Origin of the sequence: Photorhabdus aegyptia (assembly GCF_000612035.1) — a bacterium.
Lineage (GTDB): Bacteria > Pseudomonadota > Gammaproteobacteria > Enterobacterales > Enterobacteriaceae > Photorhabdus > Photorhabdus akhurstii.
In genome coordinates, this window is the sequence record NZ_JFGV01000015.1 from 1 (window position 1) to 57,671 (window position 57,671).

Consider the following 57,671-nt stretch of genomic DNA (forward strand, 5'->3'; position numbering starts at 1 on the left):
TTTGCTAATGTGAGTGATATTTAATCATTCATGCGGTTGCCCTGCCTATTGGAGTAATATACATTTTTCTTTTATTTTTTCCGTTATATAGTAAAAAAATGCAGAAAGCGCCAAGCATATACCTGAAACTATCGCATACTGATATCGGTTTTCTAATGTTGACATTAAGGTAAAATAAACTAATCCAATAACTGAAAATACACTCACCCCACCAATTATCCCTTGAGTTATGTGCATCACGATTTTCATCAATATACTTACTATCTTCATTGATCTAGCCCTACAGAGAATTCATCAAATACTTCATTAAATAAATCTCGATTTTCATCATACGCCTCCAATGTTGTAACATATGGCTCCATTTTACTTTCAACCAAGAAATATTACCTTCTCGGAGTAAATGTTACAGATCCACTCAGCTTAGTGAACTATTTTTCATAATCTAATGAAATAACCCACACTTTTCTTTTATTTTTTCTGTAATGTAGTAAAAAAAAATAGAAAACGCCAAGCATGTACCTGCAACTATCGCATACTGATATCGATTTTCCAATGTTGACATCAGTGTAAAGTAGACTAAACCCATGACTGAAAATACACACAGAGTACCAATTACTGCCTGTATTATATGCACTACGGTGTTCATCAATATGCTTACTATCTTCATTGATCTAGCCCTACAGAGAATTCATCAAATATTTCATTAAATAAATCTCGATTTTCATCATACGCTTCCAATGCTCTGACATATGGCTCCATTTTACTCTCAACTAAAAAATAGAGTAAATCCAAGTTACCCTCTCTCCTTAATAACATATATAAGTTCGGGTTTGTTTGAGCCAATTCCCTAGAAGTATAGATAGCCCTGGATACTGACGCCCCAATCCCCAAGGTCGCAGTAAATGCTACAGATCCTCCAAGTTTAGTGAACCATTTTGTGCCAAAAAAAGCACCAAGGCTCCCTCTGAATATGGCATATTTCGAAATCATACCCCCAAATATTTTCCCAGCTTTCGTTTCGATTAATCGTTGCTTTTGTTCTTCACTCAGCTTACCTAAGTAATCTTCAAAAATAATCTGAATCACCCTTTCAAGATTATTAAGCGTAATTGCTTCTGATTTTACCAATCCAACAAAACGATATTTGTCATTTTCATTATCCCATCTATGATCAGTATCAAGATAATCATAACCGAGATAATAAAAATCCACCGGAATATCTAATATTCCCTCAGCAAACCCAGTAAGCCAGCTACTGTCATCGTTAATAGCCGAAACCATTTTTTCAGCAATTTCTTTAGCTCCATCCATTAAAAAACCCTTTCATCCCAAATGCTATACGTACTTGTTGAACACGCCACATTATTCCAGGTAATATTGGCATATACTATTGAAAGAATTTCCTGTGGCATCATGTGATTACTGGTTAATGAATGCGGGTGGTCTGATTTTAAACTAACAATATACGCTTGCCCAAGACGAATTGTATAGTAAAGCTCAAGTCCACCATTTTCACTGGTACGGTAAGATTCAAGAAAACACTCTAACCTTTCGTTATCATCCAAGCTTTTTGCTAATAAAGGAGAAGCTTTATCAATAGGTTTAGTGATAATTACCGGATGATGTGAAACATTTTGTTTGCGAGTCATAAGATGTTGCAGACTATAGACGAAGATCTTATCTTCGTGCCCATTTTGCGCTTTGATACCTATTGAGTCTCTTCTGCCACAACCAGCAGAAATTAACCCTTGATTTTGACCTTTAACTGTTAAATAAATTAAATTTGACATATTCACCTCGTTTATTTTTTCAACACTTCGATGCATACTGCGGTAGGCAGATCAATATTGTCAAGGGTAAATGTTCTTAAAACACACAATTTTTTTCAAGTACTCAAAATGTCAATAATCGGCCTCCAATCGCAAAACAAAAAGTAGGAAAACATGTATACAATATTGATTGTAATTACCTAGATTCTCTAAGATAGTAAGCAACAATTGCCTGCATTTTATGGCAAAAATGTCGCTTATTCTTTGAAAAAACAAACAATTAACATCATTGGACAGTGAACAACAGTGAAAAATAGCAGCGAACAACCCACTTTCTACATCCACGACTACGAAACTTTTGGTCAACATCCGGCCTTAGACAGACCGGCTCAGTTTGCTGGTGTTCGTACTGATATGGATTTCAATATTATTGAAGAGCCATTAGTTATTTATTGTTCACCTGCTGATGATTATCTGCCACAACCAGAAGCTGTCATGATTACAGGCATTACGCCTCAAATTGCATTAGAAAAAGGGATCAATGAAGCGGAATTTGCCCGCCAGATTCATAATGTATTCAGCGTACCGAACAGTTGTATCCTCGGTTATAACAATATTCGGTTTGATGATGAAGTCAGCCGGAATATCTTTTACCGTAATTTTTATGATCCATACGCTTATAGTTGGCAAAAAGGCAATTCCCGTTGGGATTTGCTTGATGTATTGCGTGCCTGTTATGCCTTGCGCCCCGAAGGTATTGTCTGGCCAGAGAATGAAGATGGTCTACCTAGCTTTAAGTTAGAACATCTGACTAAGGCAAATGGCGTTGAACATTCACATGCTCACGATGCTATGTCCGATGTCTACGCTACGATAGCAATGGCAAAATTACTCAAAGAAGTACAGCCAAAGATGTTCAATTATTTCTTTCAGTTAAGAAATAAGCAGAAAATTAGCTCCCTCATCGATATCCCTCAAATGAAACCACTGGTTCATGTTTCCGGGATGTTTGGCGCCGCTCGCAGCAACCTCAGTTTGGTTGCGCCTCTTGCCTGGCATCCAGTAAACCAGAATGCGGTTATTATGTGCGATTTAGCTGGAGATATTTCACCATTACTGGAATTGGATGCAGATACGTTACGTGAACGTCTATATACCCGCCATGATGAATTGCAGCCAGATCAATTGCCAGTCCCTATAAAATTGGTTCATATTAATAAGTGCCCGATAATCGCCCCCGATAATACTTTGCGAGCAGAAGACGCTGAACGTATTGGATTAGATCGTAATCACTGCGAAAGAAATCTGGCTATTCTACGGAATAATCCACAAATCAGAGAAAAAGTTGTAGAACTGTTTGCAGAGGCCGAACCTTTCCCTGAATCCGATAATGTTGACGCTAAACTGTATGACGGCTTCTTTAGTAGTGCCGATAAAGCAGCAATGAATATTATTCGGGAGACGCTGCCTCAGAATTTACCGGCACTCGATCTGACTTTTCAGGACCCACGTATTAAAACGCTGTTATTCCGCTACCGTGCCAGAAACTATCCCGCTACTCTAACTTACGATGAACAACAGCGTTGGTTACGTCATCGTCAAGATGTCTTAACTCAGGATAAACTGAATGAATATTTCTTTATAATTGAACAACTCTTCATTGAACACCAAAGCAATGAAGAAAAATGCCGTCAGCTCAAAGCACTCATGGAATATGCAGTGCAACTGGCTGGATAATTAAACGGGTCGAGAACAAATATAAAACGGCGAGTCATATATACTCGCCTTTCTTTCTAACAGAATGATTGTCATCAACTTTTACAGATTTGAACTTTCTTAATACCAGCATAACGTTGTAACTACTGAGAATATTGACATTAAGATCTTTCGCCCCAATTTTTCAGCTTGGATGTTTTTCCAATTCCTGGGTTGAGAGTGTTAGTGGGATCAGTCATCCGATAAAAAGCCTTAAGTTGGGGTTTAGCTTGATATACATGCCCCACATTATGCTCTGCCGGGTATTCCGCACCTCGTTTATCAAGCAGTTCTATCATTCTTTCTTTCAATGCCTGTACATCTACCCCCTTTTTCACAATGTAATCCTGATGGAACACGTAGCACATAAAATGCCCACAATAAAGTCTGTGTACCAACACATCATCAAACTCTGGGGGTAATTGTTCAAACCACTCACGATCATTACGGCGCAGAGCAATATCCAGTGAAAGGATATTCTCTACTGTGTTGCTATGCACCGCTTGATAACGGATCGCAGAACCACCAGCGGAAAAACGATGCAGGAACGCTTTAGAACCTTCCTTCGGTGTACAAGCAAAGAAATCCCCTTCTACCTGGCCAAAATATTTTTCCAACCAGCTTCTGGCCTCTTCAACCCCATCACCGGACATCTTTAATATTAAATGGTGCTCAAAACGATTACGATATTCTTTTAAACGCTTAGGCAAATGGGAAGGAAGTAAGCGACTTAACCCCTGCATAATGCGATCGACAAGATTGGCAGGCAAAAATGGGATACGATTGAAGATAGCGTCCATTCTCCCCTTTAAAGTAAAATAAGCTGGCATTTTATCAGTACCAAGCTTATCAATCATGATAAAAGTATCTTTACCATAAGTTTCCGCAATATCGAAAATATCCCGGTGCATATATTCACCTGCCACCGGTAAATTATGAAAATTTGCTAATATATGGCGACGCAATTCCGTCAATACGCCAGTTTGGTTGGTACCGATATAAAATACCTGAGACAAAGGTTCTGCCGGAAAAGTATCGAGCCGGACCGCAAACACAACCAGCTTACCCGCACAACCTGAAGCTTCGAATAAACGGCGTTCGTCAGAATTGAAACGAGATGGAGTATCAGCATCTACGTCACGCACTCTTTGGGCATATTCATGATCAGATGCTTTACGCTGCCCCTGTTCTACATCCTGATTACTATAACGTTGCTCTTCCAGACAAGAGAGGATCTCTTCCGGCGTTTCTCCCAAATAGATCCCCAGATGATTAATCAATTCCGGCTTACCGCGCTCATTAACTCGTCCATACAATGCCATTTCGGTATAAGCCGGCCCACGATGAATTAAAGAACCCCCTGAGTTATTGCAGATGCCCCCAACCACAGAAGCGCCGATGCAGGAAGAACCAATAACTGAATGAGGTTCACGCCCCAGTGGCTTGAGCGCACGTTCAAGTTGCCATAATGTACTGCCCGGTAGCGCAACTACCTGATTACACGATTTTAAAATCTGAATCTTATTCATGCGCAGTGTGCTAATGATCACTATGTCACGATCGTAATCCTTGCCATTCGGAGTAGAACCTTCGGTTACCCCCGTGTTGGCCGCTTGCATTAAGATGATTTTATCTGCTTCAACACAGACTTTAAACACACGCCACTGTTCCACCAGTGAACCGGGAAATACGACAGCTAAAGCGTCTCCCTGGCCGGAGCGAAAGCCTTTACGATAACGTTCAGTTTTATGGGGGGCAGTCAGGATATGAGATTTACCGACAATATTGGTCAGGGTAGTAATGAATTGTTGATTTTGAGAGGTTTTTGTACCATTCATAGTCTCTTCCTTAATAATAATCACCTCTCAGAGCATAGATTGTTTTTCTCCATTTACCGTTGAAATTTTTCTTATCTGTAAGCTACCTCGCTGTTTTTTTTCCTAAGCTCCCTTTTCTTCACTATTACGGTAAATTGACAAAATAGAAAAAATAATGGCGCCAAATTCGGCGCCATTATTCTTTTCTAGATATTAAACCATTTCAGAACATTGTGGCATCGGCTGACGGAAGCGACGAGTCAGGAATACCATGTAAATCAGACCAATTGCTCCCCAAGTTAGCCCCAACTCCATAGAACTTTGTTCCAGATTCATCCACAGTACACTAACAGTACAAGCACCTATCACAGGTAATACCAAGAAATTAATTGTATCTTTTAATGTACGGTTACGACGTTCACGGATATAGAATTGAGAAATGACTGACAAGTTCACAAAGGTAAACGCTATCAACGCGCCAAAATTAATCAGAGCTGTTGCAGTCACCAGATCAAAAGTAATCGCAGATAACCCTATAATACCTACCAACGACACGTTGATTACCGGCGTCCGCCATTTTGGATGAACATAGCCAAATACTTTCTCAGGAAATACACCATCACGCCCCATAACATAGAGCAGACGGGAAACCCCTGCGTGAGCCGCCATACCAGAAGCCAAAACGGTGACACAAGAGAAAACCAAGATAATGGCTTGGAACAGAGTACCCGCTACATACAGCATAATTTCTGGCTGAGATTCATCCGGGTTCTTGAACCGAGAGATATCTGGAAAATAGAGCTGTAAGAAATAAGAAACCGCAATAAAGATGACACCACCGATTAATACTGTCAGGAAAATCGCTTTCGGGATCACCTTACCAGCATTCGGTGTCTCTTCGGACAACGAACTAATGCCATCAAACCCCAGGAATGAAAAGCACAAAATCGTGGCCCCAGTAATCATTGGGATTAAATTGGCATCCTCAGAAACGAATGGTTTCGCACTCCATAAAGTCCCAACTCCTTCCCCGTTGTACACACCGTGGATCAATAAACCCACAAATACAACCATAATGGCAACCTGAACAATAACAATACCCGTGTTGAGATTAGCAACAACGTTAATGCCACGCAGGTTAAAAGCTGTCATCAGTAATGCAAAGCCCACAACGAAGATCCACGGATCTACGCTAGGAAAAATGGCCTGAAGATAAATTTTCGCTAACAAGACATTAATCATCGGCATGAACATATAGTCCAATAGCGATGACCAACCCACCATGAAGCCAACATGCGGACTAATGGATTTTTGTGCATAAGTATATGCAGATCCGGCAGATGGGAAACGTTTTACCAATTTCCCGTAGCTCAAGGCGGTAAACAGAATTGCAATCAAAGCAATAGCGTAGGATGTCGGTACGTGACCGTCAGTCAAACCAGAAACAATGCCGAAAGTATCAAAGATGGTCATAGGTTGCAGATAAGCAAGACCCATCATCACCACCTGAACCAAGGTCAGTGTTTTTCTGAGTTGAACACGATTGTTCGCACCAGTCTGGTTGGTGCCTAGTGGAATTACAGTATTACGCGACATGAGCGAAACCTCCCATAACTTCGATTCGTGTTATGACACTACTTAATCGACAGTTACTGGGAAGACTTCGCTTCTGCCTATAGGCAGGAGAGTTAGAGGCTGGATTATACGCAGAGCGCAACGCTCCGTAGTCATCGATGCAGCAGCATGTACCGATTGGTACAAGTGCGAAAGAGAATAATTGCTCCATATTAGCGTTCCTCATTACGGCAACCGATCCTCGTTGCGGTTGCTCGTGGGCCAATTATCTATCCGGCTCAGAGTCCGGCCTCTGGTATAGTAAAAAATAAGTCAAAGCAAAAAAAATAACCGACACATATAAACGCATCAGTTATTCTCTAGTGGGCGAATTCTGCACTCGAAGACCTGAAATAGCAATACTCGCCGCACTAAAAGTTCATTATTTTTTACCACACTCATCAATGACGCTATGGAATTTAACGGTGTCATATACATTTCTTTGACGTGAGCTAAGTTTTAACACAACACAAAACGGATTGCTATTCAGTTTTTACCGGTATAAGTAAAAAACAAAAATCCCCTCTGTCAGCAACAAACAAAGAGGATTATGACACTGTTAGTTAGAACGCGTTATTAAAAGTCGTAATTGATACCAATGTTATAGCGACGGCCATCCAGTTGTGCCCCATAATTCTCACTGGTAACACGTTTATCAAATACGTTATATACACCGCCCAACACGCGTAAATCTTTGGTCAGATTATAAACAGCGCCTATATCCACAAAGGCATAAGACGGCGTTCCTTCACTCATTCTTTCACCACGATCTAAATAATCTGAAGTTTTGCCACGGAAGTTAACTCGGGTCCAAGTTTGCATTTCTGGCAAAGCTTGCCAGTTCAGAGTCGCATTCACCATATGTTTAGGCATTTTGTTCAAAGGTTTTCCTTTGTTTTTCCCACTCTTCTGTTCTGAATCAGTGTAAGTGTAGTTTGCAGCCAATGACCAGTTTTCAACGATATCCCAGTTCATTGTCGCTTCTATACCACGAATATTAGCTTTTTGTACGTTTATACGTTCACTGATAAATGTATATACATGTGGATCCGTTCCGATAGTGCAAGGTTTTGAACTCTTCCTACTACAAGCTGTGATTTCTGTGATTTTATCTTTAAAATCAGTATTAAATATGGTCAATCCAGCATTAAAATTATCCCGATTGTTCCACATAACACTAATTTCTTCATTGACACTTTTCTCTGGTTTCAAATTCGGGTTACCCAGAATAATACCATTTCCAACATAACCACCTGTTTGCTGCCCCCAATCCGCCGAAATATAACGCAAATCCGGAGAACGGTAACCTGTAGATACACCACCTTTAATTGTCCATTGTTCATCTACATGCCACACACCATATAAGCGTGGAGTCCAATGACTGCCAAAATTCTCGTCCTTATCCATACGGATACCACCAGTCAAGGAAAAGTCATTGGTCATCTGCCACTCCTCCTCAGCAAACAACGCCCAACTCCAGCGAGTCAATTTATCCAAGCCATTAGTAGAAGCTAGTCTATTATCACCACCATGTAAGTTCTCATAACGATATTGCCCCCCGATACTCACAGTATGATCATCTAACTGAAAGACGGTTTGGTTATTAAATACAGTATCTTTATACCTCATATCACGCCCAGGATTACGTGAATCATCATGTTGAATATATGAAGTCATGGTACCGAAATCATAAATGCCATTATGCGTAATAGAATAGTTATTACGATCATAATCATTTTTCGAGTCACTATAACGAGACGATTTTCCTTTAATAGCATTACGCTTCTGCTCATAACGACCCGCTTCAAAATCAAAAGTATTCTTATCATCAGGTGTTAGAGAAAGAGTTGCTGAACCGTTACGCATTTCTTGCTCATTAAAGCCATTAATAAATTTATCTTCGTTGCGGTGAGAATATAGGCCATTGACTTTCAAGCCTAACAAGCCATCAACCACTGGCCCTGCTGCATAAACACTGCTCTGATAACTGTTACCTGAATCTTTACTTTCAGTTAATGTCGTATCAGTACGGAAATTGGTTCTCCACTCCTTCTGAACTTTACGGGTGATCACGTTAATCACCCCTCCCATCGCATCAGAACCATAAAGGGAAGACATAGGACCGCGTACCACTTCGATGCGTTCTATCGCGGCCAATGGCGGCAACCAACCCTGCTCAATACCCGAATTATCACTGTTTGGACGAGTACCACGGGTGTCAACACGCTTCCCATCGATCAAAATCATAGTATATTGAGGCGACATACCACGAATACTGATATCACTGTTGCTAGCACCACCTGTAACAACGACCCCCGGCACATCTTTCAATGCATCAGTCACATCACGATAAGCCTTCGTTTCCAATTGTTCACGGCTCACCACAGAAATAGACGCTGGCGCATCTTCAATTTTCTGTTGAAAGCCTGCTGCTGTAGTCACAATAATAGTGTCATTATTGCTACTAGCCGCAAAAACTGAGCTAGATGAGATTGCCGCAATAACGCCTAACGCGATTTTTCTTTTATTAAAAACACCCATTCTCGATTCTCCAAGAGATATAATTTCACTTTATTCATCTATAAAAATGGATAATCAACATGTGCTCAAATAACGAGGATAAAATATTCACCTCTGTGTGGTTTTATTATTTTTTTAGTTTGCTTATATCTTATTAACTTATTCCATTTACTATCCTTTGCGGTTAAAGATTAAATCCCAGCATTAGCCAGACAAAAACTGTAGCTTTCAAATACAGTTAGCTTTTAAACACACAGTAATATAAGGTAAATAAACCACTCCCCATGTACGATGATGCACATTCTGATCTTTGTGCGTATTCCACGCCTATGCTTTATTAAAAACATAATTTAAACAACAAGTTAAATTTAATCCTCAATCTTTATCTTTGAAATCAATACCTGTAAAATACCCCTCTGATAATTGTGTTTAATTCCTTACCATGTCACAAAACCGTATTAACATCACAAAATACCCAAGGTAATAATATTACGATAATATGTTTCTCGTGATACCAGCACTATTACGTGATATTGATCACTGAAATTCAGCTCACTAAGTAGTTCATTTAATAAAAATGAATAATCAACGTATGCTAAGGTAACGAAAATAAAATATTTATCCCTGTGTAGTTCTATTAGTTTACTAACATCTTATTACCATAAAGTATAAAACTGTATTTTTATTGGCTATAATAATCTATCTTATTAAGTCATTCTATTTACTACCCTTGGCAGTAAAGAGTAGATCTCGACATTAGTCAGACAAAAAATATAGCTTTTAAAACACCGTAGTATAAGGAAAATAGATCATTCCCTCATGTACAGCTATGTACATTCCAGTTTTGTGTGCAATTTATGCCATACTTTGTAAAAAATATAATTTAAATAACAAGTTAAAATGAACTCTCACTCGCTAGCTTTGAAACCAATCCATCAACTAATACTTGGGGAATACCCTGAGAACAACGTTCAATTCTGCCTTTGACGCCATAAACCTGTGCCAGACTCTCTGACGTAATAACTTGCTCTGGAGTTCCTTCTGCAATTAAATGGCCTTTTTGCAACATTAATACATGCTCACCATGACGCAATGCGATATTAATGTCATGTACAACGACCACAGTAATAATATTCCGCCAATACGTTTCTTGCGCCACCAGCGCCATTACGTGATATTGATAATTTAAATCCAGCGCACTAAGCGGTTCATCTAACAATAATAACGTTGGCTTACGGATTAACGATTGCGCCAATCCGACCAACTGTTTTTGACCGCCAGATAACTGATCTAAATAACATAACGCCAGGTGTTCAATCCCCAACTGACGTAATAACGACATCACCTCTTCCTCACTGGTTTCAGAATAACGCCATCCGGACGCTCGTTGAGCAACGATAATCGATTCTAGTACGTGCAAATGAACACCAGCAGGTAAACTCTGTGGTAAATAAACCACATTTTCCGATCTCTGGGCAAAACTCATCTTCATCAAATCTTGACCATCAAGCCAAAGTTGACCTGTTGCACGATTTAAACCAGCCAAAGAACGCAGAAGTGTTGATTTACCGCTACCATTTGGCCCCAACAGTACCGTAATTTTCCCACGCGGCAACGGAGCAACATTCAGATTTTCAATAACCGAATGTTTCGGATAACCCGCAAAAAAATTGCTAATGGTTAATCCCGAGCTCATATATTCCCCCTATGACGTAAAATTATGCTAAGGAAGAATGGAACCCCCACTAACGCAGTAACGATCCCAACAGGAATAACAACACCAGGGATCAGGTTCTTCGAAGCAATGGACGCCATAGAGAGCACCAATGCACCAATTAGGGCACTAGCTGGCAAATAGAAACGATGATCTTCACCAAACGTCATACGGGCAATATGTGGCGCAATTAAACCGACAAAGGCAATTGGCCCAACGAATGCAACGGCTAAAGCGGCAAGAATACTGATACGCAATAATGTCCCCAAGCGCAGACGACGAACATCGATACCAAAACTGATTGCACGATCTTCACCCAGGCGCAGCGCTGTCAGTCTCCAGGAATTCATCATTGAAATAGGAAAAACGGCTGCAAACACCAACAACATAACACCCAATTTTATCCAAGTTGCTCTGGCAAGACTACCCATTGTCCAGAGTACTAACCCCTGAAGGGTATCTTCCGTTGCGATAAACTGCATCATGGAAACCAATGCTTCAAAGGTAAAGACCAATGCAATACCAAATAATACTACCCCAGACGTAGCAACTCGTGTCAAACGAGTGATCGTATCCAGCACCAATGCGGCCAACAAAGCGAAAATGAAAGCATTCGCAGAGATGAACCATTGATCAGGCACGCCAGGAATACCAATACCGGATACAATCGCCAACGCCGCACCAAATGCAGCCGCTTGAGCAACCCCCAGAGTAGAAGGACTGGCTAATGGGTTATTTAAGATCGTCTGCATTTCCGCGCCAGCCAGCCCAAGAGACAAGCCAATCACTACCGCCATCAAGGCATATGGTAAACGGATATCCCAAACAATTACCCGTGTACCCGCATCCACACTCTCTGGCGACACTAAAGTCTGCCAGAGAGATGACAAAGATAAACCTGATGGCCCTATCGTAAAATCTAATACCAATGACACACCAATAATCAGCACGATGAATACCATCATCACAATACGGCGGCGTAAAATATATTGGTAATGGACTTTTACACTGCTGTCATCTAATTGTTGTTTCACCATTGGCTCAGTAGTGGCGCTCATTATTCCCGTTACCTGACTTACCGATTACTTCTCACTGATCCAGTAGACCCCTGATGGATCAACCGCCAGGAATTTACTGTGTAATTCATTCAGCGTCTTTTGCGGATCTAAATCTGCAAATTGCTTAGGATAAAACCATTTAGCAAATACTTGAGTTGCTACCACATTATATGGAGAGTTGTAGTAGTTATGCCAAATCGCATAATCTCTGCCCTCTTTGACCGCAGTCAACGAGCTAATACCTTTACGTTCAGTCATTTGTTTCAGACTGGCTTTTGCTAATTCAGGCGTAGATTGCGCTCCCAGTTTTACACCAGGTTCATTACTGTCTGGTGCTTTTGCACCACTAGCAATGTAAATATAAGGGTCAACTGCAATAATTTTTTCAAGGTTCATGTTACCAAGTACGCTTGGCAGAACACCTTTAGCAATGTTTTTACCACCAGCCAAATCGATAAAGTTACCCATATTACCGTCACCGGCAGTTGCACAGCAGTCTTCAAAAGCACCCGCTCTCAAATCGATAAATACTGTTGGTTTTTTCTCTTCCGGGATTTTATTAGTGATGTCAGTCACCAGCTTTACATTTTTTTCGTAAAAATCGGCATATTCCGCCGCTTGTTTCTCACGATTTAGTACTTTACCTAGCATACGAATGCTCGGCAGCGTATTCTTTAACGGCTCAGTACGAAAATCGACAAATACAACCGGAACACCTGCCTTTTCAAGTTGAGCGACCAATTCGCTGTCTTTACCAGGACCATGACCAGACAAACCAAAAATAGCGATATCCGGGTTGAGAGTTAATACTTTTTCAGAACTGACACTATCAGCACTGGTATTACCAATCAAAGGAACCTTGTCAATTTCAGGGAATTTAGCTTTATAGACAGCATAAGACTGTGGGTCCAATTTGCGGAAATCACCTTGCCAACCTGCGATACGGGCCAGTGGTTTATCGCCTTCAAGTAAAGCGATAGCGTGGAACAAACGGCCCTCGCCCAACAAAACACGATTTACATTCTCAGGAACTTCAACGGTGCGACCAACTATGTCGGTGACCGTTTCAGCCCATGATGCGAAGCTTGCCACGACTGCCGAACCCGCTAACAGGCCGACACTGATACTCTTTGCTACAGATCGAGATATAAATTTCATTTTGCTAGCCCTTTGATATTAATAATTATGGCATTAACAATAGGACAAATGAGAATACTTATCAATATGATCTACACAAATTTTGGTAAATTACGTGATTAATTGTATGATTAACTCTATGAAAAATAAAAAACACCCATCTGATCACAAAATGGGGGTTTTCTTTTAATTTCCTATCAATAACGGCTGATCTACTCAGATAAATAAAACATTAAGATAATAATAAACTAACCGCGAATCGAATTAAAAAACCATAAAAACCAGACGGGCAGGAATTTTTTCAAAGATCCCTGCCCGTCTGCTAATCACGATTTAACATATTCACATTCACTGGTTTGCGATATCAGGAAATTTCATCTCGCTATATTTAATAAAGTGAGTTTTCTTCACTAACTTGTAACCAAACCAAATCAATAAAAATAGTGGAATACCAATATAAGTAGCAGTGACACCATACCAATCAATTTTATCTTGTAGAAATGCTTGATAATTCTGTCCTAGTGTGATAGTCAGACACAAAACAAACGCAAAGATTGGGCCAACCGGGAAAAATCCCGAACGATAAGGTAATTTACTTAAATCCAATCCCTGAGCTATATAGCCACGGCGGAAACGATAATGGCTGATAGCAATCCCCAACCATGCAATAAAACCGGTCATCCCGGAAGTATTCAACAACCACAGATAGACGGTCTGATTACCGTACATTGAACTGAGGAAACACAACGCAGCAACCACTGTTGTTGCATACAAAGCATTACGTGGAACACCGCCTTTGGATAATTTGCCAAAAATCTTCGGTGCTTTACCCTCTTTTGCCAATGTGAACAACATACGAGTCGATGCATACATACCTGAATTACCCGCAGACAACACAGCCGTCAAAATAACCGCATTCATCATAGCCGCGGCGGATAATAAACCGGCGTTTTCAAATACCAACGTAAACGGACTAACACTGATATCACCGACCTCATTACGCAGTAGGCTTGGATCAGTATAAGGAATAATCAGACTGATGATCAGGATTGCAAAAATATAGAACAACAGAATACGCCAGAATACCTTACGCACAGCACTGGGAACATTTTTCGCCGGATCTTTTGATTCACCCGCCGCAATGCCAATCAGCTCGGTTCCCTGGAAAGAAAACCCAACTATCATCGCCACGCCAATCATGGCTGCGAAGCCACCAGCAAAAGGCGCATCACCAACAGTCCAGTTATGCCATCCAGCCCCCTCAGCTCCTTTCATGATACCGGCTATCATCAGTAATCCGACCACAATAAAGACAATAACCGTACTGACTTTAATTAAAGAGAACCAGTACTCAGCTTCACCAAATCCTTTCACTGAAATAAAATTCAATAGGAAAATCAGCGCGAGGAATAGCGCACTCCAGATCCAACCCGGCATATCCGGCAACCAATACCCCATAACCAATTGAGCAGCAACCAAATCCACCGCGATAGTCACCGCCCAGTTGTACCAATAGTTCCAACCCAAGGCAAAACCAAACCCTTCTTCAACATATTTGGAACCGTACGTTGAGAAAGAGCCGGAAACCGGCATATAAGCGGCCAGTTCACCCAAACTGGTCATCAGGAAATAAACCATCAAGCCAATTAATGCATAGGAAAGTAATGCTCCGCCAGGCCCTGCCTGTGAAACTGTCGCACCTGAAGCCACGAATAACCCGGTGCCTATTGATCCGCCAACGGCAATCATCGCCAGATGCCGAGCTTTCAATTCACGTCGCAAATGTTGCGCTACTGGTTTCCCGGAAACACTTTTTTGTTGTTGAGACATTCTGTTCCTGTTAGCTGCGAATAAATCTGATGGCGGATTGTAACAAATCCTCACTATCAAAATAGCGAGGAAGCGCTGTTATAAGATACCTTCATAATTTAGAGAAAATTATAAGTAACACAGCTAATTCTGGATTTTAGATAGAACGTAAACCTTACCGGCAATAACTGAGCAATTTTTGCAATGCGTTAGACATGTGCTTTTGCCGATGATGAATTAGGTACAATGTTCTGAAAAGTCTTAATCCTGGCACTTTTAACTCCAGTAAAGTGTGATTTTGCAATTGTTCTGCAACGACTCGTCTGGATAAGCAACTGATACCCATACCAAATTTGACCGCATGCTTTATCGCTTCAGAGTTTCCCAATTCCATCAAAATCTTGAACCCAGGTAAACGGGCAAACAACAGATGATCCAGCACTTCTCGTGTACCCGATCCGCTCTCCCTTAATATCCATGATGCCTTAACTAAATCATCCAATTTTAAATCCTGCTTAGCTAACGGATTTTCGGGAGAAGAAAAAACAACCAACTCATCCTCCATCCATAGCTGAGTTATCAACTCAGGACTATGACAGGAACCTTCAATCAAACCAAGATCAACACGGAATTCCAGCACAGAATTGATCACATCCTGCGTATTACTGATATTTAACTCTAACGGCGTATCAGGAAAATCGTGACGATAATTTGCCAGCATTTCCGGCAACATATAATTACCAATGGTACTACTGGCAGCGATACGTAACGCTCCCAACTCCTGTTTGAATAACTGCTGAATTTCCCCTGCCTGCTCTAGCAACGCCAAAGCCTTGGGATAAAGGAGGCGGCCATGTTCATTAGTCACCAACCGCTTTCCTACCCGATCAAAAAGCTGTACGCCAAGTTGGTTTTCCAGATCCGTTAATGAGGCGCTCACTGCGGACTGAGATAACGCCAATTGCTGAGAAGCTTGCGTCGTTGAACCGCTTTTCAATACCTCAGTAAAAACTTCCAACTGCCTCAATGTGATGTGCATATTGCCCCGCAAAATATGGTGTCAGTCAAAGTTAGCTTGTTTTAATTTTATACAGTAATAAACAACTTAACAAAAATCCTCTTTTTTACCACTTTTTCAGATTACATATAAAAATATTATCAATTTTAATGATAACTTAATCTGCTATATGCTTATGCTTAAAACATATAAGCAAAGTGAGAAACATCTATGTCTGATATTCGTGCTGAAAGATTCAACAAACAATCATCTATCCCCGGTATCAAATTAATACCAGGGTTAATATTGGCGGCAATACTTACTGCAATTTCAATATATGCCGGAAATATCCCGTGGTTTATTAATATGGGACTGGGCACATTAACACTGGCGATCCTTGCGGGGATTATTGCCGGTAATACTGTCTACCCTTTACTCAAACCTTATTGCGATAAGGGTATCCATTTCTCAAAACATTATCTCTTGCGAGCCGGTATTATTCTTTACGGTTTTCGTTTGACATTTCAACAAATTGCCGATGTTGGTATTACCGGCCTTCTGATTGATGCAGTGATATTATCTTCCACTTTCTTTATTACAATCTGGCTAGGCAAATCACTGTTTGGATTAGATCAACAAACGGTAATACTAATTGGCGCCGGTAGCAGTATCTGCGGCGCAGCAGCTATTATGGCAACAGAGCCGGTAGTAAACGCCCCTGCCAGTAAAGTTGCTGTTGCGGTATCGACAGTTGTCATCTTTGGCACTATCGCTATTTTCATTTATCCGTGGTTTTATCAACTCAATGAGTATTATCAGTGGTTACCACTTACTCAGGAAACTTTCGGTATCTTTACTGGCTCTACCATTCATGAAGTTGCTCAAGTTGTTGCTGTTGGACATGCGATTAGTGATCAAACGGAAAACGCAGCCGTTATCAGTAAAATGCTCAGGGTTATGATGTTGGCGCCATTCCTGTTGTTATTATCCCGTTACATTAGCCGAGCCAGCACTAAAAATGGAAAAAACCGTCAGGAAAAAACACCAATGACTATCCCTTGGTTTGCGGTGATGTTTATTGCAATAGCGGGTTTTAATTCTTTCAATTTACTACCTGCCGCAATAGTTCATTTTCTGATTAATATCGATACTATTATGCTTACTATGGCAATGGGGGCATTGGGTTTAACGACTCATGTGAGCGCCATCCGTCAGGCCGGATTTAAACCCATTTTATTAGCTCTAATTTTATTTGTCTGGCTGATGGCGGGTGGTTTTTTGATAAATCTGGGCATTCAACATTTGTTTGGTTAATCAAAGTCCGCACGGAAAAATTTCAGCAACATATAACCTTTCCATTCTTAATGGTTCATTGAGTAATTGAACAATGTCATAATGACGTAAAGTAGGAAGGAGAAAAATATGAAATTTGTTGGAGCACATGTCAGCGCTGCCGGCGGAGTTGATCAAGCGGTTATCCGGGCACATGAATTAAAAGCTACCGCCTTTGCCCTATTTACAAAAAATCAGCGCCAGTGGAATGCTCCACCTTTAGCCGCTGATGTTATCGATAAATTTAAAGAAAATTGTGAACGTTATGGATATGGCCGTCGGCAAATTCTCCCTCACGACAGTTATCTGATTAATCTCGGCCATCCAGAAAGTGAAGCTCTGGAAAAATCCCGGCTAGCTTTTATTGATGAGATGCAACGTTGCGAACAATTAGGGATCGATCTATTAAATTTTCATCCTGGCAGCCATCTCAATAAAATAGATGTGGATAAATGCCTCGCACGTATTGCAGAATCTATCAACATTGCTCTCAATAAAACCCAGGGAGTCACTGCTGTTATCGAAAATACGGCAGGTCAAGGCACTAATCTAGGTTTCAAATTTGAACATCTGGCGGCAATTATTGATGGAGTTGAAGATAAAAGCCGAGTGGGTGTCTGTATTGATACCTGTCACGCCTTTGCTGCTGGCTATGATTTACGTACGGATGATGTTTGTAAACAAACTTTTCAACAGTTTGAAAAAGTTGTTGGTTTTCAATATCTATGCGGAATGCATTTAAATGATGCCAAAAGTGAATTCGCCAGCCGTGTTGACCGACATCATAGCCTTGGAGAAGGAAATATTGGCAAAACACCTTTCAGTTATATTATGAAAGATGCTCGTTTTGATGGTATTCCTCTCATCCTTGAAACGATAAACCCAGATATTTGGCCGCAAGAAATTGCCTGGCTGAAGTTACAACAACATTAATTATTCTTTAATTAAAGCATCATTCAACGGGTATCAGTTCAACGTTAGCCATCATGGCCGCTAATTCGGGGCGATTACTGATACCTACATTAGGCTGGCTAACGGCAAGCGCAGATACAGCCGTCGCCAATCGCAAAGTATGTTCACTGGATTCTCGCATCAGCAAACCATAAACCAAACCACCAACCATTGAGTCACCAGCCCCAACAGTGCTGACGATTTTACAATGTGGTGGTTTTGCCAACCATGCTCCAGAAGCATTAACCCATAATGCCCCCTGCTCACCCAAGGATATAACAACATGAGCGATTCCTTGATCCCTGAGTTGATGCGCAGCCATGATGATATCGGATAACTCAGGTAACAGGCGCCCTGCCCATACTTCAAGCTCATGGCGATTCGGCTTCACTAGCCAAGGGGATGCTTTTAATCCTGCGACCAATGCTTCACGGCTGCTATCGAAAATAATACAAGGGCAAAGCTGACGCAGGCAGGTCATCCAGTCGGTAAACGATTCAGCAGAGACACCAGCAGGTAAGCTTCCACTCACAACCACCATATCAAACTGCCCAAGCCATGAAAGCGAATCATTAACAAATCCTGACCATTCAGCTTCACCGACATAAAAACCAGAGAAGTTAAAATCTGTCACTTCACCGCTTCCTTCTGTCAATTTGACATTAATCCGTGTTCTGCCCGGTACTAAATGAAAACGATTAACCATACCATTTTCATTGAAGAATTGTTGAAATCCTTCCTGATTTTCCTTACCCAAAAAACCACTCACCGTGACATCAATACCTAAGTCGCGCAAAACTTTAGCAACATTATTGCCTTTTCCCGCAGCATGTAGTCCGGCGGTTTGCACTCGATTGATCGCCCCCTTGACGATCTCCGGGCATAACCCCACTAAATCATAAGCAGGGTTTAGGGTGATAGTGGCAACTCTACGACTCATTTTGCCCAATGTCTCCTAAGTAGATAATCATCATTACTACGAATTTTCAGTTCTATTTATATCACTTTATATCACTAAAATTGAATCGTTTCAGTTAAATTCCGTACTTTATTGATCGTTGCCTTAAACTGATTTACGGATAAGAATAGCATTGAGTTTTTCTCAATATGAGATGCAAATTTGTTGAAATTTAGATGAAGGAATAAACCAAATGTCTGTCATTGTGGGTGTTGGCGTTGTTATTGTAAATGAACATGGACAAGTATTACTAGGAAAACGCAGCAGTAAACATGCGCCATACTGGTCAATCTTTGGTGGTCATGTTGATGCCGGAGAAACTTTTGAGCAATGTGCAATCCGTGAAATTGCAGAAGAAACAGGCTTGACGATTCAGTCACCAAAAGTCTACGGTATTTGCAATAACCTTCAAACTTATCAACAGGAAGGAAAACACACTATTTCGGTGTGTTTACTGGCAAAACATGCAGGAGATGAACCGAAATTGATGGAACCAGAAAAATGTGAACAACTTATGTGGTGCAATCCTGATAATCTTCCTGAACCTCATTTTGAAGCCAGTCGGAATGCAATAAAAATGTGGCAAGAAAATAAATTTTATCTGACCGAATGAACTAACTTATGTTAGTTCAATTTCAAATAATCCTTTATGACATCTATTTACACTCTATAGACAAAAATGTATCTTTAAGCTAGTACAAAGAAACAATATACCAGCAGGAGTTAAATATGTCCATTGAGACAACCCAGAGTTTAAAACGCCCTCCCATACTGGGAGGTGCAATGATCATTGCCGGAACTGCTGTCGGTGCAGGAATGTTCTCTACTCCTGTGGTAACTTCTGGAGTCTGGTTTACTGGCTCAATTATTTTGCTGGTTTACACATGGGCGTGTATGTATTTTTCCGGCTTGATGATACTAGAAACCAACCTGAACTATCCATCAGGCGCCAGCTTCCATACCATGACTAAAGATTTACTCGGTAAAGGATGGAATGCCATCAATGGTATCTCTATTGCATTCGTGCTTTATATATTGACCTATGCCTATATTTCAGCGGGCGGCTCAATTATTGTCCACAACTTTAAAAATATTATTCCGATATCACAGGCAAATGCTGGCCTTATTTTCGCCTTTATCGTTGCACTTATTGTCTGGTTATCGACTCAAGCTGTGGATCGTCTGAGCACAATTTTGATCGGCGGTATGGTGATTACTTTTTTTATGTCCGCTGGCGGTATGTTTACCGAAGTTAAATATGTCATCCTGTTTAATCAGACGGATGCTATATCAAACGACACATCAACAAGTTATATGCCTTATGCTTTAGCCGCTCTGCCCTATTTACTGGTTTCATTCGGATATCACGGTAACATTCCAAGTTTAGTAAAATATTATCATAAAGATAGCAAAGCTGTTATTCGCAGCCTGTTATTCGGTACGTTAATCGCATTAGCTATTTACATCTTGTGGCAATATGTCATTCAGGGAAATATTCCCCGCGAAGTATTCAAACAGATTATTGCTGATGGAGGGAATATCGATGCTTTATTAAAGCACATGGATAATACAACAAACAGCGAAACCGTTCACCAGCTTCTAAATGCCTTTTCTTATATGGCATTAGCAAGTTCATTTCTTGGTGTCTCTTTAGGGCTATTTGATTACATAGCTGACTTCTTTGATTTTAAAGATAATAACACCGGCCGGTTAAAATCTGCATTAGTGACATTTATTCCACCAACAGCACTAGCTTTACTGTTCCCCAATGGTTTTCTATATGCTATTGGTTTCGCTGGATTCGCTGCAACTATCTGGGCTGTCATTATTCCAGCACTTATGGCTCGGGCAAGTCGCCAACGCTTCCCAGAAGCCAGCTACCGAGCGCCAGGAGGAAAATTCCTTATTGGGTTTGTCATCCTGTTTGGTCTGATAAATGCTATAGCTCATATTTTGTCCTCCATTGATTTATTACCTGTGTATCGTTGATATAAAACATTCTTACTACAACCCCAATGTAAAAAAACAGCGGGGTTTTTTAATCCCTACTTGCCTAATGCCCTGACTGCGAGTAATTTTGTCGCCGATTATTCTCTTGCAGTTTTATGGAAGGTTACATATGGCTAAAGCCAACGAAATTAAACGCGGTAGTGCCGTCAGTTATAATGGTAAATTACTGCTAGTCAAAGACATTGATATTCAAGCACCAAGCGCCCGGGGAGCTAGCACATTATATAAAATGCGCTTTACTGATATCCGCACCGGTCAGAAAGTGGAAGAACGTTTCAAAGGCGATGATATCCTTGATACGATCAGCCTGACTCGCCGTAGCGTTAACTTTTCCTATATTGATGGTGATGAATATGTTTTCATGGATGATGAAGATTTCACACCTTATCACTTTAAAAAGGAACAAATCGAAGAAGAGTTATTATTTATTCCCGAAGGTGGCCTGCCGGGCATGCAAGTTCTGACAATAGAAGGACAAGTCATTGCCCTTGAACTACCACAGACAGTCGATATGGTTATCGAAGAAACAGCCCCTGGAATTAAAGGCGCTTCAGCCAGTGCACGGACAAAACCTGCCAAAATGAGCACCGGACTCACCGTGCAAGTACCTGAATATATCAGTAGCGGGGAAAAAATCCGTATTCATATTGCAGAACGTCGCTATATGGGACGTTGCGATTAACAATATTATCTAATTCTGAGTTGCCCGGTATAAAACAGGGTAACTCACTTTAGCTATTCCATTAATTAAATCAGTCACCTACTTTCCCTTTAGCATTTAGAGATAATTTAAATTCTCAAATAAAATACAACATAAATTTGTCACTCATTCATTTTAGCAATGACAAATAAAATCCTTACTCCTCTTCTAAAATTTTTCTTAACATCAATTATAGAAAATTGTAACAACACCGATTTTATCTTTTCCTTTTATCCATTTAATCTCTGTTACCCCCATTTGGTGTGGTAAATAAAAATAAATATCATTTTGCAAATCGAGCTTTCGTCGTTGGGTAATTTTATGTCCCTTTCGCCAACAAGTGGTGTCAGCCCAGTTATCACGCCAATCAAAACGACACGGTGATTCAACGATCGCACCTGAAAAGCGAATAACCCCTGTATTTGATGTTGTTTCTGATCCGCTATTGACAAAACCAGGAATCATCAGAAAAAAGCAACCCATCATAACCCGGAACATAGACATAAAGCCCTCACCATAAAACAGCATCATTCGCTGCGATTTCCAAAAATGAAATCAACCTAGAAATCGGAAAAATTTATGAGTCTATGTATTGGTAACGGCTATTTTCGTTGTTTATTTATGATTTTTAGCGATTAAAGCTGATTAAGATATTTATATCCTCCAAAATTAGAATTATCAGAGATAATTATCAATAAATTAAGAATTTACAACCTTAAACACCACAACATCATTCAATAAAAACCCGCAGAATTGAACAGATATAGTTACCAAAGTAAATAAAAAATGAAGGAAAAAGCACAAGGTAGATAAAAAAACAACAAATTAACTTATGATTAAGAATTGTGACATTATTACTCAATATTTGTTATATTAACCAACATAATTGTAAGTTTAGTTACCACTTATTTTATTTTTAACAAATAGGTCTCCCATGACACGCAGTCACTCATTTACCATATTTATATTGAACCTGTTGGGGATTACTCTGTTTCTCTCTTGGTATTTACCAGAACAGCACGGTTTTTGGTTCAAAATCGACTCTGCAATCTTCCACTTCTTTAATGAGAAATTAATCCCAGGTTCAGTATTCACAGAATTTGTAGCATTTGTGAATATCAGGGCTTTCGATGCCATTTCGCTTTTATGTATGGGATTACTATATTACAACGCTTTTCGTAAACAGAATTACGATGGCAAACGCAGATTATTCATGATTGGTCTGGTCATGATAATAAGCGCAGTTATACTTAACCAAATCGGTCATCTACTCCCAGTTATCCGCCCAAGTCCAACATTAACCTTTGATCATATCAATCGTATTAGCGAAATGACCAATCTGGCAACAAAAGATGCATCAGGCGATAGCTTTCCAGGCGATCACGGATTAATGCTTCTGATTTTTAGCTGCTTTATCCTTCGCTATATCTCAGGTAGAGCATTCTGTATCGCATTATTGATCATGGTAATCTTTGCATTACCTCGTATCATGGCAGGAGCGCATTGGTTCACTGATATTGCCGTCGGCTCTTTATCACTGGTGCTAATCGGAACAAGTTGGCTACTATTAACACCATTAAGTGACATCATGATTAACTGGCTGGATAAGAATCTGCCACAAATTGGTCGCACAATTTAAGATCTTTCCCTTAAACTCTTTTTACCGAATAATATTGGGAAGATATTTAACCTTCCCAATAGCTCATAAAACCCACATAAATAACATAAATTAGCAACACTCCTGATCTCTCCTACTTAGAAATCTAATTTTTTGTAAATTATGTCATTAAATACTCGCCTTTTCCTGATTGTTTCTGTACTCTCGGTCTGAATGACATTTATTGTAAATATCGTTATAAAACGTGGCATCAGGCGCGTTTTTTCACCAAGCGCGTTGTTTACTCATTGTTTTTTCTAACACCAGGCTTCGAAGCGTTTGATATTTTTCAATAATAGCGACCAACTAAGGTAAGGATAGCAAGGGAAAACAAAAATAATGGTCAAGTCTCAACCGGCTCTGAGATACATTACGCGGCTGATACCCGCGCTGTTCGTAGCGATCACTTTATCCGCGTGCAGCTCGCCAGATTCATCAAGGTTTCGTAACACACAAACTGATACGCATGCAGTAAACGGTAAGAACGGCTTCTTACTTCAAGCGTCTCAGGATGAATTCGAAGCGCTTGTTCGTAATCTGGATATAAAATCTAAAATTCTTAGTCAATACAATGGCTGGAAGGGCGTTGCGTATCGACTCGGTGGCGATACTAAACGCGGTATAGATTGTTCTGGCTTTGTTCAACGTACTTTCCGCGATCAGTTTGGTATGGAACTGCCACGTTCAACATTTGAACAACAAAATATTGGCAAAAAAATCGACCGCTCAAAATTGCGCCCCGGCGATTTAGTCTTATTTAAGACAGGTGCACGAACCAGGCATATTGGCATCTATGTTGGCAATGACCAATTCGTCCATGCTTCTACCAGCAATGGTGTCGTCGTTTCCAACTTAAGCAGCACATACTGGAGCAAACGTTATTACGGCGGTCGTCGAGTCATCAGCAATAGCATGGTACCTAACGGCTGATGGTACCTAACGGCTGATTGTACCTAACGGATAAAAAGTACCTAACGGCTAAAAATTTTTCCCTTGCCCACAAAAAAGCGCCTCCATCAAAGGAAGCGCTTTTCGCGTTTATATCAGAATGGATAAAGCGCAGTTATCTTTTCAGCAATGGCAGCGCCAAGTGTCTTCAAACGACACATAACCGCACTTTCATCTTCACTATTAATAAATAAGCACGGTTGACCTTCCAACTCAATCACAGTGCTTCCGATTTGCATATCAGCAAGTGATTGCTGCAATTTTTGCATAACATTCCACGCAGCCCCGTCCTCGTGGCTGAGTAACTTCAACCCCATCAGGCTGCTCTCTGCATTCACTTCATCAACCGGAAGTGGCTCAACTTTGATACCCACAAAACCGGGTGACCACCTGTAACTTTGCGGCAGCCGATGTACTACCGAAAGCTGAATATTATTCACGAATCATTCCTACCTGAAAGAACATAGATACAAAAGTTAAAGTTAGCGGCTATCTTCAGGTGTTCTACTCGCCAAAACCGAATAACTAACCCCCAAAAAAGGTAAACGAAAAGTTAAATTTGTGTTTATAGTATTACATTAATTCCAAATTTCACCTTAGAAAAAGTGAGATCAATCTCTCATTTCTCATATATTTATACTTTTTTTAAAGAAAACTCAACTAATTTTTATGCAAAAACCCAACTTTATGTTTAATGATTATTTACATATTTTATTTTTTCAACTCAACACTTTAACATAAAAATCAAATAAGAACTGTAAAAACAAATAGATAACAATGTGTTTTATAAGGTATAATTAAAGACAACCTAATAATAACGCCATTTAATATTTGTTAATTTAACAAAAATACAACAAAGACTTATAATTACTATCAATGCATCAACAACAACTTATTCTCATGGCAGAACATTTCGGAATTTCCTTACAGTCAAAAGTTAGACTGTTAGCCCAACGGGAATACAAAAATCAACAAAACACAACAGCAATAATAAAAAAACAATGAAACAACAATAGTTTCACCTCGCCATAAATAGATCAGTACCACTATTTATAGCTATTAAGCACAACCAATTTTCAATTTACCGAAATATTCAGGAAAAATACTCTCTTTAATAAAATTATCGTTTTTAATGATAATTCCAGTGATACAGAAAATACTACTGATACCACAAACTCATTACAGCCTAATTATTTAATGGTAAATATTAAAATAAAAAAAACACCATAAGAATATGATTTAATAAATCATATTAAATCTTACCACTATCAATCAAGAATATATCAATGAAAGAAGATATACATTTTAGAATAAAATGGTTCCTCAATAATCTCTCATTAAATTATAACCGTAAAATATCATCAAAAATATTTTTCGCTTACAATAATTTTCTTTTTAAAGAAAAGGCTGCACATGAAAACAGCCTTCTGTTTTTATTTACCGACTCTTTTTTGTATATATAATAAACAGCACAGCTAAAATAACAGATAAAACCATAGAGCCAACCATTGGCCAGGCATTTTGTGCTGGTAACATGGCAAGTAATGCACCAACCAAGGCACTAATACCATAACGAATTGTACCCGCAAATGAAGACACCGTTCCGGCCATATGTGGGTAATCATCTAAAACCACCGCCATGACATTAGATGTAATCATAGAAATACCACATATATAAGCTGCAACACCGATGACCAAAGCAATAAAGCCAAAATCGAGTGTGGTAGACAGTAACAACCAGATCCCCATCACAAACTGCACACTCAAACCAAAATACATCATCTTCAACGCACCAAAACGTCGGACATAGCGACTATTTATTGTCGTCATTACAAACATAAATGCAATATTAAGCGCAAAGTAATAACCAAAGTGCTGAGGAGAAACACCATTTAACTCAATATAAACAAACGGCCCTGCACTGAGAAAAGAAAACATTCCCGCAAATGAAAAACTGCTGGCAAGAATATAGCAAAATACACGGCGCTGGCGAAATAACATAATAAACTGATTTACAGTTGTACGAAGATGAAATTTTTGTCTTTTCTCTCTTGGCAAAGTCTCTCTGATAAAGAAAGCAACGAGGAATACGGTAATAACAGCAGTTACCGCAATACTCCAGAAAATAGCATGCCATGTGAACCAAATCATTATCATGCCACCAAGAATTGGAGCAATTAATGGAGCAACAGTCATTACCAATATTACAAAAGACATGCTGCGCGAGAATTCATCTTTGGTGAACAAATCTCGCATTAGCGCATTAATGACAACCCCTGCGGCGGCTGCGGAGAAACCATGCAAAAAGCGCATATAAATAAAATCATCGATATTCTGAACCATTGCACATGCAGCCGAAGCTAGAGCAAATACAGCAACCCCACCCAGAATAACCGGCTTACGCCCCAAACTGTCAGCCATTGGACCATATATCATCTGACCGATAGCAAAACCAAGAATATAACTGCTCAGCGTCATCTGAACCTGCCCGCTATCTACACCGAAATCTTCGGCAACAGTCGGTAAACTCGGTAAATACATATCAATGGCAAGAGGCATTAACATAGAAAGCAGACCAAGGATTAAAATCAGTCCTAAATAGGATGATCGTTGTTGTTGCACGTATATTGCTCCAATAATTTAAAATAATTAACTAAAACTAGTACTAAGGAACATTGACACTGGCAATTTCTTGCTTAGTCAATGGCCGATACTCTCCTGGCTCCAATTCAGGATCTAAGATGATTTCGCCGATTCGCTCACGATGAAGCGCGGTTACCCGATTACCTACCGCGGCAAACATACGTTTTACCTGATGATAACGCCCTTCACTAATTGTCAGACGGACAACTTGAGGTTCCAGAATTTCCAGTTGGGCGGGTTTTGTCAGTGTCTTTTCACCATTAAGTTGAACACCTGCAAGAAATTTATCTGCCGTCTCTGCTGCAACCGGGCATTCAAGTGTAACTAGATATGTTTTTTCACAATGATGTTTTGGGGAAGTAATGCGATGAGACCATTGACCATCATCGGTTAGCAAAACCAGACCGGTGGTATCCATATCCAACCTACCAGCCGTATGTAATTTATGCGCTGCCGATTCATCAATAAAATAGAGAACGGTCGGATTTATCGGATCATCAGTGGAACAGACATACCCTTGTGGTTTATTTAGCATAAAATAACGAGGCCCTTGCTGCTGTTCCAATAACGAACCATCAAACATGACCTGTTGCTCTAGAGTTAATTTATAAGCTCCGGTTTTTATAATCTCATCATCAACAGTGATACGCCCCGCACGCAGCTCGCGTCCTACGTCATTCCGACTGATACCAAGCTGTTGTGACAAAAATTTATCCAATCGCATGGATGAAGACACCTGTATTAATTAATTTAAACATGAACGTAATCCACTACTATTTTGGCACTACCTCGGCACTACAATACAATGCCACCAAACAGTGCCACCAAACAGTGCCACCAAAAAAGAAGATGTGAAATTAACCCAAAAGATTTGAAAGCTAATCATAACTATGTTTACTATAAACAACAATTATCTATTTGTTATAACCAGTTATAGTTTCTCTCAATCAGATAATTATCTTACCTTGACTTCCGCCCACAGCAAATTAATAAGAAAAATGTTACTCTTTTACGAATATTTTTCTGTTACGGAACGATCATGACTTTTACTTTACGTCCCTATCAGCAAGAAGCCGTGGATGCCACTGTTAATCACTTCCGGCGCCATCATGAGCCTGCGATCATTGTATTGCCAACGGGAGCAGGTAAAAGCCTGGTTATTGCTGAACTGGCAAAATTAGCTCGTGGGAAAGTATTAGTATTAGCTCATGTAAAAGAATTAGTTGCACAGAACTACAGCAAATATTGCGCATACGGTTTACCCGCAGACATTTTTTCCGCCGGATTGCAGCAAAAACAAAGCACAGGAAAAGTGGTATTTGGTAGTGTACAATCTGTCGCCCGAAATCTTGAACATTTTGATAATCAATTCTCTTTACTGATAATTGATGAATGCCACCGCATTAGCGATGATGAAAACAGCCAATATCAGCAAATTATTCATCACCTTCGGCAAAATAACCCTCAATTACGTATTCTTGGCTTAACAGCAACACCTTACAGGCTGGCTATCGGCTGGATATATCAATATCACTATCACGGAATGATCCGTGGTGATGAAAACTGTTTTTTCCGCGATTGCATATATGAATTGCCCCTACGTTATATGATTAAACACGGTTTTCTGGTGCCCCCAAAACGGCTAGATATGCCAGTTATGCAATACGATTTCAGCCAAGTTCGCTCCAGTCAGCAAGGCATCTTCAATGAAACTGATTTAAATCACGAAATCAAACGACAAAAACGCATCACGCCTCATATTATCAGACAAATCATTGAATATTCCGCTGATCGCAAAGGCATTATGCTTTTTGCTGCAACTGTCGAACATGCCAAAGAGATTTTTCAATTACTCCCTTCCGGCCAAGCCGCATTAGTCAGCGCCGATACATCAACCGCTGATCGTGATCTGTTCATCGAAGCCTTTAAAACTCAGCAATTACGCTATATGGTTAACGTCGCCGTATTAACAACTGGATTTGATGCTCCCCATGTTGATCTGATAGCTATTCTGCGCCCTACTGAATCCGTCAGTTTATATCAGCAAATTATCGGTCGTGGTTTACGTTTATTTCCCGGCAAAAAAGATTGCCTGATTCTCGATTATGCAGGAAATCCTCACGATCTCTACACACCAGAAGTTGGCAGCAATAAACCGGATAAACAGAGCCAACCGGTTCAAGTATTCTGCCCTATCTGTAACTTCGCCAATATATTTTGGGGAAAATGCACCTCCGACGGTGAAATTATTGAACACTTCGGCCGCCGCTGTCAGGGTTGGGAAAAGGATCAATGCGGCAAACGCCGTCAATGTGAGTTCCGTTTTCGTTTTAAACTTTGCCCTCATTGCGGTGCAGAAAATGATATCGCAGCACGGCATTGCCATAGTTGCCAGGAGGTGCTGGTTGATCCTGACGATATGCTGAAAGCCGCATTGAAACTCAAAGACGCACTGGTGCTGCGTTGTGGTGGTATGCAGCTCATCCCTGAAATTGACAGTAAAGGAGAATGGCTGAAAATCATCTATTACGATGAAGATGGTGCTGATGTTTCCGAACGTTTTCGGCTTACCACCCCGGCCCAACGACGACTCTTTGAGTACCAATTTCTTCGTCAACATCAGCGTGCTCCGGCGATACCTTTTAACTGGAAAACAGCCTCAGATATCGTTCACCAGCAACCTTTATTACGTCATCCAGATTTTGTGGTCGCCCGTAAAAAAGGTCAATTCTGGCAGATTCGTGAAAAAATCTTTGATTACCAAGGACGTTTCCGACGAGCAGACGAATTGTACTAATAGATTCAGATTGGCCTATTCCATTTGCTGTAACCGCCATTTTTCGCTAGAATGCCGCCCGCTTAACCTACGTTAAGCCAAATCTCGAACCTGCTGCTGGGTCGCCTGTAGCAGGATTTATTTTCTTCTTAAAGAGAAAAAACAATGTTTACTATTAACGCAGAAGTACGTAAAGAGCAGGGTAAGGGTGCGAGCCGCCGCCTGCGTAGAGCTAACAAGTTTCCAGCTATCGTATACGGTGGCAACCAAGAGCCAGTTTCTATTGAACTGGATCACGATCAGGTTATCAATATGGAACACAAAGCTGAATTTTATAGCGAAGTTCTGACCCTGGTTATCGACGGTAAAGAAACTAAAGTTAAAGTGCAGGCAGTACAGCGCCATCCGTTTAAACCAAAACTGGCGCACATTGACTTCCTGCGTGCTTAATTAGCCACAGCCGAGCTTTTCGGGACGCCGAGTAAATAACGCCGCATTTGCGGCGTTATTTATTTTTGGGCCTCAATGACCGCTGCTACGGCGCTGTAACTGGTCACGTAAATTTGGTGGTGTACCTTTAATGGTTAAAGTATCCGTTGCTGGATCCCAGAAAATTCTCTCACCAAACAACATCGCATCAAAATTGATTGTTAATCCGCCACCACTGCCAGCAAATTTAGTTAGCTGACGCAGCGTACTGCGATCTGCCGGAAAACTCTCTTCCAGTTCATATCCCTGCTCTTGAGAAAACTGCTGAAAATTCTGTTCTCCAAACGAGGGTAATGCCTGAGACAACTCCTTAACTTCGATTTCCTCTCCCGCTTGCAATTGTTCATTACAATAGCTGTATACTTGCTGGCGATAGGCTTGACACTCATTCTTATCAAGCTGACCAGACTCACAATAATCATCAATTGCTTGTAACAGGCCCTTATTCTGAACCTTAGCATTCATACCTTCGCTGGCAGCAAGAAAATCCATAAAAAAATCTGAAACTTTGCGCCCTACTCGCCCTTTCAAGAATGTTAAATAACGGCTTGATTCAGGATTAGTTTCCCACTCCGTCAAATCTATACGAGCAACAATATCTGCGTGAGGAATATCCAGATAATGCGTGGTATTTAAATCCAGATTATCGTTAACCGACATACTGTTACAGCTATTAAGCACAGCAATCAATAAATACTCTACCGCCAGATAGCGATACTGACAAAACAGGACCGTTCCTCCCTCGGCAAACGGATATTTCGCCAGTTCATCCCTCAGACGCGCTGTTGCTGCACGACTGAACCCAAGAAAATCTTCATCACCTTTACGCTGATGTCTGAGCGCCTCTGCCAATTCACTTTCTTCATTAAATAAGCCGTAAGCTTTACTTTTTGCGCTGTATACCCGATGTAATTCAGCCATCATATCTTCCACCACTTGATCGGTGGCGAGTAAAGAATCACGCAACACAACATCTAATGTCTGTTCATCACGCTTGATTAATTGATGCAAGGCAATCTGATCTATTTGCAGACTCATTCTTTCTACTCCTTTCGCGGCTGACTTCATGCGTTTTGAAACACGCATTCAAACACCGATAACAAACGACTGCAATAAAAAACCCCGAAAGAAAATAGCGTTTCTCCATCTGCCATCAACTATAATTTACTGGCAGATATCAAAAAATTGCTAAAAATAGGTTATTACTGCAACATAATCTTAACCGTAAATTAATTTGCCACAAAAGAGCGGAAAATCACGCATCTATACGGTAAGATAATACGCTTTGTTAGTTCAGGAAGTTTAAATCTATGCCACAGTCATCTCGTTACAGTGACGAACACGTTGAACGCTTATTAACAGAACTAGTCAGTGTTCTGGAAAGGAACCGTACGCCGACAGACCTTTCTTTAATGGTACTGGGCAATATGGTAACAAATTTAATCAATACGAGTATATCTCCTGCACAGCGCAGACATATTGCTGACTCGTTTGCACACGCGCTTAAATCTTCGGTAAACGAAGATAAAGCCCATTAATTTTTAACTAAGACTACAATGTAAACAAAATATGGTAACTAGCCGTCAGCGTTATCGTGAAAAAGTTTCCCAAATGATTAGCTGGGGGCATTGGTTTGCCCTATTTAATATTCTGTTCAGTCTTGGATTAGGTAGCCGTTACCTGTTTGTTTCTGACTGGCCGAGCTCACTGTTCGGCCGAGTCTATGCTCTGGCTAGTTGGCTTGGGCACTTTAGTTTTATTGTTTTTGCCGTTTATTTGCTGATCCTGTTTCCACTGACATTTATTGTCATGTCACAGCGCCTGCTAAGGTTTCTTTCAGCTATTTTCGCCACAGCCGGGCTGACGCTGTTAATATTCGATATTGCCATATACAACCGTTTCCACCTTCACCTTACACCTTTAGTGTGGGATTTAGTGATCAATCCTGATCAAGGGGAACTCGCACGAGAATGGCAGCTAATGTTCATCTGTATTCCAGTCATTTTTCTGATACAGATGTTATTTGGTACCTGGAGTTGGCAGAAACTACGCAGCCTGAATCGGCAACGGCTTGGTAAACCATTAGCTGCTGTCTTTATTTCGGCTTTTTTAGCTTCTCATTTGATGTATATCTGGGCTGATGCGAATTTTTATCGCCCGATTACCATGCAACGTTCTAACCTGCCGCTCTCCTATCCAATGACAGCGCGTAAATTTCTTGAAAAACATGGGCTGCTCGATCAACAGGAATATCAGCGCCGCCTGATACAACAGGGTGATCCTGCTGCGCTGACAGTGGAATATCCACTTAATGATCTGACTTATCAGGATAAAGGAAGCGGATACAACCTGTTAATACTGGTGGTTGATAAACTGGATAATAGAGATATTACAGAGAATATGCCTGTGCTTTCTCATTTCAGAGAAACCAACATTCGGTTCAATCAACATTTCAGTACTGGGATTCAAAATGATACCGCTCTATTCGGGTTGTTTTATGGTATTTCTTCTGGTTATCTGGATGGAATACTGTCTGGACGTAAATCATCAGCCCTAATTGATGCGCTAACGCATCAGGGATATCAATTCGGCCTATTCTCTTCTGTAGGGTTTGGTACTCCGCTTTATCGTCATGCATTACTTTCCGACTATTCATTGCCCACCGAGATCAACCAAAGTAACCAACTCACGATCGAACAATGGCAGCAATGGCTAAATTTACCCAATACTAACGCTCCGTGGTTCTCCTTCTTGAGGCTAAGTGGCTTGGATAAAATAGATTCAGTAGGTAATGCTGCTGCTCTTGATGGTCAGATTAATACTGTGCTAGAGATACTAAAAAACAAAAACGCACTGAACAATACTGTCATTGTTATTACTGCTGAACACAGTGAAATCGCCGCTACACATCCACCTAGATGGATAAACAATGGCAGATTTAATCGTGCTCAAATGCATGTTCCATTGCTGATTCATTGGCCAGGAACACCATCACAGACAATTAATAAACTGACCAGTCATCAGGATGTCATGACAACATTAATGCAACGTTTATTGCATGTCAGCAATACTCCTGCTGATTATTCTCAAGGCCAAGATCTATTTGCAGCACAGCGTGATAATCCGTGGGTGATTACTGGTGATGATGGCTCCTTAATCATTACAACCAGCGAAAATACCCTATTCCTGGATAAAAATGGTGACTATCACTTATATGATCTGGAAGGCAACGAAATCAAAGATGCTAAACCCAATCTAGCGCAACTATTACAGATATTAACCGAGGTTAAACATTTTATAGCTAATTAAATGCTTAAAAATCAATCGGTCACAAAATTCAGCACTTGCTTTTAGATAAAAAATCAGTACTATACTAGGAATTATCGGCATGTAGCGCAGCTTGGTAGCGCACCGTCATGGGGTGTCGGGGGTCGGAGGTTCAAATCCTCTCATGCCGACCAAATTTCCCCAGAAAAACCAACCAATTAGGGTTGGTTTTTTTATGGGTGGGATTTACTTGGTGTAAAATGCCTCTCGCCCGACTTCACTCACTTAAGTATCTCCGGCCACTCAACATCAGGCGCTTGTAAAATATCTACACGAGCGAGTAATACTCTGTATCTTTTCCACTCCAGCAAAGCGGCTTTTTCTGCTGCGTTAGCCATTTCAAGGTCAACCGAGTCTTGCAGCAACGAGAGTGTTTCATTTGCCTGTCTTAACAGTTCTGCTTTCTTCTGTTTTGCTTCCTCAATCTGATGGGATTGGAGAAGGTCTTTATCAACTACCCACTCTTTACCATCCCATCTATCGTAATCGGTATCAGGTTTCTTGAATGTCAGAATTTCTGGCAGCTCACCCAATTCGGTAACTTCTTGCTGTGCACGAGTTTGTTTGTTGTAAGCTATTTTCCCTCGGTGGTCAGGGACAATTTCCCAACGCTTACCGTCTTCACTGCGACAAACAGCCATATCATCAGAATTGGGAAGATCTGGCGCATCAGGATAAGCACCCGCTGACAAACTGACACCCAACATGACATATTCAATATCAGAGTGTGTGAATTCTCGTGTAATTTGATTAGTGTGATAAACTTTTATCCAGCCTGCCTGAATTGCTAAATCATCTTGACCCAATACGGCTGTTTCACGTTCTAAAGCATATTTTTGTTCAGTCATTATGCTGCTCTCACTATGTAATTAAAAGCGACGTTGCGGGGGCGGGTTTCGTTTGCTATTACTTGAGCTTCAGCAATGTTGCCTGTATACGTATTTTGATCAAGTGAACGTGAGTAGTTCCCGCCGGATTCTGTATACCAGCCCGCATTCCCTGTAAGCACAAGGTCTTCAACTGATTGTTTTGAAATCACTTTGTAATGTGTGTGATCTTGAATGCCGCCCTGCTGCCATGTTCCGCACACACGCCCCGGATCGACACCACGGCTATCATCCCATCCTCGAATAAATTCACCTCTTAAATCAGGCAATCTGCCGTTAGGATAAGCTTCCGCTAACTTCGGATATAAAGATTTATCAAATGTCTGACCGTTACATGTTAAGTAGCCAACTGGAGGGTATTTGTGGGGATACGGCATTGGAACACCAACAGGGATATTGTCATAACGTGCATCAAAATTTTGGTAATCTGCGGGAATAATTTTTCCAGCCGAGAAAAGCTCAACATTATTAGATGACAATCGATGTGAATAAAATAAACACCCATTTTTATCTCCACACTCGAAAATAGTTTTTCTGTTATTTGAATCGCTCCATACGAATAGATTGATCTGACTCTCAGCATTTTCACTAGATGAAATACGCAAATTTTTCTCTGGATTTATTCCCACGCTCAGCACATTTTGCACATTCAGTCCCGCTTTGATTATCCCCCCATTGACCGATACTGCATTTCTTGCCAATTCCACCGTTTCCGATAAACCCAAATTTTTCACAAACTCATTTTTATCAGGAATATCTGCACCATTTTGGTTTTTGGACAACCTACTGTTAGCATTATTATTTACATCGGAAACAAGCTTCTGAGTTGCTGCCAGTGTATTACTATTACCAACCATCTCTGTAAGCTGAGTTATGCCTTTCTGTGCTAATGAAGCATTTGGCACTTCGGTTGCAATTTTTTGTTCTAAGGCTCCATTTAATTGGGCAGCGAGTTTAACTATATCCCCATCGTCCAAAACATCATTGCCGGAATAGGTTGCAATAAAATTAGACACAACAGATGCTATTGTTGACGACTGACGTAATACCTTATTAAGCAAATGAACAGTAATATTATCTGGTGGAAATCCAGTTTTTAAACTCTGACTTTCTTCATATCTTTCTTGACTCACTACATTTGCATTATTATTAATAGAAAAAGCTTTAAAATCATTTTTGTGATTCATATACCTTCCTTAAATCAGATAATAATATTTCATAATCAATATATTTAAATCATTTTAAAAATAATCCCCTTGTAACTCATACCAATCAAAGTCTAACTCAGAAAAATAATAATGCGTTGTTATTATTTCTTATAAGGTTAACTATTTTTGTATAATTAACAGTAACGGTAATTCAATATTTTTGAATCGAAAATACATTCATAAATATATATTCAACATCTGGAAACTATATTTCTTTTATTCCTTCTATCTATTCCTGCAATTCTCTCTACTTAAATTTCCACTCTAAATCTTTACCCTAACACCTAATCTACCGTGTTCAAGAATATCATAATCTTATCAATGCACTTGAGTCTCCAGTTCTGAAAACATATAGGGAAATATAAGTGTTGACGATAAAATATCTATAAAAAATAATCTCCCATACCAGTTTATAGCAACTCATGCATGGGATGACATGAATGAAAAAATGATCTAATACTCAGAAAATCCCTCTTTATGTGGTTTACTGCGATCCTGTGCATAGACAAAAATATAACCCTATTTCTCAGGGCTATATTTTTTTAATTAATTCTGATCTGTCAAAGAGATTTATTGTTTGCTATAAGCCAAGTTTTGAGTGAGAACCAAGACGGACAAGACTCAATGTTCTTGCATCGCTTTTTTAATGAATTAGTATCAAGTCAGACTTGACATGACAACCACAAAAATCCCTTCAATCCCCAGAAAGAACATAATCGCAATATTTCAGCTCCAACAAACTATCAAAAGCTAACACCAACAATTTCAGAGGATTTCAGAGTTAAGCCATCCTTGGCTTAGAGCTACCATTGATTAGGCAAACTGAGAAATTTCTCCCTATGGATAACTAAATAGCCTGCTCTCTGGGCAAGCTCCATAAATGTATCAAGGGTTAATACCTCTTCATCAGAATGTAATATCTTTTGACTGGCTACGGTTCCATTTTCGAATATCATTAAGATTCGTCCATTAAATGACAAGTCAGAAATCATCGAACTGTGATCACTTCCCTTATTACGAATTGCCGGCAGTACTTCACCAGTTACCCACTTACGGAACTGATGAGGAACAGAACCTTGTTTAATTGCATCACGACAACGAAGTACTAAAGTATACATTCCAGATTCACTGACAATATTAATATCTCCTTGACGCCCTATGTTGAACACAGACCGCTCATCATCATCCAATCTTCCAATGGCTTGCGAGATGTTTCGAATTTCCAGAGCAGAACAAATATCATGAGCAACAAACCACAGCTCATTATCTTTATTGATCACACGAATTTCATGAAACCCGAATTTGAATGTAGTGAAATTGCTTTCAGCATTAATTTTAGCTAATGCGCTCATATAGTCACCTCGCTACTCAAGAGTTTTGATATTTTCAGTCAAAAAAACTTGCTCACAACACTCTCTGAATCATCATCTTTAGCAACAGTTATGATTTTATGCTCAAATAAACCTTGTTAAAGTTTATCTTGATAACCAACTCAATTCTTTTTACCCAATCGATGATAGCTCCACGTTTTAGATAACAGTGAGTCTGCTTACTATTATTAATAATGTCCCACATGGTAAGGCAAAAAAGGAAAAAGATTTTTATCGAGTATATTCAATAATCAAATTCTGTTATAAAAAATTATCTTGCAAAAATATTATATGCTGATTTCAAGTCAGACTTGTTAACCAATGTTAACAAAACCATTATAAGAATGGCCTGTTTATTCAGGCCACTGTCATTATTTTGGTTGCTCTGGCCATTCAATATCAGAAGCCTGTGAAATATCAATCCTGCTCAACATTACTCTATACTTCTTCCATGCCAATAGAGTCGTTTCCTCTTCTTTAGTCGCAATCCCTAAATCAACAGCATCTTGTAATGGTGCTATCTGCTGGCTAGCCTCTACAATAAATTGTTGCTTTTTACTTTCAATATACTGCTGCAATTCTTCCCTTGTTGGTGGAGGGATATCAGCCCATTCCGGTAAACCATTTTGACCTGCTATACGATATTTTCCTTCCGGTGCATTATTCGCGGCGTATTCTTGATAAATATCAAGACCAACTTCAATAATATCATCGGGCAATGAACCAGAAGCAATATACTTTTGTTGCAACTCTATGGGGTAAAATGCGTTTGTTTTGGCACTATAATAATACATTTTTTCTTCTCCTTAATGACCAATAGAAAAAAAATAAACACTACTTACATCATTATCACGGTAATTTGATGAAACAGAAACATGTATCTGAGACTTATCTAATGGTTTTCCATAAGCAGAAGTATCAATATTTTTGTTTGGTGCTGATGAAATAGCTGTTACATGAAGCGATAATAACCCATTTGGAAATGAAATAGGCAAATTTACAATTTTTCCCTGATTATCATCAATAGGTACATTACCCCATTGATAAATCATTCCAGTATCACCACATCTCCACCATCCATTTACTGATAATATCGCTTTATTACGATCATCTTCCGTTAAAATTCTTTTTTTACCTTTAAACTTACCATCTTTGTCAAATGCATACGTATGTATTCCAAACCCCTCTTGACCTCCAGATGTACTACCGTATTCAAACGAAATTCCTCTTGAGTGCTGAATCCCCGCACTAGGGTGAGCTACATGAATTGCCAAGCCACCTAAGTCCGCCCAACCATTTGGACGCAAGAAACCTGACAATGACAAATCCCGCAGAGATTGATCGTCAAATAAATTTGCTGTCTTAGATAAGATACAACCAGATGTTTTTGTATTCGTATTTAACCGAATAAATCGATTATCAGATTCTACTTCTACTTTGATCTTTTGTTCTAATGCTTTATTTAATTGTGTAGTAAGTTTCGTTATATTACCATCATCCAAAACATCACTGTTAGATTCTGTCGCAATAAAATCGGCTACAACAGATGATATGGTTGATGTTTGCCGCAATACTTTATTTAATATGTGATTAGGAAGATACCGATCATCTGGAAACCCAACCTGTAACCTCGGATATGCTTCATAATCTAGTTGATTGGGTACATTAGCGTTATTACTGGTAGCAAAAGCTTTAAAATCATTTTTGGTACTCATATACATCTCCTTAAATTAAATAACATGATTTCATAATAAACATATTGAGCTATCAATAAAGGTGATTTATCATAATTAAGATCAATAACCCCCAAAATTATAATCAAAACATTCCAAAACTCATTGTATTCAACTTCACCTTCAATCTTTTTTTAGTTACGAACACAACATTACAGTATTTTAATTATAACACCAACAAAACGGACTGAGTAAAAGACCACCTCACCAAGAGGTGGTTTTAGAATAACAACTGAAAATAAAAATCATTTATTTTTCCACTGTAAACATATATCAATATTCTGTTAAAAACCAAAACGTAAAGATTTACTTAAAACATATTTAATAATTAAACTCCTGTTATAGACGATTGTCTTTCAACAACATTACATGCTGATTTTAAGTTAGACTTATGACCTAACATTAAATAAAATATTGTATGAATGGTCTATTTATTCTGCCCATTCTCATTATTTTGGTTGCTCCGGCCATTCAATATCAGGAGCCTGTGAAATATCAATTCTGTTCAGCATTACTCTATACTTCTTCCATCCCAACAGAGCCGCCTCCTCTTCTTTAGTCGCAATCCCTAAATCAACAGCATCTTGTAATGGTGCTATCTGCTGGCTAGCCTCTACAATAAATTGTTGCTTTTTACTTTCAATATACTGCTGCAATTCTTCCCTTGTTGGTGGAGGAATATCAGCCCATTCCGGTAAACCATTTTGACCTGCTATACGATATTTTCCTTCTGGTGCATTATTCGCGGCGTATTCTTGATAAATATCAAGACCAACTTCAATAATATCATCAGGCAATGAACCAGAAGCAATATAATTTTGTTCCAATTCTATGGGATAGAATGAATTTGTCTTTGCACTATAAAAATACATAATTAATATCCTATCGCCACATATCTCACAAAATTACTTGCTAACTGGTATGCAGAATTTCTGCATGTCACAATAAATTGACTTGCAGAAACAGGTAAAGCAGCAACTCCAGCACCAAAATTTTCAAACTCAGAATATGTTGCAACGATCTGGAAACAAGCATTAGGGAATGAAATCGGGAAATTTCTGTAATCATTTATAGCCCCACAGCCGTTTGCCTGGCCCCACTGGATAATTATTCCAGTATCACCACATTTCCACCAACCATTCACAACCTTATTAGCCGTATTCACATTAAGATTACAACACTTGGCAATTTTTTTGTCTAATACGCTTTTGAATTGTGCAGTGATTTTAGTTACATTGCCATCATCCAAAACATCAGTGCCAGATTCTGTCGCAATAAAATCAGCTACAGCAGATGATATGGTTGATGCTTGACGTAATATCTTATTTAGGATGTGGTTAGGAATATACTGATTGTCTGGAAAACCAACCAGTAAATTCGGATATGTTTCATAGTTTTGTTGACTGGGTACATTAGCATTACTACTGATAGCAAAAGCTTTAAAATCATTTTTGACACTCATATACATCCCCTTAAATTAAATAACATGATTTCATCATAAACATATTGAACTATCACTAAAGATGATTTTTCACCATTCACATCGATAATAGTCTAGTTTAGAAAAATAATAATGAAATATTTTTATAACTAAAAGGAGTAACTATTTTTATATAATTAGCAACAATAAACAATCCGATACATTGCAATCAAAAACATCCCTAAAATCATTATATTCAACATTGTAAATTATTATTTTTCATCTCTTTATTTTTATATTGAATTCTTTTTTCTTTAAGTCACAAATATAACCTTCCAATATTTTAATTATAACATCAACAAAATTACCTGAATAAATAGGCTATTCATATATAGCCAAAATTCATATTTAAATTCTGGCTATATTCTTAAAGTATTCACCAAAGGATTACTGTATCAGACAATCCAATAAATAAGTACCAGACTATACCTTATACACCTAAATAAATTACCGGTATCATACTGACATTTAATGGGCGGTTTTCGTCTGCCGTTGGTACTACCTTCGATGCATCAAAAGTGGCATATGCTGAATATCCATGATCACTACTAGCATTCGTTCCCGCAGCAATGACTGTTGCTGTACTCGTAACACCATAAAATGCGCCACTAGTACGAGTAAAAAGCCCATGCCCCTGCCATCCCACATTACCTGTAATATTTCTAATCGCATCTCCCTGTACCACACCAGGCTGCAAACCAGCACGCACAAATATTCCTCGTCCATCAACAAACAGATTAGGAAGATTGATTTTGTTACCAGTCTGTTTAATTCCCCATGCAGTCTTATATGCATTGGATAAATTATTTAATGCTATACCAACAACAGAATCAATTGTGTAAGCAGCACCATTCGCAATATACTCTCCTTTAGCTAAATCCGATGCTGGATGTGCAGATAAATAGATATCACCCGGCCGCTTAGCGCCAACATTGAAAATTTTACTGAATTGTGCAGTGAGTTTAGTTATATCACCATCATCCAAAACATCCTCGCCAGATTGCTCCGCAATAAAATTAGCCAAGACAGATGCCATTATTGACGTTTGACGCAATACTTTATTTAACACATGGGTGGGAACACTATATGGTGGAAATCCAGTCAACAATTCCGGAGTCTCTTCATATAGTTGCTGGCTTACTACATTAGCATTATTACTAGTAGAAAAAGCTTTAAAATCATTTTTAGCGCTCATACATCCCCTTAGATCAAATGATATTATTTTATGAATCATTATATAAATTATTTATATTAATTCATGTGAATTAAAATCCAGCTCATAAAAACAATAATTAAATATTCTTGTAATTTAGAGTATTGGCTATTTTTTTCATAATTAGTTGAAATAAGTAATTCAATACTAGAAAATCACTCTTATCTCGCCCATTATAACTTCCTATTACAATTTTTCTATTTCAAATTCCAAACTGAATCTTTCAGTATCTTACCCCCAACATCAACAAAACCACTATATGAATGATCTATTTATTCAGATTATTTTTATTATTTTGGCTGTTCTGGCCACTCAACATCAGGGGCCAATGAAATATCAACTTTGCTCAACATTACCCTATATTTCTTCCATTCCAGTAAAACTGCTTTTTCTGCTTCGGTGGCAATGCCTAAATCAATAGAGTCTTGTAATGGAGCAACAAGATTATTAACTTTAGTCAATAACTGGGACTTCTCATATTCTGCTTGCTGTATTAATTTATCTTTAGTAGCAACATAAATCTTATCAGATTCTACTTCCGGATTATCCCCAGCCGCCTTGTCAGAAGGTTTATTCAACGAATTATATTCTTGCGCCCAAGGTGTCCACGGACTATCGTGGAATTGGCTACGCGTATATACCCGACTGCTGTTATAAACAAAATAACGTTGAATAACCCCGGCCGCTTTCAACACAATAAGCGAACCAGCGAATGGCTCAGGGTAATTCGCGCCATTTTTGGCATGAGCATTATATTCTTGATAATAAATCCCCGGTGTTTTATAACTATTTAAATCTGCGTTATCACCTAAATTAATCGACTGCCCGGCGAAGATATCCTGAGAAGTAATATTGATATCCGCAGCTAAAGCTTTTCCATTAATTTTGCGGAGCCCTGTGATAAATCGAGAATCAGACTCTGATTTTGCATATGCACCAACTTCTCCGGCAGTAGGTCTATTCAATGTATTATATTCTCTCGTCCAAGGCGTCCACGGGCTTTCATGAAACTGACTACGTGTATATACCCGACTGCTGTTATAGACAAAATAACGTTGAATAACCCCAGCCGCTTTCAGCACAACAAGAGAACCAGCGAACTGTTCAGGGTAATTATTACCATTTTTGGCATGAGCATTATACTCTTGATGATAAATCCCCGGTGTTTTGTAATTATCTAAATTCGCATTGTCGCCTAAACTATGTGCCTGCCCAGCAAGGATATCCTGAGAAGTAATATTAATATCCTCAGTTAATACTTTCCCATTAATTTTTCGGGTATTTGGTATCCTGGCATTAATACTTTCACGCAATGAATTTATTATTTCCTGAACCAACTTTTGCGTAACCGCTAATGTATCACTATTACCCACTACATCGGTAAGCTGAACAATACCTTTTCGTGTTAATGAAGCATTTGGAACTTCTGTTGCAATTTTTTGCTCTAAAGCCCTATTTAGTTGATCGGTAAGTTTAGCTATATTACCATCATCCAAAATATCATTGCCGGATTGTGTTGCGATAAAATTAGCCACCACAGATGATATGGTTGACGATTGACGCAATACCTTATTTAACAGATTAACAGGAATATTATCTGATGAAAATCCAGTCTGTAAGCTCTGGTTTTCTTCATACTTTACTTGACTCACTACATTAGCATTATCACTAACAGAAAAAGCCTTAAAATCATTTTTAGTACTCATATATAATCCTCAAGCTGAATAATATTATTTACAAAAAACACAGTTAATTATTGCAAAATAAACCTATCGCAATGCATACCGAAAATAATCTAGTTCATAAAAATAGCAAAAAATTATTATCAATCAGAATATTGACTATTTTCGTATAAATTAAAAAACAAAATCAAAAAGCCTGACCTTCGTTAAATACAAAACTCAGACTTTAATAGCCACTCAGTTTAAACTGTTCAAGTTTTGAGAAGCAATGCAAAAATAAAAAACACTTATTTTTACATTATAAATTACATATTAATATCCTACTGCAAACCAAAATGCAGAGTTTTCAGTCTCATATGCCCAGTAACTAAATCCTGTTACAGACAATTGTCTTGCTACAACGTTATATGATGATTTCAGATCAGATTTATCACCCAATGTCAACGAAACATTTACACAAGCATTAGGGAACTGAATAGGAAAATTAACTGGTGTATCATATGCTGCCCAATTCACGATCCCCCACTGATAAATCACCCCGGTTTCCCCACATTTCCACCAACCATTCACTGATTTCAAAGCGGTATTTTTATTTCCTTTAGCATTAACCAAGTTATCTACTTCCGCTTTTGTATATCCGCTAATAACCCTGTCAGCCGGTTTATTCAATGTGTTATATTCTTGGGCCCAAGGTGTCCACGGATTATCATGGAATTGGCTACGTGTATATACCCTGCTGCTGTTATAAACAAAATAACGTTGAATGACTCCAGCGGCTTTCAACACAATCAGCGAACCAGAAAGCGGTTCAGGGTAATTGACGCCATTTTTAGCATGAGCATTATAATCCTGATAATAAATTCCCGGTGTTTTACAGTAATCCAAATTTACATTATCACCTAAACTAATCGCCTGCCCACTCAAAATATCCTGAGAAGTGATAGTGACATCCGTAGCTAAAGATTTTCCATTCACTTTACGGATTCCTGCAATATATCGAGAATCAGATTCTATTTTTGTATATGCGCCAATATCCTCAGCATTAGGTTTATTCAACGTATTATATTCTCTAGTCCAAGGTGTCCACGGATTATCATGAAACTGACTACGTGTATATACTCGACTACTGTTATAGACAAAATAACGTTGAACGGTCCCAGCCGATTTTAATACAATAAGAGCACCGGCGAGAAATTCAGGATAATTAAGGCCATTTTTAGCATGAGCATCATACTCTTGATGATAAATTCCCGGTGTTTTATAGCTATTCAAATCTGCCTTATCACCTAAACTAATCGCCTGCCCGCCCAAAATATCCTGAGAAGTAATGGTGATATCTTCAGACAATGCTTTTCCGTTAATTTTTCGAGTGTTGGGTACCTTAGCATTAATACTCTCACGCAATGAATTTACTATTTCCTGAGCAAGCTTTTGTGTAACAGCTAATATGTCACTATCGCCTAATACATTAGTAAGCTGAACAACACCCTTTTGTGTTAATGAAGCATTGGGAACTTCTGTTGTGATTTTTTGTTTTAATGCCTTATTTAATTGTTCAGCAAGTTTAGCTACATCGCCATCATCCAGAATATCACTGCCAGATTGTGTCGCAATAAAATTAGCCACGACAGATGCTATTGTTGACGATTGACGTAATACTTTGTTTAGCAGATTACTAGTAATATTATCTGGCGGAAACCCAACCTGCAAACCCTGATCTTTCTCATATTTATCTTGACTCACTACATTAGCATCATTACTAATAGAAAAAGCCTTAAAATCATTCTTAGCACTCATATATACCCCTTAGATTAAATATTGTTATCTATATATTTAATTATTATTAAAGCAATCCATCATAATTTACGGCAACCATAGTTTAATTCATAAAAATAATAATAAAATGTTCTTCTAACTTAGAAGAATAATTATTTTTATATCATTAGAGGAAAGAAAAAAACCAACAAATTTCAATCAGAAATATATTCTGGTCACTCATATTCAACATCTAAAATATTTCACTTCGTCATTACTTATTTTTATATCTCATATCCCAGATTGAATTTTTCAATATTCTAAAAGCGCTGACTATTTAGACAGCGCTTTGTCAATAATATGTCAAGACCATATGACTTTGTTTTTACTTTGGTTGTTTCAGCTAATTAACATCAGAAATGAGGGAAATACCTTTGTTTCATTAAATAAATAGCCAGCATTTTGCTGGCAATTAAATATCTACTCATTCTGAAAAGCCAATTAAATCGTCATTTTTGTCATTAGTTGATATAATAAATATATCTAATTTCATCCCTATATTTACCATATCAAATTACGTCTAAAGTAAATTAGCTCTCTAGTGTAGATTGGAATTTCCCATTAATATCTGAAATCCTACTCATATAATAGGCGTCAGCATATCGGCCATGACGAAAAGCATAACGTTTAGCCGTTCCTTCAATCTCAAATCCAAATTTTTTATATAATGCGATAGCAGCATCATTATCTGTATATACTTCCAACTCTATGCGTTCAATGTTCAACCAATTATCACACATATTGAGCATAGCCTCCATTAATTCACTACCAATACCCTGTCCCTGATAATCAGCATGTACTCCCATGCCAAAAGTAGCAACATGGCGACGCCGCAAGTTTTGGCATATTTCAATACCAACCTGACCCACAATTTCCCCATCAATACAAGCAACTAAAGAGAAACATCCTGCCGAAAGATTTGTAATACGCTTTATCCATGTCTCCAGAGAAGGATAAGGTAATTGTAAAGTACCACAGTAAACTTGTGGGTTAGCGTATAACTGACGAATTTGTTCACAATCGCCTTCTTCAACATGGCGAATCACTATATTCTTCACTTAAGAACTCCTAACTTTTAGCTTGAATATTGAGATTAACATAGATGTTTTGCTTAAAGCATGGGGAAAATATTGATATTTAGTTTGAGGTTAATCTTTGGAGGAAATCCAAGATTGTTTATAGCGCACAACATAGGTGAATGAGAATAAATGGAAAACCAATAAACCCTTTCAGTACAGTTTTTCCTCGTTAGATTTGTGTCAAACCGATAACGACTGTTCAGACATCATGTCCCATTGTTTTCTCATGTAACGACTGACGGGTTATGCCAACTAATATGCAATCTTACGCTCAGTATCTTCCTCTGCAAGATTTGCTCACTTTATCATCTAAAATACCGATGCAAAATTATTTTAATCTTTAAAATAATTTTTAAAACTGCTTGACTCTGAAGTTTTTCTGATTAAAATCACAGCCACAATTTAGATTTTCGTGAAACAAATCACATTTTACCAATAAAGAGAGTTCATCATGAAATCTGTTACATCTTTCATCTCAAGTGTTCATAGCGTTGTTGTCTACCTGTCAACACCTCGCTTTCTTTAGTCCACTTTTTAATCGATGCGTGAACAGCCAGTTTCCGAGCTGGCTTTTATGTTCAGGGCTTAACCCCTGTTAAATTAACCGGCTAATCCGTTTTTCTATTTCCTAGGTTATTTTTGTTGCTTACTTAATAAGATGTTAGCAAGAAAACATCTTAAGATGAGTCTGTTTTCGGGAAATATTCTTTTATTTTCTGATTTCGTTTCAACTTTCTGCTAATGATTGATGGACTTCAGTGCATTTTCCTTTGGAAAAGGAAAGATGCTAAGGTTAAGGGAATAGCAACTAACTTCCCCTCCTGAAAATGCACTTATTTAGTTTAGTCGAATCCATTTGTTATTAATAATCCAATGTGTTAAGAATTCATTTCTTCAACAAAGCAACTTCATCTGAATTTTTCTGGCACAGCAGAGTAAGATCAGTAATAGAACGGGTAAGCTTATTTATAGTACTCTCCAGCTTTTTAATATTCATTTCCAGTTGCTTGTTTTTCATATCCAATGCATTCATTTTTGTCAATTCAGTATATAACTGCTGACCATTCACCGCCTCCGTACTGTTTTTGGAAATATCCCCAGCAGCAACATTCACAATCTTGCGTTGATTACCCGGTCTTCCTACAGAAACAACATTCGATTTGCTGGCAACAGAATTTGCGCCTAATGCAATACCCCCACTTGCTGTTACAGAAGCATTTTGCCCAATCGCAATTCCCTGAGACGCACTAATATTAACCTTTTGTCCCACGGCAATAGAAGACGAAGAGCTGGATTTAGTGTCTGATCCTAATATAATGCTCTTGCTTCCTGTTACAGAGGAGTTTTGACCAATCACAATTGCCTGAGACCCACTGGCAGAAACCTTTTGCCCCAGAGCAATAGAAGACGAACCGCTGGATGCAGAGCCTTCTCCTAATGCAACGCTTGAACTTCCTGTTGCAGAGGAATTTTGACTAATTGCTACTGCCTGATTCCCCCTGGCAATAGCTTTTTTCCCCAGAGCAATAGCAGCCGAACCGCTGGATTGAGAGTCTGCTCCCACTGCAACACTCGAACTTCCTGTTGAAGCGGAGTTTTGACTAATAGCTACTGCCTGAATCCCACTAGCAACAACCTTTTGCCCCAGAGCAATAGAAGCTGAACCACTGGATACAGAATCAGCGCCAATCGCAATTGGCCATATGATTTTATCATTCTTATTCTCTTTCTCTTCTCTACCCGCCAGTTGATTTTGCCCAATAGCAATAGCGCCCTCACTAATTGATTTAGAAATGAGTGGTGAAGCGCCAATTGCTATAGCATATATTGCTGGTGCTTCTGCATTCCCAACAACAACGGAATCTTTACCAATTTTTTGAGCAGTTATATTCATATCCTCTGTAGACATATATATCCCCTAATTCAGAAATTAAATTATTATAATTCATTATTGAATTAATAAACCCAATGATATAACTTAGTATTTTTCATCAAAAACAACTAAATAACACATAATAATTCCTTTTCAAATTTGTCACTATGAAATATTAAACAAACTTAACGTGATTTTAAAAGATCATTATACCTCCCATTTATTACGTGAGCCTAAATTAACACCACTATCGTTAAAATAGAATATTATACAGAAAATTAAATTTGTAAATAAATTAAAACCATTTAGTTATGAAATATATTTCATGGGTTTATTTAATGTATCACATGGCTTTATAAATATAATGACTTATAGACCTATCAAATGCAAACCGACACTATGTTATTTGTATATATTTTCATTACCCTCAAAACAACCATTTATATAATTTACCCGAGTAAATACAGTTAGTGTTTGAAACCGAGCAAAACAATTATTCTGTTATTCACTGAGATATACTCTACAAATCATTATCAAATAATAATCCTGCCACTAAGTCATTTATCATATATTCTCAGCCCAATAGCCAAGAATATATGAAATAACAATCAACGGATATTAATAATTCAATGCATCGAGAAGTCGTTTCTTCAATGATGCAACATCATCCACACTATTTTGAAGTAGCAAAGTAAGATTAGCTATATCACTTTCCAGAGATTGAAGCTTCTCTTCCAATTCCTTATTCTTTGCATCCAATAATATATCAATCCTTGCCGATTCAGCATATAACTGCTGACCATTAACCGCCTCAGTACTATGATTTGAAATCTCCCCAGCCGCAACATGTATAATCTTACGTTCATGGCCGGTTTTTCCTACAGAAACAACATTCGGTTTATTAGCAATAGAATCTGCACCTAACGCAATGCTCCCTTTTTCTGTTGCAGAGGAGTGTTGACCAATCGCCACGGCCTGAACCGCACTAGCCGTCACCTTTTGCCCTAAAGCGATAGAAGCCAAACCGTTGGATACAGAATCAGCACCAATCGCAATGGGCCAAACTACCTTCGTATCACCTTGTTTACCCGCAATTTGATTTTGCCCAATGGCAATAGCCGCTTCACTGATCGTTTTAGAACTTCGGGGGGAAGCACCAATCGCGATAGAATGCACTGCCGGCGCTTCTGCACGTCCAAGTACAACTGCATCCTTACCAGTTGTGTGTTCAGATGCGTTGGTATTTTCAATAGACATATTAAACCTCTTAATTTATAAATTAAATAACCATGCGTTGTTTGAAACTTAATAAAATACTCAACAGAATATGATATGGATTACGTGAACTCGCTCCACATATCAAAACTTAAATTAACGTTATATTTATTCCGCCGACAATATTAGATATAAATACCAGTTTGTAAACAAATTAAAATTATTAGATGGTGAGATACATTGCATGGAATTTATTTAATGTATTATCAAGCTTTATGAAATATCTATTCGATAAAGTTCATCACAACCAGTCAATTAATCACCTCAATATTAATTTACTTTTATATACTTAATCTAAGTAAACATAAGGGGAAATTTCATTATTAATCTTAAATTATTTAAAAAATAATTATCCGGTATATTTTTAATACTACAAGAATATAATCACATTTGACTAATTATAATTTTAATAATAAATACTCTTAATGAAAATTTTTACCACCGATGATTTAGCAGCTTTCATAGACGACAACTCACTAACTAAAGAAATTACCAATAAGCTGTTGAAAGTTTATAGTCTATTAGCCAAAAACTTTCTTAATATCAATGAGAAGAATCTTGAAGGCAACTTATTCATCTGGTCTACTAATCGAGGTAACATGTAATGAATAATAATCGACTCATCAAAATGCAGAAAATGGCTGAGCGTTTTCATAAATCTGGCACAGTATCAAATATCACCATGAGAAAAATTAATGCACTGGTTAAACAAGATAAAAATGTGAATCACTCTTTATCTGATGTGATGACTGGAAAACGCATAATTAAGTGAAAACATATTTTACAAGACGCATTTCAGTGACCGTATCTGCCAGTTCAATTAATTCAGCAGGGTAATCTTGTCCGGTAATTATCACCGTCTGATTAATTGGCCGTCCGTTTAATGCCTCGATAATTTCATCGAGTAATAGATAACTGTTGTTTATCACGCAAGCCAATTCGTTAAGCACTACCAATGATAATTCAGGATCACGCAACATGCGCAACGCATGCTGCCAAATCTCGGTACAAGCGGCAATATTCTTAATACGATTGTGCATTTTTCCGGTCAAGTTCATTGATATTAATTGAAATTCTACTCCATGACGCTGCAACAAAACACGTTCACCGACTGACCATTCATCCCTAATAAATTGGATAACGCCGGCCTTTAATCCATGACCCAACGCTCGTGTAACCGTTCCCATTGCTGCGGTGGTTCTCCCTCTGCCGTTACCGGTATAGATAATGACAATCCCTCGGCTTTCCTGAGCGGCTGCAACTTGTGCCATAAATCTCTCTTTTTGCCGCTGTTTTCTCTGTTTATATCGCTCTTCACTCATTTGTCTGGCTCCAATATCTTAATCAGTTCGTTTTGTCTGTATTTACTTGAGTTGACTCAGAGAATAATGTTTCTACTACCCGATCGACTTGTTGACGATCTCGACTCACCAACGATTGCATTAATCGTTCATTAGTGAAAAACCGTTCCCAAAAGCGACGACGTGCCGCCAAATGATGAAAGTGTCGTTTTACCCGCTGACGAAGTGTTCCACCGTAAGCGGCCAGACGACCAAGATGCATCGGTAATAATCGTTCGAGTTTTTCACGCCATAACCTGACCAATACCGGCGCATTGCCACCGGAGGAGATAGCAATCACCAGTGGTGAACGATCAATCACTGACGGTGTGATAAAACTGGCTTGCTGTGGCTCATCCACCACATTGCAAAAAATGCGGCGCACCGTCGCACAATCACTCACATAGCCATTCACCACTGCATCATTAGTAGCGGCAATAACCAGCCAACAATGCTCAAGCCAGTAAGGCTCAAACTCTCCATGAATAAGTGTCACTTGGTCAGTCTCCCCCCATAGCTTAAATTGAGAGGTGAATTCCCGTGCGTTAACTAATAGATGCGCACCGGCATCTAATAACAGACGTGCTTTACGCTCCGCTACCCGACCTCCCCCAACTAACAGACAGGTTTTATCCCGGATCTGACAAAACATCGGTAAATAATCCAACATAAGTCCCCTCCTACAGTTAACGCACACCACCCGGTATCATGGTCAGTAAGTGCTGACGAGGATAAAAACGCGTTATGCCTCGGTGTTTCAGCCACCAGCATAGATACTCAACATCATGATGGCGGCGATCGCACAATAACCCGACAATACTGCCACTATGAGCAACGTTCAGCCCATAGATCCCACTCCGTTCTACTAGTTCCAACAAACTGTCAAACGCCGGTTTTACCAACAACTTTTGACTGGCCTGAGCACTGAGTGTTGTGGCTTCTCCCAATCGCCAGCAATTCTGGGTAGTCACAGCCTGACAAAATAGTCTCCAGGCATGCTCTAGCACTGCGGCATTCTCCAGTAATACCGGATGGCGATCTAAACGGTGATAATCAGCCGTGATCAAAGTTTCCGGGCTTTCCAATAACAAAATATCGATAGATGGCTGCCAGTCACAAGCAATCCGAGTAGCAGCCGTTTGATGATCAAACAAGGTAAGTTGGCTGAATAACGTGCTATCAGTAGGCTCAAGCTGTACGCAAAAGCCAGCCAGGGTCGTTTCATCAAGTGTTTCCCCAAAATAACGCGCCGTCGCCAGCGCCGTGGCGGCAATATCAGCGGTACTACTTGCCAGCCCTTTTGCCACCGGAATCGTAGAGGTAAAGGAGATCCGTAAACCTCGCGCTATTTCCACCGACAAACCAAAATACGCCAGTACAGTTTTCATCATTTGACGCATGCGAGGACGTTCATCTTTTCCCGGCACGCCATCTGTAACAGACACCTCGCTAAACCAATTCACCGGACAAGAGATCAATTTCTCACCACCCAGTATCCATCCTTGGATAAGTTCACCACACGATGCGGGACAACGTGCCTCAGCCATAATTGAATACCTGATGTAACGCCGATACCAGACGACGATTATCATGCTCACCCTTGATGGCGACCCGATAATAAGCCGCGTCCAAGCCGGGATAGTTAGCACAATGGCGAATCAGTATTCTCTGTTTCAACAATGCTTGTTGGAGATTGATTTCCGGGCGCAGACAACGCAGGAAGATATAATTTGCCGCGGGAGGCCAAACACGCAATTCCGGTAATGCGGCCAATGCCTGATAAAGCCAACATTGTTGTTCAGCTAACCAACGGTGGGTTGCTTGAATGTAAGCGTTATCATTAAGAACAATTTCACCAGCCAATGCTGCGAAAGCATTAATCGTCCACGGCTCCCGCCAGCGCTTCATTGCCCGAATCCCCGTTGCATCACTACTGACCAGATAACCAAGGCGCAGCCCCGGAATAGCAAAAAATTTCGTGAGTGAACGCAGAATATAAAGACGAGGAAAATGCGCTATCTGAGGAATAAATCCGGTAGTATCCGGGAGAAAATCGATAAACGCTTCATCGACAATCAGTGCAATATTATGCTGACGGCAACGTTCAAATACCGCCTGCAATAACGCAGCATCTGGCATTAAACCGGTTGGATTATTGGGTGTAGCAAGAAACAGGCAATCAGGGCGACATCGATCCAATGCCGCCAATAAACGTTGATCAGGCTGATAATCATCAGCTTCACGCATCACATACTCATCAATCTGGCAATCAACCCGTTGTAAGGCTTTCCGATATTCAGCAAATCCCGGTATCAAGAGCATGGCACGACGCGGTTTAAGATAATTCACCACAGCATAAATCAATTCGGTAGCACCATTACCCGCCATCAGGTTTTCCGCAGTACAATGATGAATCTGCGCTAACGCTGCATGCAATCGACGATATTCTGTATCAGGGTAATACTCTGCGCACTGCAATTGGTTGATAATGGCCGCTTTCAAGGATTCCGGCATCCCTAATGGGTTAATATTCGCGCTGAAATCAATTATCTCTTCGACTGTAACACCCATTTTCAGCGCCATTTCCAGCACATTCCCGCCATGTTCGCTCATTAAATTGATCCCGAATGTTAAACAAAAAATCAGAGTGCCATCAATGATGGAACGGAAGAGAGCAACAAACGATCCCGACTAAAAGCTAATGTTTCCCGCAGACGCACCACATCACCAATCACAATCAATGCTGGCGCAGTCAATCCCTGAGCCGCCACCCGTTGAGCCAGAGTTAACAAGGTTGCACTAGCGACTTGTTGCTGCTGATGGCTGGCATACATCACAACCGCCGCCGGCGTTGTCGGCGCTTTACCGCCAGCGATCAATTGCTCACAGATACTCGCCAGTTGGGTCATGCCCATTAAGATCACCAGCGTGCCTTCCAGTTTTGCTAGCGTCGCCCAATCCTGTGATTCATTTCCCTGACGCAGATGGCCGGTAATAACATGAAAACCTGATGCATAATCACGATGAGTGACCGGTATCCCGGCACAAGCCAGACCACCAATTGATGAGCTGATGCCCGGTACCACTTCAAAAGGGATTTTCGCCAGCGCCAAAGCTTCCGCTTCTTCACCACCACGGCCAAACACATAGGGATCTCCCCCTTTCAGCCGGACGACATTTAACCCTTGTTGCGCACACTCTACCAAGATCTGATTAATTTGCCGTTGCGGCACGGGGTGATAGTTCGGCGTTTTGCCGACATTAATCATTTTGCAGTTATCAGGCGCTTCGGATAACAGGTCCGGACTGACTAATCGATCATACACCAGCGCCTCAGCCTGACGGATACAATGTAATCCTCTGACAGTAATCAGCGCCGCATCGCCTGGACCGGCGCCTACCAACCAAACTTTTCCGCTATTCATCATTTTTCTCACCCTTAACGAAAGTCTGTTTGAAGATATATAACCGATAGGCAGCAACACGATCTGGTGTAAGATCAATAATTCTTCATTTTTATTAATGTATTGATGATAACTATATGTCCTGACACATTGCAGCTTTATCTGCTTGTTTCCCTTAGCAACTTCGCCCTGCATCTTGTATCTATACCCTATGGATTTCAAGATGGATCGCGGCGGCAAGGGAGCGAATCCCCGGGAGCATAGATAACTATGTGACCGGGGTGAGTGAGTGCAGCCAACAAAGAGGCAACTTGAAAGATGACGGGTATACGCCATTTTTATTATAACCCCCAATGTTTTTGTGACTACAGTTAACTTTCCAACCAAATTGACGATATTTAATACTGATTGATAAAAAAAAATGCCAACATACGCCTCATTACAGACAAGAGGCGTAGCGATGGAAGCCAAGGAATTATTCAGTGTCGGTATTGACATCGGCACTACCACTACACAAGTGATCTTTTCGCGTCTGTCACTGGTGAACCGTGCAGCGGTATCACAAGTGCCACGCTACGAGTTTGTTAGCCGCGAGATTATCTGGCAAAGCCCGGTGTTATTTACCCCCGTAGACTTCGCCGGACACTTGCGTGAAGACGAACTGTTCAACTTGATCCAAGCACAATATCAGGCAGCAAACATCGATCCAGAAAGTATCGATTCCGGCGCGGTCATCATTACGGGTGAAACAGCGAAAACATGCAATGCACGCCCGGCGATTATGACACTGGCGCAAAAATTAGGGGATTTTGTTGTCGCAACCGCGGGGCCACATCTGGAATCCATGATTGCCGGTTTGGGTTCCGGCGCTCAAGCACTTTCACAACAGAAAATGGCCAGAGTGCTCAATATTGACATCGGCGGCGGCACAGCCAACTATGCGCTATTCGATGCCGGGCGACTTATTGCCTCTGCTTGCTTAAATGTCGGCGGTCGCTTATTGGAAACCGACTCTCAAGGGAAAGTTTTACGGGCGCATCCGCCAGGAGCACTCATCGTTGACTCACTATTTGGTGAAAACACAGATATTCAACATTTGACAATCACGCAAATACAGCAAATTGCTACGCGGATGTCGCAATTGCTGTGGGAAGTCGTCACCGGCCCACTCACACCACTGGCGCAACAATTACTGATGACCGAACCGCTGCCAAACTGTGATGAACTCTACGCGGTCACCCTCTCCGGCGGGGTAGGAGAATGTTATCGTCAAGCATCGGATTATGATCTATTCCGTTTTCACGATTTAGGACCACTGCTGGCACAAGCTATTCATCGTGATAATGATTTCGTCAAACTGCCGCTGCAAGTGCCGAAACAAACCGTGCGCGCTACCGTCATTGGCGCCGGCGCTCATACATTATCATTATCCGGTAGCACCATTTGGCTCGATACACTATCACTACCACTACGCAATATTCCCGTCGTCCACCCTGACACAGAAGCCGCTGAATCGCTGGCAGAAGCCTGGCAACATGCACTCACACAAATGGATCTGAATGCCGAACAGGATCTATATGCATTGGCCCTACCCGACGCCCTGCCGGTGAATTATGCCGCCGTACAGACATGCATTACCGCTTTACAGAATTTCGCCGCCCGCTATCCCTCTTCTCACCCGCTGCTCATCGTCGCCGGTCAAGATTTTGGTAAGGCATTGGGCATGCTGTTGCATCCTCTGATGGGAGAACGGCCGCTGGCGGTTATCGATGAAGTGATCACCCGCACCGGGGATTATATCGACATTGGCACGCCACTATTTAATGGCACTGTGGTTCCCGTCACTATCAAATCACTGGCTTTTCCTTCCTGAGAGAGCGTTAACATGAAATTGAAAACTCAGCTTTTTGGTAAGACCTATCAGTTTAAAGATGTCAAACAGGTGCTGGCAATGGCTAACGAATTGCGTTCCGGGGATATGCTAGCCGGGGTGTCTGCCGAAAGTTCTCAGCAACGCGTAGCGGCTAAACATGTCCTCTCGGAAATGACGATTGCGGATATTCGCATGAATCCGATCATTCCTTATGAAGAGGATTGCGTGACTCGCATTATTCAGGATGACATTAATGAAATTGCCTACACCCGCATAAAAAACTGGAGTATCGGCGAACTGCGTGAATACATACTAAGCGATGATACCAGCGTGGATGATATCGCCTTTCTGCGTAAAGGGATCAGTTCCGAAGTCGTTGCCGCCGTGGCAAAAATCAGTTCCAATGCGGACCTGATCTATGGCGCGAAAAAAATGCCGGTGGTCAAAAAAGCCAATACCACCATCGGGACACCGGGAACGTTCAGCGCCCGGCTGCAACCTAACGATACCCGCGATGATGTACAAAGCATTCTGGCTCAGATTTACGAAGGACTATCGTTTGGCGTTGGCGATGCAGTCATCGGCGTTAATCCGGTAACTGACGATGTGGAAAACCTGACTCGCGTGCTGGATACCATCTATGAGGTGATCGACAAATTCGCTATCCCAACCCAAGGCTGCGTTTTAGCCCACGTCACAACCCAGATAGAAGCTATTAAGCGTGGTGCGCCGGGTGGTTTAATTTTCCAAAGTATCTGCGGCAGTGAAAAAGGGCTAAAAGAGTTTGGCGTAGAATTGTCTATGTTAGATGAAGCGCGTGCCGTTGGCGCGGAATACTGCCGTCTTGCCGGTGATAACTGCCTCTATCTTGAAACCGGACAAGGCTCCGCTCTCTCCGCCGGCGCTCACTTTGGCGCTGATCAAGTGACAATGGAAGCACGAAACTACGGTTTGGCACGCCACTATGACCCATTTCTGGTGAATACCGTTGTCGGCTTCATCGGGCCGGAATACCTCTACAATGATCGCCAGATTATCCGCGCCGGATTAGAAGACCACTTTATGGGAAAACTCAGTGGAGTCTCAATGGGATGTGACTGCTGCTACACCAACCACGCAGATTCCGATCAAAACCAAAATGAAAACCTGATGATCTTGCTGGCAACCGCAGGGTGTAATTTCATCATGGGAATGCCGCTTGGTGATGATATTATGCTCAATTACCAGACTTCCGCTTTCCACGATACCGCTACTATCCGCCATCTGCTCAATCTGCGCCCATCACCAGAGTTTGAACATTGGCTGGAACAGATGGGGATCATGGCAAACGGGCGTTTAACATCACGCGCAGGCGATGCATCGTTCTTTTTCTGATTCTTTGCTGAGATAAATCACCATGAACCAAAAACCAATTAAAGCATGTGCAGATAATGCGGTCTTTAGCCAAGAACCACAAAC

The 57,671-nt window shown here is 39.9% G+C and carries 48 protein-coding genes, 1 tRNA gene and 2 pseudogenes (1 of these 51 running past the window's edge); 17 read left to right on the forward strand and 34 right to left on the reverse strand.

Annotation, left to right across the window (positions count from 1 at the left end; genetic code table 11):
* Window positions 1-663: 663 nt before the first annotated feature.
* Window positions 664-1,311: a hypothetical protein gene (locus BA1DRAFT_RS06560; RefSeq protein ID WP_036777263.1), complete on the reverse strand. Its 648-nt coding sequence runs from the start codon at window positions 1,309-1,311 to the stop codon at window positions 664-666.
* The gene (locus BA1DRAFT_RS06565; protein WP_036777266.1) at window positions 1,311-1,790 is read right to left on the reverse strand and encodes an Hcp family type VI secretion system effector; all 480 of its coding nucleotides are present in this window, start codon (window positions 1,788-1,790) and stop codon (window positions 1,311-1,313) included. The genes BA1DRAFT_RS06560 and BA1DRAFT_RS06565 overlap by 1 nt, the downstream gene beginning before the upstream one ends.
* A 285-nt stretch (window positions 1,791-2,075) precedes the next feature.
* Between BA1DRAFT_RS06565 and sbcB the strand changes: the two genes are divergently transcribed.
* Entirely contained in the window at window positions 2,076-3,506 is a 1,431-nt protein-coding gene (sbcB, locus tag BA1DRAFT_RS06570) for an exodeoxyribonuclease I (protein ID WP_036777267.1), read from the forward strand.
* A gap of 140 nt (window positions 3,507-3,646) precedes the next feature.
* Here sbcB and dld read toward each other — a convergent pair whose 3' ends face one another.
* The 8 genes from dld to yieE all read right to left on the reverse strand — a co-directional run bounded on the left by dld (window position 3,647) and on the right by yieE (window position 16,232).
* Window positions 3,647-5,362: a D-lactate dehydrogenase gene (dld, locus tag BA1DRAFT_RS06575; RefSeq protein WP_036777270.1), complete on the reverse strand. Its 1,716-nt coding sequence runs from the start codon at window positions 5,360-5,362 to the stop codon at window positions 3,647-3,649.
* Window positions 5,363-5,554: 192 nt separating this feature from the next.
* Complete coding sequence (locus BA1DRAFT_RS06580; protein ID WP_036777273.1) at window positions 5,555-6,937, reverse strand: APC family permease; 1,383 nt, start codon at window positions 6,935-6,937, stop codon at window positions 5,555-5,557.
* A 594-nt stretch (window positions 6,938-7,531) separates the two neighbouring features.
* A complete protein-coding gene (locus tag BA1DRAFT_RS06585; protein WP_036777275.1) occupies window positions 7,532-9,496 on the reverse strand; it encodes a ligand-gated channel protein in 1,965 nt (654 codons plus the stop codon).
* An 874-nt stretch (window positions 9,497-10,370) separates the two neighbouring features.
* On the reverse strand, window positions 10,371-11,171 hold the full coding sequence (locus BA1DRAFT_RS06590) for an ABC transporter ATP-binding protein (RefSeq protein WP_036777277.1): 801 nt from the start codon (window positions 11,169-11,171) through the stop codon (window positions 10,371-10,373).
* A complete protein-coding gene (locus tag BA1DRAFT_RS06595; RefSeq protein WP_036777279.1) occupies window positions 11,168-12,247 on the reverse strand; it encodes a FecCD family ABC transporter permease in 1,080 nt (359 codons plus the stop codon). The genes BA1DRAFT_RS06590 and BA1DRAFT_RS06595 overlap by 4 nt, the downstream gene beginning before the upstream one ends.
* A 24-nt stretch (window positions 12,248-12,271) precedes the next feature.
* The gene (locus BA1DRAFT_RS06600) at window positions 12,272-13,405 is read right to left on the reverse strand and encodes an ABC transporter substrate-binding protein (protein ID WP_036777281.1); all 1,134 of its coding nucleotides are present in this window, start codon (window positions 13,403-13,405) and stop codon (window positions 12,272-12,274) included.
* Window positions 13,406-13,732: 327 nt separating this feature from the next.
* Complete coding sequence (locus BA1DRAFT_RS06605; RefSeq protein ID WP_036777284.1) at window positions 13,733-15,214, reverse strand: amino acid permease; 1,482 nt, start codon at window positions 15,212-15,214, stop codon at window positions 13,733-13,735.
* 154 nt (window positions 15,215-15,368) lie between these two features.
* Complete coding sequence (gene yieE, locus BA1DRAFT_RS06610; protein WP_036777287.1) at window positions 15,369-16,232, reverse strand: DNA-binding transcriptional regulator YeiE; 864 nt, start codon at window positions 16,230-16,232, stop codon at window positions 15,369-15,371.
* A 189-nt stretch (window positions 16,233-16,421) separates the two neighbouring features.
* Here yieE and BA1DRAFT_RS06615 point away from each other — a divergent pair, with 189 nt between their 5' ends.
* A complete protein-coding gene (locus BA1DRAFT_RS06615; RefSeq protein WP_036777290.1) occupies window positions 16,422-17,504 on the forward strand; it encodes a YeiH family protein in 1,083 nt (360 codons plus the stop codon).
* A gap of 108 nt (window positions 17,505-17,612) precedes the next feature.
* The gene (gene nfo, locus BA1DRAFT_RS06620) at window positions 17,613-18,455 is read left to right on the forward strand and encodes a deoxyribonuclease IV (RefSeq protein ID WP_036777292.1); all 843 of its coding nucleotides are present in this window, start codon (window positions 17,613-17,615) and stop codon (window positions 18,453-18,455) included.
* 19 nt (window positions 18,456-18,474) lie between these two features.
* Here nfo and fruK read toward each other — a convergent pair whose 3' ends face one another.
* Complete coding sequence (gene fruK, locus BA1DRAFT_RS06625) at window positions 18,475-19,413, reverse strand: 1-phosphofructokinase (RefSeq protein ID WP_036777293.1); 939 nt, start codon at window positions 19,411-19,413, stop codon at window positions 18,475-18,477.
* 211 nt (window positions 19,414-19,624) lie between these two features.
* Between fruK and BA1DRAFT_RS06630 the strand changes: the two genes are divergently transcribed.
* From BA1DRAFT_RS06630 to yeiP, 3 genes are all read left to right on the forward strand, one after another.
* Entirely contained in the window at window positions 19,625-20,044 is a 420-nt protein-coding gene (locus tag BA1DRAFT_RS06630; protein WP_036777294.1) for a nucleotide triphosphate diphosphatase NUDT15, read from the forward strand.
* Between the two features lie 116 nt (window positions 20,045-20,160).
* Window positions 20,161-21,420, forward strand: a complete 1,260-nt coding sequence (gene mtr / locus BA1DRAFT_RS06635; RefSeq protein ID WP_036777296.1) for a tryptophan permease — start codon at window positions 20,161-20,163, stop codon at window positions 21,418-21,420.
* Between the two features lie 130 nt (window positions 21,421-21,550).
* Window positions 21,551-22,123, forward strand: a complete 573-nt coding sequence (gene yeiP, locus BA1DRAFT_RS06640; RefSeq protein ID WP_036777297.1) for an elongation factor P-like protein YeiP — start codon at window positions 21,551-21,553, stop codon at window positions 22,121-22,123.
* Between the two features lie 204 nt (window positions 22,124-22,327).
* Here yeiP and BA1DRAFT_RS06645 read toward each other — a convergent pair whose 3' ends face one another.
* Complete coding sequence (locus tag BA1DRAFT_RS06645; RefSeq protein WP_235200984.1) at window positions 22,328-22,672, reverse strand: hypothetical protein; 345 nt, start codon at window positions 22,670-22,672, stop codon at window positions 22,328-22,330.
* Between the two features lie 403 nt (window positions 22,673-23,075).
* Here BA1DRAFT_RS06645 and BA1DRAFT_RS06650 point away from each other — a divergent pair, with 403 nt between their 5' ends.
* Window positions 23,076-23,780: a phosphatase PAP2 family protein gene (locus BA1DRAFT_RS06650; RefSeq protein ID WP_036777299.1), complete on the forward strand. Its 705-nt coding sequence runs from the start codon at window positions 23,076-23,078 to the stop codon at window positions 23,778-23,780.
* A gap of 357 nt (window positions 23,781-24,137) precedes the next feature.
* Window positions 24,138-24,728, forward strand: coding sequence for a bifunctional murein DD-endopeptidase/murein LD-carboxypeptidase (mepS, locus tag BA1DRAFT_RS06655; protein WP_036777301.1), 591 nt, complete (start codon window positions 24,138-24,140; stop codon window positions 24,726-24,728).
* A gap of 113 nt (window positions 24,729-24,841) precedes the next feature.
* On the opposite strand, the gene BA1DRAFT_RS06660 is transcribed toward mepS, so the two are convergent.
* The 3 genes from BA1DRAFT_RS06660 to rsuA all read right to left on the reverse strand — a co-directional run bounded on the left by BA1DRAFT_RS06660 (window position 24,842) and on the right by rsuA (window position 28,113).
* Window positions 24,842-25,186 (reverse strand): YejG family protein, encoded by a 345-nt coding sequence (locus BA1DRAFT_RS06660; RefSeq protein WP_036777304.1) that lies wholly within the window; start codon window positions 25,184-25,186, stop codon window positions 24,842-24,844.
* A gap of 997 nt (window positions 25,187-26,183) precedes the next feature.
* Window positions 26,184-27,368, reverse strand: coding sequence for a Bcr/CflA family multidrug efflux MFS transporter (locus BA1DRAFT_RS06665; RefSeq protein WP_036777306.1), 1,185 nt, complete (start codon window positions 27,366-27,368; stop codon window positions 26,184-26,186).
* 43 nt (window positions 27,369-27,411) lie between these two features.
* The gene (gene rsuA / locus BA1DRAFT_RS06670) at window positions 27,412-28,113 is read right to left on the reverse strand and encodes a 16S rRNA pseudouridine(516) synthase RsuA (RefSeq protein WP_036777307.1); all 702 of its coding nucleotides are present in this window, start codon (window positions 28,111-28,113) and stop codon (window positions 27,412-27,414) included.
* Between the two features lie 315 nt (window positions 28,114-28,428).
* Here rsuA and radD point away from each other — a divergent pair, with 315 nt between their 5' ends.
* Window positions 28,429-30,186 (forward strand): DNA repair helicase RadD, encoded by a 1,758-nt coding sequence (gene radD / locus BA1DRAFT_RS06675; RefSeq protein WP_036777309.1) that lies wholly within the window; start codon window positions 28,429-28,431, stop codon window positions 30,184-30,186.
* Window positions 30,187-30,330: 144 nt separating this feature from the next.
* Window positions 30,331-30,615: a 50S ribosomal protein L25 gene (gene rplY, locus BA1DRAFT_RS06680; protein ID WP_036777310.1), complete on the forward strand. Its 285-nt coding sequence runs from the start codon at window positions 30,331-30,333 to the stop codon at window positions 30,613-30,615.
* 72 nt (window positions 30,616-30,687) lie between these two features.
* Here the strand turns inward: rplY and yejK are convergent, their stop codons facing one another.
* Entirely contained in the window at window positions 30,688-31,692 is a 1,005-nt protein-coding gene (gene yejK / locus BA1DRAFT_RS06685; protein WP_036777312.1) for a nucleoid-associated protein YejK, read from the reverse strand.
* 272 nt (window positions 31,693-31,964) lie between these two features.
* Here yejK and BA1DRAFT_RS06690 point away from each other — a divergent pair, with 272 nt between their 5' ends.
* The 3 genes from BA1DRAFT_RS06690 (at window position 31,965) to BA1DRAFT_RS06700 (ending at window position 34,115) form a co-directional block, all read left to right on the forward strand.
* Window positions 31,965-32,192: a YejL family protein gene (locus BA1DRAFT_RS06690; protein WP_011147091.1), complete on the forward strand. Its 228-nt coding sequence runs from the start codon at window positions 31,965-31,967 to the stop codon at window positions 32,190-32,192.
* 31 nt (window positions 32,193-32,223) lie between these two features.
* Window positions 32,224-33,963 carry an LPS biosynthesis-modulating metalloenzyme YejM gene (gene yejM / locus BA1DRAFT_RS06695; protein WP_036777315.1) on the forward strand — a complete coding sequence of 580 codons (1,740 nt, stop codon included), beginning with the start codon at window positions 32,224-32,226 and terminating at the stop codon, window positions 33,961-33,963.
* A 75-nt stretch (window positions 33,964-34,038) separates the two neighbouring features.
* Window positions 34,039-34,115: transfer RNA gene (locus tag BA1DRAFT_RS06700), tRNA-Pro, on the forward strand.
* An 87-nt stretch (window positions 34,116-34,202) separates the two neighbouring features.
* Here the strand turns inward: BA1DRAFT_RS06700 and BA1DRAFT_RS06705 are convergent.
* From BA1DRAFT_RS06705 to BA1DRAFT_RS06770, 13 genes and pseudogenes are all read right to left on the reverse strand, one after another.
* Window positions 34,203-34,829 carry a tail fiber assembly protein gene (locus BA1DRAFT_RS06705; protein WP_036777318.1) on the reverse strand — a complete coding sequence of 209 codons (627 nt, stop codon included), beginning with the start codon at window positions 34,827-34,829 and terminating at the stop codon, window positions 34,203-34,205.
* Entirely contained in the window at window positions 34,829-36,055 is a 1,227-nt protein-coding gene (locus tag BA1DRAFT_RS21215; protein ID WP_051560682.1) for a phage tail protein, read from the reverse strand. The genes BA1DRAFT_RS06705 and BA1DRAFT_RS21215 overlap by 1 nt, the downstream gene beginning before the upstream one ends.
* A 1,028-nt stretch (window positions 36,056-37,083) precedes the next feature.
* Window positions 37,084-37,428: pseudogene (locus BA1DRAFT_RS24355) on the reverse strand (BRO-N domain-containing protein); the annotation flags it as partial.
* A gap of 389 nt (window positions 37,429-37,817) precedes the next feature.
* Complete coding sequence (locus tag BA1DRAFT_RS06720) at window positions 37,818-38,240, reverse strand: tail fiber assembly protein (protein WP_036777319.1); 423 nt, start codon at window positions 38,238-38,240, stop codon at window positions 37,818-37,820.
* A 12-nt stretch (window positions 38,241-38,252) separates the two neighbouring features.
* The gene (locus BA1DRAFT_RS23945) at window positions 38,253-39,161 is read right to left on the reverse strand and encodes a gp53-like domain-containing protein (protein WP_051560683.1); all 909 of its coding nucleotides are present in this window, start codon (window positions 39,159-39,161) and stop codon (window positions 38,253-38,255) included.
* 467 nt (window positions 39,162-39,628) lie between these two features.
* The gene (locus BA1DRAFT_RS06730) at window positions 39,629-40,051 is read right to left on the reverse strand and encodes a tail fiber assembly protein (protein WP_036777322.1); all 423 of its coding nucleotides are present in this window, start codon (window positions 40,049-40,051) and stop codon (window positions 39,629-39,631) included.
* Between the two features lie 2 nt (window positions 40,052-40,053).
* On the reverse strand, window positions 40,054-40,641 hold the full coding sequence (locus tag BA1DRAFT_RS06735; protein ID WP_036777324.1) for a gp53-like domain-containing protein: 588 nt from the start codon (window positions 40,639-40,641) through the stop codon (window positions 40,054-40,056).
* 448 nt (window positions 40,642-41,089) lie between these two features.
* The gene (locus BA1DRAFT_RS06740; RefSeq protein WP_036777333.1) at window positions 41,090-41,854 is read right to left on the reverse strand and encodes a hypothetical protein; all 765 of its coding nucleotides are present in this window, start codon (window positions 41,852-41,854) and stop codon (window positions 41,090-41,092) included.
* A 308-nt stretch (window positions 41,855-42,162) separates the two neighbouring features.
* Window positions 42,163-43,578 carry a tail fiber assembly protein gene (locus BA1DRAFT_RS06745; RefSeq protein WP_036777336.1) on the reverse strand — a complete coding sequence of 472 codons (1,416 nt, stop codon included), beginning with the start codon at window positions 43,576-43,578 and terminating at the stop codon, window positions 42,163-42,165.
* 288 nt (window positions 43,579-43,866) lie between these two features.
* Complete coding sequence (locus tag BA1DRAFT_RS06750; protein ID WP_036777338.1) at window positions 43,867-45,351, reverse strand: pyocin knob domain-containing protein; 1,485 nt, start codon at window positions 45,349-45,351, stop codon at window positions 43,867-43,869.
* A gap of 548 nt (window positions 45,352-45,899) precedes the next feature.
* Window positions 45,900-46,427 (reverse strand): GNAT family N-acetyltransferase, encoded by a 528-nt coding sequence (locus BA1DRAFT_RS06755; RefSeq protein ID WP_036777341.1) that lies wholly within the window; start codon window positions 46,425-46,427, stop codon window positions 45,900-45,902.
* Between the two features lie 907 nt (window positions 46,428-47,334).
* A complete protein-coding gene (locus BA1DRAFT_RS23950; RefSeq protein WP_235200985.1) occupies window positions 47,335-48,357 on the reverse strand; it encodes a hypothetical protein in 1,023 nt (340 codons plus the stop codon).
* Between the two features lie 582 nt (window positions 48,358-48,939).
* Window positions 48,940-49,578 (reverse strand): hypothetical protein, encoded by a 639-nt coding sequence (locus tag BA1DRAFT_RS06770; protein ID WP_036777344.1) that lies wholly within the window; start codon window positions 49,576-49,578, stop codon window positions 48,940-48,942.
* Between the two features lie 622 nt (window positions 49,579-50,200).
* On the opposite strand from BA1DRAFT_RS06770, the gene BA1DRAFT_RS06780 reads away from it, so the two are divergent.
* On the forward strand, window positions 50,201-50,368 hold the full coding sequence (locus BA1DRAFT_RS06780; protein WP_036777413.1) for a hypothetical protein: 168 nt from the start codon (window positions 50,201-50,203) through the stop codon (window positions 50,366-50,368).
* Here the strand turns inward: BA1DRAFT_RS06780 and cobO are convergent.
* The 5 genes and pseudogenes from cobO to cobA form a co-directional block, all read right to left on the reverse strand.
* Window positions 50,361-50,918, reverse strand: coding sequence for a cob(I)yrinic acid a,c-diamide adenosyltransferase (gene cobO, locus BA1DRAFT_RS06785; RefSeq protein ID WP_036777347.1), 558 nt, complete (start codon window positions 50,916-50,918; stop codon window positions 50,361-50,363). The genes BA1DRAFT_RS06780 and cobO overlap by 8 nt on opposite strands.
* A gap of 55 nt (window positions 50,919-50,973) precedes the next feature.
* Window positions 50,974-51,603 (reverse strand): annotated as a pseudogene (locus tag BA1DRAFT_RS06790) (NAD(P)-dependent oxidoreductase); the annotation flags it as partial.
* A gap of 19 nt (window positions 51,604-51,622) precedes the next feature.
* A complete protein-coding gene (locus BA1DRAFT_RS06795; protein ID WP_036777349.1) occupies window positions 51,623-52,483 on the reverse strand; it encodes a GHMP family kinase ATP-binding protein in 861 nt (286 codons plus the stop codon).
* Complete coding sequence (gene cobD, locus BA1DRAFT_RS06800; protein WP_036777350.1) at window positions 52,476-53,549, reverse strand: threonine-phosphate decarboxylase CobD; 1,074 nt, start codon at window positions 53,547-53,549, stop codon at window positions 52,476-52,478. Before cobD ends, BA1DRAFT_RS06795 begins: the two co-directional genes overlap by 8 nt.
* A gap of 29 nt (window positions 53,550-53,578) precedes the next feature.
* Window positions 53,579-54,361, reverse strand: coding sequence for a uroporphyrinogen-III C-methyltransferase (gene cobA, locus BA1DRAFT_RS06805; RefSeq protein WP_036777417.1), 783 nt, complete (start codon window positions 54,359-54,361; stop codon window positions 53,579-53,581).
* 439 nt (window positions 54,362-54,800) lie between these two features.
* On the opposite strand from cobA, the gene eutA reads away from it, so the two are divergent.
* The 3 genes in view from eutA to eutC are tightly spaced (at most 22 nt apart) and all read left to right on the forward strand, a layout consistent with a single transcriptional unit that may run on beyond the window.
* On the forward strand, window positions 54,801-56,213 hold the full coding sequence (gene eutA, locus BA1DRAFT_RS06810; protein ID WP_036777352.1) for an ethanolamine ammonia-lyase reactivating factor EutA: 1,413 nt from the start codon (window positions 54,801-54,803) through the stop codon (window positions 56,211-56,213).
* Between the two features lie 12 nt (window positions 56,214-56,225).
* On the forward strand, window positions 56,226-57,587 hold the full coding sequence (locus tag BA1DRAFT_RS06815) for an ethanolamine ammonia-lyase subunit EutB (protein WP_036777354.1): 1,362 nt from the start codon (window positions 56,226-56,228) through the stop codon (window positions 57,585-57,587).
* Window positions 57,588-57,609: 22 nt separating this feature from the next.
* Window positions 57,610-57,671: the beginning of an ethanolamine ammonia-lyase subunit EutC gene (gene eutC, locus BA1DRAFT_RS06820; protein ID WP_036777357.1), read on the forward strand. The gene runs 805 nt beyond the window's last position; the window shows 62 of its 867 coding nt (coding positions 1-62); it begins with the start codon at window positions 57,610-57,612; its stop codon lies beyond the right edge, outside the window.

Excerpts from the sequence above, each read along its gene's own strand:
- BA1DRAFT_RS06560 (WP_036777263.1), bottom strand. The coding sequence starts at position 1,311 with ATGGATGGAGCTAAAGAAATTGCTGAAAAAATGGTTTCGGCTATTAAC.
- BA1DRAFT_RS06565 (WP_036777266.1), bottom strand. The coding sequence starts at position 1,790 with ATGTCAAATTTAATTTATTTAACAGTTAAAGGTCAAAATCAAGGGTTA.
- dld (WP_036777270.1), bottom strand. The coding sequence starts at position 5,362 with ATGAATGGTACAAAAACCTCTCAAAATCAACAATTCATTACTACCCTG.
- BA1DRAFT_RS06580 (WP_036777273.1), bottom strand. The coding sequence starts at position 6,937 with ATGTCGCGTAATACTGTAATTCCACTAGGCACCAACCAGACTGGTGCG.
- BA1DRAFT_RS06585 (WP_036777275.1), bottom strand. The coding sequence starts at position 9,496 with ATGGGTGTTTTTAATAAAAGAAAAATCGCGTTAGGCGTTATTGCGGCA.
- BA1DRAFT_RS06590 (WP_036777277.1), bottom strand. The coding sequence starts at position 11,171 with ATGAGCTCGGGATTAACCATTAGCAATTTTTTTGCGGGTTATCCGAAA.
- BA1DRAFT_RS06595 (WP_036777279.1), bottom strand. The coding sequence starts at position 12,247 with ATGAGCGCCACTACTGAGCCAATGGTGAAACAACAATTAGATGACAGC.
- BA1DRAFT_RS06600 (WP_036777281.1), bottom strand. The coding sequence starts at position 13,405 with ATGAAATTTATATCTCGATCTGTAGCAAAGAGTATCAGTGTCGGCCTG.
- BA1DRAFT_RS06605 (WP_036777284.1), bottom strand. The coding sequence starts at position 15,214 with ATGTCTCAACAACAAAAAAGTGTTTCCGGGAAACCAGTAGCGCAACAT.
- yieE (WP_036777287.1), bottom strand. The coding sequence starts at position 16,232 with ATGCACATCACATTGAGGCAGTTGGAAGTTTTTACTGAGGTATTGAAA.
- BA1DRAFT_RS06615 (WP_036777290.1), top strand. The coding sequence starts at position 16,422 with ATGTCTGATATTCGTGCTGAAAGATTCAACAAACAATCATCTATCCCC.
- nfo (WP_036777292.1), top strand. The coding sequence starts at position 17,613 with ATGAAATTTGTTGGAGCACATGTCAGCGCTGCCGGCGGAGTTGATCAA.
- fruK (WP_036777293.1), bottom strand. The coding sequence starts at position 19,413 with ATGAGTCGTAGAGTTGCCACTATCACCCTAAACCCTGCTTATGATTTA.
- BA1DRAFT_RS06630 (WP_036777294.1), top strand. The coding sequence starts at position 19,625 with ATGTCTGTCATTGTGGGTGTTGGCGTTGTTATTGTAAATGAACATGGA.
- mtr (WP_036777296.1), top strand. The coding sequence starts at position 20,161 with ATGTCCATTGAGACAACCCAGAGTTTAAAACGCCCTCCCATACTGGGA.
- yeiP (WP_036777297.1), top strand. The coding sequence starts at position 21,551 with ATGGCTAAAGCCAACGAAATTAAACGCGGTAGTGCCGTCAGTTATAAT.
- BA1DRAFT_RS06645 (WP_235200984.1), bottom strand. The coding sequence starts at position 22,672 with ATGATGCTGTTTTATGGTGAGGGCTTTATGTCTATGTTCCGGGTTATG.
- BA1DRAFT_RS06650 (WP_036777299.1), top strand. The coding sequence starts at position 23,076 with ATGACACGCAGTCACTCATTTACCATATTTATATTGAACCTGTTGGGG.
- mepS (WP_036777301.1), top strand. The coding sequence starts at position 24,138 with ATGGTCAAGTCTCAACCGGCTCTGAGATACATTACGCGGCTGATACCC.
- rsuA (WP_036777307.1), bottom strand. The coding sequence starts at position 28,113 with ATGCGATTGGATAAATTTTTGTCACAACAGCTTGGTATCAGTCGGAAT.
- radD (WP_036777309.1), top strand. The coding sequence starts at position 28,429 with ATGACTTTTACTTTACGTCCCTATCAGCAAGAAGCCGTGGATGCCACT.
- rplY (WP_036777310.1), top strand. The coding sequence starts at position 30,331 with ATGTTTACTATTAACGCAGAAGTACGTAAAGAGCAGGGTAAGGGTGCG.
- yejK (WP_036777312.1), bottom strand. The coding sequence starts at position 31,692 with ATGAGTCTGCAAATAGATCAGATTGCCTTGCATCAATTAATCAAGCGT.
- BA1DRAFT_RS06690 (WP_011147091.1), top strand. The coding sequence starts at position 31,965 with ATGCCACAGTCATCTCGTTACAGTGACGAACACGTTGAACGCTTATTA.
- yejM (WP_036777315.1), top strand. The coding sequence starts at position 32,224 with ATGGTAACTAGCCGTCAGCGTTATCGTGAAAAAGTTTCCCAAATGATT.
- BA1DRAFT_RS06705 (WP_036777318.1), bottom strand. The coding sequence starts at position 34,829 with ATGACTGAACAAAAATATGCTTTAGAACGTGAAACAGCCGTATTGGGT.
- BA1DRAFT_RS21215 (WP_051560682.1), bottom strand. The coding sequence starts at position 36,055 with ATGAATCACAAAAATGATTTTAAAGCTTTTTCTATTAATAATAATGCA.
- BA1DRAFT_RS06720 (WP_036777319.1), bottom strand. The coding sequence starts at position 38,240 with ATGTATTATTATAGTGCCAAAACAAACGCATTTTACCCCATAGAGTTG.
- BA1DRAFT_RS23945 (WP_051560683.1), bottom strand. The coding sequence starts at position 39,161 with ATGAGTACCAAAAATGATTTTAAAGCTTTTGCTACCAGTAATAACGCT.
- BA1DRAFT_RS06730 (WP_036777322.1), bottom strand. The coding sequence starts at position 40,051 with ATGTATTTTTATAGTGCAAAGACAAATTCATTCTATCCCATAGAATTG.
- BA1DRAFT_RS06735 (WP_036777324.1), bottom strand. The coding sequence starts at position 40,641 with ATGAGTGTCAAAAATGATTTTAAAGCTTTTGCTATCAGTAGTAATGCT.
- BA1DRAFT_RS06740 (WP_036777333.1), bottom strand. The coding sequence starts at position 41,854 with ATGAGCGCTAAAAATGATTTTAAAGCTTTTTCTACTAGTAATAATGCT.
- BA1DRAFT_RS06745 (WP_036777336.1), bottom strand. The coding sequence starts at position 43,578 with ATGAGTACTAAAAATGATTTTAAGGCTTTTTCTGTTAGTGATAATGCT.
- BA1DRAFT_RS06750 (WP_036777338.1), bottom strand. The coding sequence starts at position 45,351 with ATGAGTGCTAAGAATGATTTTAAGGCTTTTTCTATTAGTAATGATGCT.
- BA1DRAFT_RS23950 (WP_235200985.1), bottom strand. The coding sequence starts at position 48,357 with ATGTCTACAGAGGATATGAATATAACTGCTCAAAAAATTGGTAAAGAT.
- BA1DRAFT_RS06770 (WP_036777344.1), bottom strand. The coding sequence starts at position 49,578 with ATGTCTATTGAAAATACCAACGCATCTGAACACACAACTGGTAAGGAT.
- BA1DRAFT_RS06780 (WP_036777413.1), top strand. The coding sequence starts at position 50,201 with ATGAATAATAATCGACTCATCAAAATGCAGAAAATGGCTGAGCGTTTT.
- cobO (WP_036777347.1), bottom strand. The coding sequence starts at position 50,918 with ATGAGTGAAGAGCGATATAAACAGAGAAAACAGCGGCAAAAAGAGAGA.
- BA1DRAFT_RS06795 (WP_036777349.1), bottom strand. The coding sequence starts at position 52,483 with ATGGCTGAGGCACGTTGTCCCGCATCGTGTGGTGAACTTATCCAAGGA.
- cobD (WP_036777350.1), bottom strand. The coding sequence starts at position 53,549 with ATGAGCGAACATGGCGGGAATGTGCTGGAAATGGCGCTGAAAATGGGT.
- cobA (WP_036777417.1), bottom strand. The coding sequence starts at position 54,361 with ATGAATAGCGGAAAAGTTTGGTTGGTAGGCGCCGGTCCAGGCGATGCG.
- eutA (WP_036777352.1), top strand. The coding sequence starts at position 54,801 with ATGGAAGCCAAGGAATTATTCAGTGTCGGTATTGACATCGGCACTACC.
- BA1DRAFT_RS06815 (WP_036777354.1), top strand. The coding sequence starts at position 56,226 with ATGAAATTGAAAACTCAGCTTTTTGGTAAGACCTATCAGTTTAAAGAT.